The following is a 55,556-nucleotide window of genomic DNA, read 5'->3' as shown; positions in this document are numbered from 1 at the left end:
GCACGAGGTCGTCGTGGTGGACGACCTGTCGTCCGGCGACCGCGACAACCTGGCCGGCGCCCTGACCAGCGACCGCTTCCGGCTGCGGCTGCTCGACGTGTGCGATCCGGGGCTGGCCGACCTGGCCGCCGAGGCCCGGCCGGAGGTGGTCTGCCACCTGGCCGCGCAGATCAGCGTCCGCCGCAGCGTCGCCGACCCGCTCCACGACGCCCGGGTCAACGTGGTGGGCACCGCGTCGGTGCTGGCCGCCGCGCACGCCGGCGGCGCGCGCAAGGTGGTCTTCGCCTCCTCCGTCGCCGTCTACGGCCGTCCCGGCACGATTCCGGTGCCCGGCGACGCGCCGACCGACCCGCGCTCGCCGTACGCGGCCTCCAAGCTCAGCGGCGAGACCTACCTCGCCACCTTCCGCGCCCTGCACGGCATCGAGTGCACGACGCTCGTGCTGTCCAACGTGTACGGCCCGCGCCAGTCGCCCGAGGGCGAGGCCGGCGTGGTCGCCATCTTCACCGACGGCCTGCTCAGCGGCACTCCCACGGTCGTCTACGGCGACGGCGGCCAGACCCGCGACTACGTCTACGTCGACGACGTGGTCGACGGGTTCGTCCGGGCGTGCGGCCAGGCCGGCGACGGGCGCAGGTTCAACCTCGGCACCGGAATCCAGACCACCGACCGCAGGCTGCACACCCTCATCGCCGACGCCGCGGGCCGGCCCGACAAGCCCGGGTTCGCGCCGCCGCGGCCGGGCGACCTGCCCGCCATGGCGGTCGATCCCGTGCCCGCCTACGACGGGCTCGGCTGGCAGCCGCGCACCGACCTCGCCACCGGCCTGAAGGCCACGGTCGAGTGGGCCAGGAGTCGCCGGGGGTAGCCGGTTGATTACGCTTTGCTTGCGATTCGTGACTCCGCCGGTGCGACGTCTCCGCGTTCTGTAGCGTGAGCCCCAGGACTCAAGGGGGAGGCACAGCGGATGTCGAAGCCATGGATCGCCCGCCTGATCACGGGCATCACGTTGATCGCTCCTGTCGCGCTGCTGATCACGGGCGGGGGCCTCGTCCCGCCCGGGGTCTCGTGGACCTGAACCGGCCGTGAGAGGCCGCCATGCGTGAACTGTCGTGGCCTGCGAGGGTCTACCTGGTCACCGTCATCGCCCTCGGGGCGGGGGTCATCGCCCACAGCGTGACCACCCTCCGGCACGCGATGGCCCCCGGGCACCTGGGCACCGAGGAATTGGGCACGCTGCTCGTGCTGGCCCTGCTGTTCCTCGTGTGCGAGTCGATGCCGACCCTGCTCAACGTGGAGCAGTTCGCGGTGTCGGTGAGCTTCTCGGCCGCGCTCGCGGCCGTGGTGCTGCTCGGGCCCGAGGGCACGGCGCTCGTGGGCTTCACCGCGGTGTTCAGCGTGCGGCCCGGGTTGCCGCTGGTCAAGCGGCTCTTCAACGGCGCGCAGTTCGCCATCTGCGGTCACGCGGCCGGGTGGGTCTACGTACGACTGGGGGGCCGCATCGGGGTGCCGGAGGTGCACGCCTTCGACGACCTGATCGGCCCCTACGTCGCGGCCACGGCGGTGTTCGTGCCGCTGAACATCATGCTCACGCTCACCATGATCCGCCTGGCGACCGGGGTGCGGGCCGTGGAGGTCCCGATGCGGGGCCTGGCCCAGTTCCTGCTGTCGTACCTTGGGTACGGCACGTTCGGGCTGCTCGTGGCCGGGCTGTGGGCGACCGTGCAGTCGATCTCGGCGGTGCTGGTGCTGGTGCCGCTGTTCGTCGCCCGATGGGCGTTCGGCCAGTACCACGCCCAGCAGCGCTCGTACGACGCCACCATCGCGGCCCTGTGCCAGGCGGTGGAGACCAAGGACTACTACACCCGGGGCCACTGCACCCGCGTGTCGGCCGCCTCCAGCATGATCGCCCAGGAGGTCGGCATGGGCCAGGAGCGGCTGCGGGCCATCCGCTACGCGGGCATGCTGCACGACGTGGGCAAGCTCGGCGTGCCCACCAAGGTGCTGCAGAAGGAGGGGCCGCTCACCGAGGAGGAGTTCGCCGCCATCCAGCTCCACCCGATGCGGGGGCTGGAGATCGTGCGCGGCATCGACTTCCTCGACGAGGCGTACGCCGGGATCATGCACCACCACGAGCGCCACGACGGCAGGGGCTACCCCATGGGGCTGGCCGGCGACGAGATCCCGGAGTTCGCGCGGATCATCGCGGTGGCCGACGCGTTCGACTCGATGACCTCCGACCGCTCCTACCGGGGCGCGCGGCCGGTCGAGGTGGCCGTGGAGGAGCTGCGCAAGAACGCCGGCACCCAGTTCGACCCCGTCATGGTCAGCGCCTTCGTCAAGGCGCTCGAACACCAGCCGTGGCAGCCGCCCCGCCGCGTCGAGCCGCCGCCGCCCGACGCCGACGAGGCGGCGGTCAAGGACCACGACGACCCCACGATGCCCATCGAAGTGGTGAGCGGGCCGTGAGCCGGGCCTTCCAGGGCCTCGACTCCGGTCAGCTCCTGCTGATCTGCGCGGCCGGGCTGGTCGCCGTCGCCGGGGTCGCGCACACGGCCGCCACCCGGCTCGACCATCCGGAGATCGCGGTCGGGTTCGGCGCGCTCATCGCGGTGGGGGAGCTGGCCCGGCTCACCATGCCGGGCAACAGGGAGGTCGCGCCCATCGGGGCCGCCGCCGCCCTCGGCTACACGCTGCTGCTCGACCTCAGCCAGGACCAGCTCCGCCACTCGGCGCTCCAGGTCGTGGCGGTGATCGCCGTCGGCATGATCGCGGGGGCGCTGCCGCACCTCGCGGTCGGCCGGCCGCCGCGGCTCGACGCGATGGCCCGCCGGCTGCTCACCGGCGCGCTGCTGGCCTTCGCGTTCCGGCCGCTGGCCGACCCGCTGTTCCGGCTCACGCGGGGGCCCGACCCGACGTGGTGGCCGGCGCTCGCGGTGATGGTGGTGCTGATCGCCGTCACGCTGCTGGTGGACGTGCTGATCGCCGCGCTGCTGCGGGCCGAGCAGGTGCGCACCGCCTTCCGGGTCGCGGTGCGCGACGAGCTGAACATGGCGTTCCCGCTGGGCGCCGCGGTGGCCGCCTCGGGCGTGCTGCTCGCCCTGGCCACCCACAGCATGGACCTCGTCGCCCTGCTGGTGTTCGCCGCGCCGCTGCTGGTCACGCAGGTGGCATTCCGCAAGTACGCGGGGATCCGCGCCACCTACCTGCAGACCGTACGGGCGCTGTCGCGCGTCACCGAGGTCGGCGGGTACGTCGAGCCGGGCCACTCGCGCCGGGTGAGCCGCCTGGCCGTGGCCATCGGCCGGGAGCTGGGGATGGCCGAGCCGGAGCTGCTGGAGCTGGAGTACGCCGCGCTCATGCACGACATCGGCCAGCTCTCGCTGCGCGACCCGATCCCCGGCGGCGCCACCGTGCTGGCCGATCCGGAGCAGGCGCGGCGCATCGCCGAGCTGGGCGCCGAGGTCATCAAGCAGACGGGAGTGCTGGACCGGGTGGCCGACGTGGTGCGCCGCCAGTGCGACCCCATCAGCGACGACCCGCCGCTGTCCAGCCGCATCATCAAGGTGGCCAACGCCTACGACGACCTGGTGGGCGGCTCGACCGACCGCGACCGGGCGGGGGCGGCGCTCGAACGCATTCGCCTGGCCGCCGGCACGGCCTACGACCCGGCCGCCATCGAGGCGCTGTCGCGGGTCATCGACCGCCTCGCCGCCGTCCACCGTCTCTGAGTCCCGGCATCATCCCAGCGGGCGCCCCAGGGCTGCCCCAGCCGCGCCGGAGGACCACCCCAGCTCCGCCTCAGCGCGGCCCCAGCCCCGCCCCAGCGCCGGCGCGCGGCCGGACCGGGCGGCGAGGGCGCCCGCTCGTCCGACCCCTATAGCGCGAACGCGCGCATCCTCGTCCCCGGCGCGTTCCGGATGGTCCACCATTGTGGGATTCCTACAGATCGCGCTCTTCGGATCGGTGAGTTCAGCGGAACGGGCGGGAATCGCGCCGCCCGTAGGGTGGGCGGCGTGCTTACTGAGACGCTCGGACCCGTTCTGGTCGCCAACCGAGGGGAGATCGCACGGCGGATCATCCGCACGGTCAAGCGGATGGGCCTGCGCGCCGTCGCCGTCCACTCCGAGGCCGACGCCGACCTGCCGTTCGTGCGCGAGGCCGACGAGGCCGTGCTGATCGGCCCGGCCAACCCCGCGCAGAGCTACCTCGACGCCGGCAAGGTGCTGGAGGCCGCGCGCGCCACGGGAGTGCGGGCGATCCACCCCGGCTACGGCTTCCTCGCCGAGAACGCCGCGTTCGCCCGGGCCGTCATCGACGCCGGTCTCGTCTGGATCGGCCCGGCCCCCGAGGCGATCGACCGGATGGGCGACAAGATCAACGCGCGCAACCTGATGGAGGACGCCGGCGTGCCCGTGGCCGCGGGCACCCGCGAGCCCGTCACCGACCTGGAGCTCGCCCGCAAGGCCGCCCTGGACATCGGCTACCCGGTCATGGTCAAGACCGCGGGTGGCGGCGGCGGCATCGGCATGAGCGTCGCCCACGACGAGGAGGCCCTGGCCAAGGCGTACGAGCAGGCGGCCAGGGCGGCGGCCCGGTTCGCGGCGGCCGCGGCGGAGGGCGGCGAGGGCGACGCCCTGGCCGGTCCCGCGATCCTGCTGGAGCGCTACATCGAGCGGGCCCGCCACGTCGAGGTGCAGATCCTCGGCCTGCCCGACGGCACCGTCGTGGCGCTGGGCGAGCGCGACTGCTCCGTGCAGCGCCGCCACCAGAAGGTGGTCGAGGAGTCGCCGTCCCCCGGCATCACGCCGGAACTGCGCGAGCGCGTGCTGGCAGCGGCCGCGCGGGCCGGCGAGGCGGTGGGCTACCTCGGCGCCGGCACCGTCGAGTGCCTGGTCGACGCCGACAAGCAGGACTTCGTCTTCCTGGAGATGAACACCCGCCTCCAGGTGGAGCACCCGGTCACCGAGCTCGTCACCGGGCTCGACCTGGTGGAGCTCCAGCTTCGGGTGGCCGCCGGAGAGCAGCCGGACGTGCGTCCCGAGGTGCGCGGACACGCCTTCGAGTTCCGCGTCTACGCCGAGGACCCCAAGCGCTTCTTCCCCGGACCTGGCAAGATCACCGCGTGGACGGAGCCCGCCGGTGAGGGCGTGCGCGTCGACTCGGGCTACGAGGAGGGCAACACGGTCACCCCGTTCTACGACCCCCTCATGGCCAAGCTCTGCGTCCACGGCGAGACCCGCGGCCAGGCGCTGGAGCGGGCCCGCGAGGCGATCGCCGGCTTCATCGTGGAAGGGCCGAAGAACAACCTGCCGTTCTGCGCCGAGCTGCTGGACGAGGTGGAGTTCGCCTCGGGTGACTATGACACCGGGCTGGTCGGGCGGATGCGTGGCGGGCGCGCATGACATCCTTGGATCTGGTGAAAGAGGGGAGTCCCGGTGGCTGAGGTACGCGCCGAGATGGTGGCGAACGTGTGGAAGGTCGTCGTCAAGGAGGGTGACACGGTGTCCGACGGCGACACCCTGGTCATCCTCGAGTCGATGAAGATGGAGATCCCGGTCATCGCCGAGGACGACGGCGTGGTGACGCAGCTCAAGGTCAACGAGGGCGACGTCATCCAGGAGGGCGACCTGATCGCCGTCATCGAGTAGTCGCGCGCTCCACGAACGCGGCACGGTCGACCACCACGCGCTCGATCGTGCCACGGCCGACGACCCTGTCCCTGCCGCGTGCCTCGAACGCGAAGACCAGCCGCTTGCCGTCGACCTGGGTGAGCTCGGCGGTGAACTGGACGTGCGCGCCGAGCGGGCTCGGCGCCAGGTGCTCCAGCTCCACCCGGGTGCCGACCGTGCTCTGGCCGGGGGCGAGGTGGGGGCGTACGGCCTGGACGGTCGCCATCTCGGCGAAGGTGAGCAGCTTGGGCGTGGCGAGCACCGGGACGTCACCGCTGCCGACCTTCTGGGCCGTGTCCTCGCGCTCCACCATGATGAGCAACTGGGAGCGGAGACCGGGCGCGAGCGTCATGACGCCAGCGTACTGTCACCGCCGCGGCGGGCCCATGCGTGAGACTGATCACGCGCCGTCGCGGCATGCTGATCTCGGCAATCCCCGGACAAGTACGGCCTCCAGGCCGCAGGATAGGGTTTGTACGGCTTGTGTGTGTTAAGTGGCGTGTGGGATTTCTGGGTCGTACACTCTCGGAATTCCGTGACCTCTGCGTGATCTCACCGCGACACAAGTCCGCTTTGTTGGAGAGCCCCGGGGTGGGAGAGATCGCAGAGGCGAAGGGGTAACGGGGGAAGCATGGTGGCCCAAGGGACGACGCTGGCGGGGCGGTATCGCCTGGATACCCGCATCGGCGCCGGCGGCATGGGCGAGGTGTGGCGGGGCGAGGACGTCGTGCTGGCCCGCACCGTCGCCGTCAAGGTGCTGCTCCCGGGCCGCATGGACGATCCTGGCTTCGTCGCCCGCTTCCAGGGGGAGGCGCGGGCGATGGCCACGATCAACCATTCGGGCGTGGTCGACGTCTACGACTACGGCGTCAGCGGCGACACCGTCTACCTCGTGATGAAGTTCGTGGACGGCGAGCCGCTCGACCGGCTGCTGGCCCGCCTGGGCCGGATCCCGCCCCAGGCGGCGATGGAGCTCATCGCCCAGGCCGCGGCGGCCCTGCAGGCGGTCCACGAGCAGGGCATCGTGCACCGCGACGTCAAGCCCGGCAACCTGCTCGTGCAGCGCGACGGCACGCTCGTGCTCACCGACTTCGGCATCGCCCGTTCCGACCTCGCCAACCGCCTCACCGACGCCGGCATGGTGCTCGGCACGGCCGCCTACTGCGCGCCGGAGCAGGCCGAGGGCGCTCCGGTGACGCCCGCCGTCGACATCTACGCGCTCGGCGTCGTGGCGTACGAGTGCCTGGCCGGGCAGCGTCCCTTCGACGGTGACAGCGCCGTCACGATCGCGCTCAAGCACATCCGCGAGGCGCCGCCCCCGCTGCCCGCGGACATCCCGCCGGCGGTGCGGGCGCTGGTGGAGTGCGCCCTGTCCAAGGACCCGGCGCGGCGCTTCCCCACGGCCAAGGCGATGAGCGAGACGGCCCGCCAGATCGCCAGCGGCCAGACGCCGGCCCTGCCGGCCCCGACGCCGCACGTCACCGGGGCCACGATGGCCCCGCCCGCGCACCCCGGCCCGACCGGCGCCCATCCCGCCGCGGGCCACCCGACCGGCGCGCACCCCACCGGCGCGCACACCCAGGACGGCTACCAGACCGGCGCGCACCAGAGCGGCTACCAGACCGGTGCCCAGCAGGGCGGCTACCAGACGGGCGCGCACCAGAGCGGTTACCAGACGGGCGCCCAGCAGGGCGGCTACCAGACCGGCGCCCACCAGTCCGACGGCTTCCCGCAGACCGGCTCGCACCAGGCCCAGCAGCCCGCTCCGGCGGGCGGTCAGCACACGGGCGGCTTCCAGGCCCAGGACGCCACCACCCAGGCCAACCCGCGGCAGGGAGGCCGGCGCGGCGGGAAGGCGCCGCGCCGGGGCGGCCTGATCGCGGGCATCGCCGCCGCGGTGGTGCTCGGCGCGGGCGCCGGCGCCGTCGCCCTGACGGGCCTCAACCCCCAGGATGACCCGCCCGTCCCCACCGCCACCGCGGCCAAGGCGGGCTCCGAGACCTCCGACACGCCCAAGGCGACCAAGACCACCAAACGGCCTTCCAAGCCCAAGCCGACGACCCACGAGCCCGTCCCGACCCAGCCGACCGAGACCGAGGAGCCGCGCGAGACCGAGGAGCCGACCCGGGAGCCCACCAGGTCGCCCTCGCCCACGCCGTCGGTGACCAAGAAGTCGCCCTCGCCCACGCCCACGCCCACGGTCACCAAGAAGGCCGTGCCGACGACGCTGGACATGCCGTACCTGAGGGCCAGGGACCTCATCCAGGCCGCCGGGTTCGTCGTCAAGTACGACGACCAGACCCATGGCGAGACGCCGCTGCAATGCACCAGGGTCGGCCAGTCGCTGCCCGACGGGGGCACGATGCTGGCGCTCAGGAAACCGGTCACGTTGGTGCTCATCGAGGGCGGCTTCTGCCCGACCGGCAGCACCACCCCGACCCCGGGCGCGTCGGTGAACAAGAACTAGCCGGTCTCACACCCCCGTCGTGTTGCGCGGGTAGGCGATCTCGGGGTCGGTGGCGATGTTGACCATGTACGGCACGCCGGAGTCGAAGGCGCGGCGCAGCGCGGGCCCGATCTCCGAAGGCTTGGTCACCAGCTCGCCGCCGCCGCCGAGCGCCGTGACCACCTGGTCGTAGCGGCACTGCGGCTGGAGCTCGGCGGCCACGTCGTAGCCGTACAGCATGCGCATGGGGTGCTTCTCCAGCCCCCAGATGCCGTTGTTGCCGCAGACCATGACGACGGGCAGGCGGTGGCGCACGAGCGTGTCGACGTCCATGAGCGAGAAGCCGGCCGCGCCGTCGCCCATGAGCAGCACGATCTGCGCGGACGGCCGGGCCAGGCGGGCCGCGATGGCGTAGCCGAGGCCGGTGCCGAGGCAGCCGTAGGGGCCGGGGTCGAGCCAGTTGCCGGGGCGGCGCGGCTCGACGTACTTGCCGGCGTAGGAGACGAAGTCGCCGCCGTCGCCGATGACCACGGCGTCGTCGTCCAGCACCTTGCCCAGCTCGCCGTAGATCCGCATCGGGTGGATGGGGTCGGAGTCGGCGGCCAGCAGGTCGGCGTCGCCGGCGACGGCCGCGGCGGCCGTCTCGGCCAGGCGGGACACCCAGGCGGCGTGGTGGTCGGGCTTGACCCCGGCCTCGCCGCAGGCCGCCGTGAGGCCCCAGAAGACCACGGAGAGGTCGCCGGCGGCCGAGGCGGCCGGCTGCATGTGGGTGGCGAGCTGCGACGGCGCGTCGGCGATGTGGATCACCTTGGCCAGCGGGGCGCCCTCCTTGCCGCCGAACCAGCCGTAGCCCAGGCGGAAGTCGAGCGGCGTGCCGACGACCACGACGAGGTCGGCCTGGCCGAGGGCGAGGCCGCGGGCCCGGGTGACGAGCAGGTCGTGGCCGGCGGGCAGGATGCCGCGGCCCTGGCCGTTGGGGATGACGGGCAGCCGCCAGGTCTCGGCGAAGTCGCGGGCGGCCTCCTCGGCGCGCTCCATCCACACGTCCGACCCGTAGACGAGCACGGGACGCTCGGCCTCGCCGATCAGGCGGGCGATGGCGGCCAGCGAGTCGGGGTCGGGCTCCAGCGGCGAGGGGGTCTGCGTCTCGACCTCGTGGAGGGCGGACGGGGCGAACAGGTCGTCCATGTACATGTCGAGGAAGACCGGGCCGCGGTGGGGGGCGACGGCCGTGCGGAAGGCCACCTCGACGTCCTGGCCGAGCGTCTCGGCGTCGCTGGCGGTGAAGGCCAGTTTGGTGATCGGGCCGAGCAGCGGCGGGTGGTCCATCTCCTGCAGCGCGCCGCTGCCCCAGCGCGAGCGCGGCGCCCGGCCGCCGAGGACGACCACCGGGGAGCCGTTGAAGTGGGCCGTGGCCACGCCGCTGACGCCGTTGGTGACGCCGGGCCCCGCCGTGAGCACGGCCAGGCCGGGTTTGCGCGTCAGGCGGGCCGTGGCCTCGGCGGCGAACACGGCGCTCTGCTCGTGGCGTACGTCGAGGATGCGCATTCCCTCGTGGACGGCGCCGTCGTACAGAGGGAAGACATGCCCTCCGGAGAGGGTGAACATGGTCTCGACGCCGTAGGCCTTGGACACGGCGACGGCGGCGTCACCGGCGTGCTTCGCAGACTCCATGCCGGGAACTTACCAACCAGTCACACGAGTAAACAGGGAGCAACGAAGGAGGTGGATCAGTCGCAGCAGATGTCGACCTGGCCCTCGGTCACCGAGGCGGTGATCCGGCGCGGCGCCCCGGCCTCGCGGCGGACGTCCACGTCCACGGTGGGCGCTTCGGCGGTCACGTCGTAGGCGGCGTTGCGCGGCACGTCGACCATGACCGTCCCGGAGGTCCGCACGACCGCCCGCACCTCGGCCGGCGGCTGACGGAAGACCAGGTGGACGCCGCCGGAGCCGACCTCCACGTCGGCGTGCTCGCCGCCCAGCGCCTGGCCCTCGACGTCGCCCGATCCGCTCCTGACGTACAGGTCGCCGGCGGCGCCCTCCACGTGCACGTCGCCGGAGACGGAGGTCACCCGCACCTTGCCGTGGATCTGCGACAGGTTCAGGGGCGCGCTGGCCGTGCCGGCCTCCAGGGAGGTCTCGGGCGGCACCCGGATGTCGTAGCCGACCTGGCAGGAGGGCTCGCCGGGCCGCTCGGGGTTCGGGCAGTTCGCGCTGAGCCGCAGGTTGCCGGCGCCCCACTCCTCCTTGACGTCGGGCTGCCGGCTGGTCCAGCGGACCCACCGCTCCACGACCACTTCGCCGGCCTCGCCGGTCTGGACGGACACGGAGGAGACGCCCTCCTCGACGATCAGCCGCACCTGGGAGCCCTGGAAGGGGAAGGAGCTCTGGGAGACCTCGCTGGGCAGCTCGGCGTGCGCGAATCCGAGGAAGAGCAGCGTCGTGGAGACGATGAGCCCGGCGAGGGTGGTGACCGTGCCCAAGGTCAGCCAGACGGCTCTCACGGCGTGCTCCTGACGTCCAGGAAGCGCAGGACGGCCAGCACGCGCCGGTGGTCGCCCTCGGCCGGGGGCAGGTCGAGCTTGGCGAAGATGTTGCCGATGTGCTTGCCGACGGCGCCCTCGCTGAGGACCAGCTCCTGGCCGATGCCGGTGTTGGAGCGGCCCTCGGCCATCAGCTTGAGCACCTCCCGCTCGCGGGGCGTCAGCCGGTCCAGCGGGTCGCTGTGGCCGCGCAGGAGGAGCTGGGCGACCACCTCGGGGTCGAGGGCCGTGCCGCCCCCGGCCACGCGGCGCAGCGCGTCGATGAACTCGGACACGTCCGCCACCCGGTCCTTGAGCAGGTAGCCGACGCCGCCGGCCGCGGAGGACAGGAGCTGGGCGGCGTAGCGCTCCTCGACGTACTGCGACAGGACGAGCACGGCCAGGCCGGGCTGCTGGCGGCGCAGCACGAGCGCGGCGCGCAGGCCCTCGTCGGTGTGCGTGGGCGGCATCCGCACGTCGGTGACCACCAGGTCGGGCCGGTGCTCCTCGGCGGCGCGCAGCAGCCCCTCGGCCTCGGCGACCGCGGCCACCACCCGCATGCCGGCCGCGTCGAGCAGCCGCACCAGCCCCTCGCGCAGCAGCACCGAGTCCTCCGCGAGCACTACTCGCACGGCAGCTCCACCTCGATCGTCGTCGGCCCGCCGGGCGGGCTGGTCAGCCTGAACACGCCGTCCACGGCTCCCACGCGCTGCGCCAGGCCGCGCAGGCCGGTGCCGGCGTCCAGCGTGGCCCCGCCCCGCCCGTCGTCGTGGACGCGCACGAGCAGCCGCTCGCCCTGGCGGGTCACGATGATCTCGGCCAGCGACGCGGTGGCGTGCTTGGCGATGTTCGTCAGCGCCTCCGAGACCACGAAGAACGCCACGGCCTCGATCGTGGGCGTCGGGCGGCGGTCGATGCGGACGCGCAGCCGCACCGGGAAGGGGGCGCGGGCCGCGACACCGGACAGGGCCGCGTCGAGGCCCTGGTCGTTGAGCACGGCCGGGTGCAGGCCGCGGACGAAGTCGCGCAGCTCCTTGAGCGCCTGCTTGGCCTCCTCGTGGGCCTGCGCGATGGCCTGGCGGGCCGGCTCGGGCAGGTCGGTGAGGGTGGCCCGGGCCAGGCCGAGGTTCATGGCCAGGGACACGAGCCGCTGCTGGGCGCCGTCGTGCAGGTCGCGCTCGATGCGGCGGCGCTCGGCGTCGGCGGCGTCGATCACCCCGGCCCGGCTCTCGGTCAGCGTCTCGATGCGCCGGTCGAGCTCGGAGCGGCTCGGGCCGAGCAGCATGTGGGCCACCGCCAGGTCCAGCGCGGCCATGCCGCGCGCCAGCACCGGCGCCGCCAGCAGGAGGACCGCCCCCACGGCCGTGTAGACGCCGACGACGACCGGGTCGCGCAGGTTGAACTCGAACACCAGGGGCGGCGGCTGCAACCGCGGCTGGGCGAAGGCCGACAGCCCCACCAGCGCCCCTCCCCAGCCGCCGCCGACGAGCAGCGCGCCGACGGCGCTGACCGCCGGGGACAGCAGGTGGTAGCCGAGCTGGCGCCACGTCGAGGCGACGCGCCAGCCGCCGGGCTCGCCGATGCGCGGGATGTGCGCCCCCTGGAACGCCGCGAAGCGGGAGCGCTGCACCCGGGTGAAGGCGGGCAGGCCGCGGCGCAGCCCGGGCGGCACGACGGCCAGCACGAGCGTCAGCACGCCGAGGACCACGGCGACCGGCAGGCCGGTCATCACGTGGGCGGTGTCCAGCCAGGCCCGCGCCGACCAGGGCCGGGGGACATTCATGCCCCCAACGGTATTGATTGCGGCCACCCGCGCGACAGGGGCCTGGCGTGCGCTTGGGGGGTGGGGTTCGCCCCACCCCCCAGGCGGGATCTCACAGGGGCGGCACCGACCAGCCCTTCTCGTGGAAGAGCGGCGCGTGCTCGGCGTTGACGAACAACCGGTCCTCGGGATTGGGGACGCGGAAGTAGCTCTGCGGGTGCAGCAGCTCGCGGGCGTCGTCCGACAGGTCCAGCACGTACCGGTCGGGCGCCCGGCGCTGGGCCAGGAAGCGCAGCTCGAACGGCAGGATCGCCAGCGGGTCCGCGTGGTCCCACAGGCCGAGCCCGCTCCCGCGGGCCTGACGCACCGCCTCGCGGGCGCGCCCGAGGGCTCCCGCCTCGCCGATCGCGCGGGCCGTGCCGGGCGAGGGCACCGCGTCGGCCACGCGGCCCTCCTGGCGGACGAACGGGTCCACGTTGGGCCAGATGAAGTACGGGATCACGTGCCCGGCCGCGAGCAGCCGCTCGTTGTACGGGTCGGGGCGGGGGCGGTCACGCTGGTCGCGGTTGACGTAGCAGAGCAGCCGGCCGTACCGGTCGAGGATCTCGTACCCGAAGGCAAGCCGGAACTTGAACGTGGCGTCGGTGAGGCCCTGCTCGGCGATGTCGGCGGCGATCATCTCCTTGAGCGCCTTCGTGGCGGGCGCGGCGTGGGCGGCGTGGTTGGTGGCGGCGCGCGGGCCGAGCCGGGCCGTGAGGTTCCCGCGCAGCGCCGTGCGGAGCGACAGCTCGGGCAGGCCCTTGGCGAAGGGATCGGCCAGGAACGTCGTCCAGGCCGGATGCTCGATCTTGACGAAGCCGCCCGGGAAGTCCGGGAAGTCGGGGCTCTGGGGCAGCTCGAAGCTGACCTCGGGGGCGTCGACGCCCAGCATGCGCACGCCGAAGTTCCCGTCGGCCGCGATGTTGATCGTGTCGCCGTCGTGGACGATCTTGTCCACGGGTTCGGCCTGACCGTTGCGCCGGGCGAGGAGGCCGTGGCCAACCGTGATGCCGGGAACGGGTTGTTCGATCGCCTTTGCCATGCCTGCATCATCACCCTGTTCGGCCGACAAGTCCCGCGATATCCGAACCAACGGCGCACCACGGTCATCTCATGAATCAATAAACGACGGGGAGATTCAGATGATGCAGACGGGGATGGCCGCGCTCGCCCTGGCGGGGGTGCTGAGCGGCGGGGGAGGGCTGCCGAAGGGGTTCCTCCCCCTGGAGACGCACCCGCCGGCCGGGCCGGGGGAGACCTACACGATCAGCGACTCGCTCAGGCGCCCGCTGGAGCTGAACCCGTGCTTCCGCGCCAAGCCGTGGGACACGGGCCGGGTGGCGGCGCGCAGCGTCGTCCACCACGACGAGACCGAGACCGCGATGGACTACGAGCAGCTCGTCCTCTACAAGAACACGGCCGCCGCCGAGCGGGCCATGAGAGGGCTGCGCGCCCAGCTCGCGCGCTGCGCCGAGGTCGGCAAGGGCCACAGCCGCTACCGGTACTTCAGCAAGCCGCTCGACGTGGGCGACGACGCGCTGCGTGCGGGCGGCCGCTTCTTCGAGGGCGGCGAGCAGGCCGTCGTCGTACGGCGCGGCGCGGCGGTGTACGTGGCCGGCGGGTCGGCCTACCCGAGCAGGTCCCTACCTCTCGGCCGCTTCCGCGGGCTCGTCGAACGCGCCGAGCGGATGGCCGAGCAGATCTGCGAACTGCCCGAGGCAGGCTGCCGCTAGGAGGTCAGGGGAGCAGCCTGAGCCGCCGCTTGAACGCCGTGGAGTCGAAGCCGCCGCCCAGCGTCATCGCGAGCCCCCGCCTCGCCTCCTCGGCGAACTCGTCGGGGCCCAGCGCCCCGACGCCCTCCCGCAGCACTCCGGCCAGCGGGCGGGCGGCCAGCATCTCCAGGTCGGCCACGTTGCTCAGCTCGGCCGCTCCCGGCTCGGCCGGCCAGGAACCGATCACCACGCCGGCCAGGCCCAGCCCGCGATTCGCCATGGCCTCCAGCGTGAGCGCCGTGTGGTTGAGCGTGCCGAGGCCGGCGCGGGCGACCACCAGCACCTGCGCCCGGAGGGCGCGCGCGAGGTCGGCGATCGTGGCGCCGTCCTCGTCGTAGCGCACCAGCAGCCCGCCCGTGCCCTCGACCAGCACGAGCCGGTGGGTCTCGGCCAGCTCGCCGATCCGCCCGGCCGCGGCCTCCAGCGACATGGGGGCCGCGTCGCCGGCCCGCGCGGCGGCGGCGGGCGACAGGGCGGCCGGATAGCGGGCCAGCTCGAACGTCGTCGTCACCCCCGACAGCCGGATGACGTGGTCCAGGTCGCCCGGCTCGCCGGGAGCCGCGCCGGTCTGCGCCGGCTTCACCACGGCCACGCTGGAACCGCGCAGGCGCGCCAGCGCGGCCACCGCGGCGGTGACGACGGTCTTGCCGACCCCGGTGTCGGTCCCGCTGACGACGAGCACACTCACGCCTCAAGCCTAGAGGGCCGCCCAGGCTCGACGTGGGACCCCGGCGACGGCCCAGGTGGGGCCGTAGCGGCGCCCGGCCCTGTGCGGGTCAGAGGCCGTCTCCCTGGAGGTCCTCAGCCCTGTGCGGTGGTCGGCGGCGGGCTTGGCTGTGCCGTGACTCGTTCAAGAAACGATCACGGACGCCGCAGTCGCGTGACGAACTTGTACCGGTCACCGCGATAGAGCGACTGCGCCCACTCGACCGGGTTGCCGTCGGCGTCGAAGGCGTGGCGGGTCAGGAGCAGCATCGGCAGGCCCACGTCCACCCCCAGCGCCTTGGCGTCGTACGGGGTCGCGAGGACCGTCTCGATGATCTCCTCGGCGTCCGTGAGCCGCACGTTGTACGCGTTGTGCAGCGTCTCGTACAGCGACGCGTGGACCTCCAGCTCGCGCCGCAGCCGGGGGAAGCGGCGCGCCGACAGGTGGGTGGTGTCGATCGACACCGGCTCGCCGTTGGCCAGGCGCAGGCGGTGGATGCGCAGCACGCGCCCGCCCGGGTTGATCGCCAGCCGGCGGGCCAGCGCCTCGTCCGCGGTGATGTAGCCGATCTCCAGTATCTTCGTGTCCGGCTCCAGCCCGGCGGTGCGCAGATCGCCGATGTACGAGGTGAGCTGGAGCACCTGCGCCACCTTCGGCTGGGCGACGAACGTGCCCTTGCCCTGGATGCGCAGCAGCCGTCCCTCGACCACCAGCTCCGTCAGCGCCTGCCGCACGGTCGTGCGCGAGGTCTCGAACCGCACGGCCAGCGTCCGCTCCGGAGGCAGCGCCGTGCCGGCCGGGAGGCTCTTGGTGAGCTCGAGCAGGCTCCGCTTCACGTCGTAGTACTTCGGTACGCGAGGGCCGTCGTCCGTCACGCTCTCACCTTCACTTCTGCCACGGCGGTGAGGGCGTGTCGGATCACCGCTAGATCATCGGAACTCAGATTGGCCCGAGCGGTCAACCGCAGGCAAGAGCGGCCGTCCGGCGCCGAGGGCGGGCGGCGGCATCGACGCAGCTCGGGTTGATGGAGAAGGATATCCATCGCGGCGCGGGCGGCCGCAACCGAGGCCGGTACGAGACCGGTGCCGACGACGTGCGATCCGGCCGTCTCGCCCAACGTCTCGATCACCTCCGGCTTCCCAGGACCGTTTCCCCTGGGCAGGGGCGTCTGGGACAGTGTGACGGTTCTCACAATGTGAGATTCCCGGAAAAGGCTGGTTGAGTGCACTGAACCGGGGGGCCGGTTTGGCCGTACGGCGGGACAGCACGCATGATGCAGTGTGCCCACTCTCAGCGACCTCGTCGTCCGCCACACCTCTCTCGACGCGGCGGACCTCGAATGGCTGCACTCGCTGGTCTCCGACTGGCAGCTGCTCGCCGACCTGTCCTTCGCCGACCTCATCCTGTGGGCCCCGCTGCTCCCGCCCACCTCCGAGGCCGGCGGCGGCGAGGCGCGCGCCGAGAACGGCCACGGGGAGCGGTACGGCGGCGGCTGGATCGCCATCGCGCAGATGCGCCCGACGACCGGCCCGACCGTCTACCACGACGACGTCGTGGGCACCGTGGTCGCGCGCGGCGAGCGCCACCTGATCGACACCGCCTGGAACGAGCGGCGCATCTGCCGCGAGGGCGACCCCGACTGGTCCACGGGCGTCCCCGTGCGCGAGGAGACGATCCCCGTGCGCCGGGTGCTGCCCGACGGGCAGGGCCGCTTCCTCGCGGTCATCCAGCGCTCCACCAACCTGTCGTCGGCCCGCACCCCGTCGCGCCTGGAGCTGACCTACCTCCAGAGCGCCTCCGACCTGGCGCAGATGGTCGCCGAGGGGCGCTTCCCGTTCTCCGGCGACGAGCCGATCCTGGTCCGCTCGCCGCGCGTGGGCGACGGGCTGCTCAGGCTCGACCGGGGCGGCCGGGTGACGTACGCGTCGCCGAACGCGCTGTCGGCCTACCGGCGGCTCGGTCTGCACGCCGACCTCGTGGGCGCGGAGCTGGGCCGGGTGACCGCCACCCTGTGCTACTCCGACGAGCCGATCAACGAAGACCTGATGATCGTGGCCAGCGGGCGGGCCGCCAAGGAGACCGAGGTCGAGTCCGGCGGCACGATCGTGCAGTTGCGCGCCATCCCGCTGATCGTCGGCGGCGGGCGCATCGGCGCGCTGGTGCTCATCCGCGACGTGACGGAGCTGCGGCGGCGCGAGCGCGAGCTGATGACCAAGGACGCGACGATCCGCGAGATCCACCACCGCGTCAAGAACAACCTGCAGACCGTCGCGGCGCTGCTGCGGCTGCAGGCCAGGCGCCTCCAGGTTCCCGAGGGGCGCGAGGCGCTGGAGGAGGCGGTGCGCAGGGTCGGGTCCATCGCGATCGTCCACGAGACGCTCTCCCACGCGCCGGAGGAGTTCGTCGACTTCGACGACATCGCCGACCGGGTCATCGCGATGGCGGGAGAGGTGTCGGCGGCGGAGTCCGCGGTCACGCCGCGCCGGGTCGGCGCGTTCGGTGTGCTGCCGTCGCTGATCGCCACGCCGCTGGCGATGGCGCTGACCGAGCTGCTGCAGAACGCGCTCCAGCACGGCAAGCCGCGGCGGCTGCAGGTGGTGGTGGAGCGGGTCGGGCCCGGCGACGACCGGCTCAACGTGACCGTCTGGGACGACGGTCAGGGGGTGCCCGAGGGGTTCGACCTCGACAGCTCCACGAGCCTGGGGCTGCAGATCGTGCGCACGCTGGTGGAGGGGGAGCTGTCCGGCAAGCTCTCGATCGGGCCGCGCGAGGGCGGCGGCACGGAGGTCATGCTGTCGATCCCGCTGCCCGCCGGGTGACGGTCCGCGGGGTGGCCGCGCCCGCCGCGGTGTCGCGGCGGGGGACTGGCGGCCGTACGGATCGCTTCGCGGACGTCGACGTTTCACGGACGGCGCGGCTGCGGGACGCGCCGAGGGGGCGACTGCCGGGGGCAGGGGCTCCGGGGAGGGGGTGTTCCGGTCGGGTGGGGTCAGGCGGAGGCGCGGGCGCGGGCACGAGCCGTGCGGCGCTTGAGCGCGCGACGCTCGTCCTCGCTCAGGCCGCCCCAGACACCGGCGTCCTGGCCGGACTCCAGGGCCCACTTCAGGCACGCGTCCACGGCCGGGCAGGAACGGCAGACCTGCTTGGCCTCCTCGATCTGCATGAGCGCGGGGCCGGTGTTGCCGATCGGGAAGAACAGCTCGGGGTCCACGTCACGGCAGGCAGCTCGGTGGCGCCAGTCCATGCGTCCACTCCTTAGTAGATGGAGCCTGTTGGTCGGGCTCCGTGCGGCTACTACTTTGTGAAGAGTTTCACTAAGGCGCGCGAGCAAAGACCCGGACCATGGGGGGCCGGGAACTACTCGCCGGACGACCGGAACGACCTCGGGGTTCTGGTTAAACGTCCTACGTTCCGACGTCAGTCTGAGCCTGTCAGCCACGGAGAGTGCACGCAAGGGGTTCCGGGCGAAGTTTTGGCCGTAATGGATGTCGGATGCGTCACACAATGACCGAATGTAACCAGCTAGACCAGGACTTGTAACGCGTTCGGGATAGACCGGAACGTTACGGATTCGCGTTCGCCCAGGTAGTCCCCGTCCAGTTCGAAGGCCACCGGACGGTCCGCGGTGAGGGTGAACTCGGGTTCGTCATGCAGTTGGACGAGGTGCCGGCCGGACGGAAGGGCGTCACTCTCCGTGAGAATGTGCTGGATGAGCGGCATCAACGAGGTCAGGCCCAGGCGCTGGAGCCCCAGCATGTCGAGGCCGGTCTCGAAGGAGGCCCACGGCGTGGGGCGGACGGGCCGCGTGCCGACGTACGTCCAGGGCGAGGTGTTGGAGATGATCGCCATGAAGATCCCCGCCGCCGTGGGGATGCCCGGACCGGTCAGCGTCATCGCGGGACGCCGCTTGTCGGTGGCGACATAGTGCCGTAGCGCGGTGTTCACGTAGCGGGCGGGCGTCGCCTTGCGGCCGGCGCCGCGCAGGCCCTCGACGGCCCGGACGACCTCGGCGTCGTACCCCAGGCCCGCACAGAAGGTGAAATATCGGCTCTCGTGGTCCCAGAGGGCCTGGCCGAGGCCGACGGTCCTGCGGCGGCCCTCGCGCAGTGCCTCCAGCACCGCGCCGGTGGCCTCCACGGGATCGTTCGGCAGGCCGAGCCCGCGGGCGAACACGTTGGCGCTGCCGCCGGGGATGACGATCACGGCCGGGCGCCCGGCGCTCGGGTCGCCGTCCGGGACGGAGGGGCCGGACGGCCCATGGGGAGCGCCGTCGGTGCGGCCTTCGTGGGAGGCGTCGCCGGTGGGGCCGGAAGGCGGGGCGGCGATGCCGTTGACGGGGTTGAGGAGGCCGTTCACCGTCTCGTTGATCGTGCCGTCCCCGCCCAGGACGGCCACCACGTCGTACCCCTTCGCGCGCGCGGTGGCGGCCAGCGCCGCCGCGTGGCCCCGGTAGCCGGTCTCCTCGACGGTCAGGTCCATGGTCGCCCCGAGCGCCCGGATCAGCACGTTCCGGGTGCGGGCGTTCGTGGTCGTCGCTTTGGGGTTGACCAGCAGCATCGCGCGCATGAGGCCAGCGTATCCATGATGGATGTCTGTCTTGTCGAGAAGATCCTGGTTTCGCACCTGGAGGTCCGGGCGGGGGCGGGACCGGCGGCCGGAGCGGATAGGGTTCCCGTGTGTCGAAGCGTCCCCTGAGCCTGCTGGTCGCCGCCGTCGTCGTCGCCCTGGAGGGCCTCGTGACGTTCGGGCTGGGTGGTTTCGTGGCGGTCGAGACCGCGCGCGGGCTGGCCGGCGACACGACCAGCGCCATCGCCGAGGCGGCCTTCGGCATGCTGATCGGCGCGGGGCTGCTCTGGGTGGCGTGGGGCGGCCTGCTGAGAGGCGAGCGGTGGGGCAGGACGCCGGGCGTGCTCGCCCAGATCTTCCTGCTGCCCGTCGCGATCACGCTCATCGACTCCAGCCGGCCCGACCTCGGGATCCCGCTGGTCGTGGTGGCGGTGATCGGCCTGGCCGCCCTGCTCGCACCCCCCACCACCAAGGCGTTGTACGGCGACGGCCAGGAGACCCGCTGACGGCGTCAGTCGTCGGCGGTGAGGCCCTCGCGCAGCTGGGCCAGCGTGCGGGCCAGCAGGCGCGAGACGTGCATCTGCGAGATGCCCAGCTCGGTGGCGATCTGCGACTGCGTCATGTTGCCGAAGAACCGCAGCAGGAGAATGCGCTTCTCGCGCGGCGGCAGGCGTTCGAGCAGCGGCTTGAGCGACTCGCGGTACTCGACCCCTTCGAGCGACTCGTCCACGATGCCGAGCGAGTCGGACACGGCGGGCGCGTCGTCGTCGCCGGAGTCGGGCGCGTCGAGGGACACCGTCGAGTAGGCGTTGGCCGACTCCAGCCCCTCCAGCACCTCCTCCTCGGTCATCTTGAGGTAGGCGGCCAGCTCGGCGACCGTCGGCGCGCGCCCCTCGCGCTGCGACAGATCGCTTATCGCCTTCGTCAGCGAGAGCTTGAGCTCCTGCAGGCGGCGCGGCACCCGGACCGCCCAGCCCTTGTCACGGAAGTGCCGCTTGATCTCGCCGACGATCGTCGGCGTCGCGTAGGTGGAGAACTCCACGCCGCGGTTGAGGTCGAACCGGTCGATCGACTTGATGAGCCCGATCGTGGCGACCTGGGTGAGGTCGTCGAGCCATTCGCCGCGGTTGCGGAAGCGCCGCGCGAGGTACTCGACCAGCGGAAGGTGGAGCTCCACCAGCTCGTCCCTGATGCGCTGACGGCGCGGCTCCTCGGGCCCGAGCTCGGCCAGCTCGGCGAACAGCATGCGGGCGCGGACCCGGTCGGGCACAGCGTGGTCGCTGGTGGCCATGGCTCCAGTCCTTTCCGTCACGCCGGCCTCGCCGCGCCTCGGCGCTTACGCAGGACGATCGCCATACGGTCGGGAGAGTCGGTGACCGCCTCCACGTCGTCGGCCAGGGCGGTCAGGACCATCCAGGCGAAGTCGTCGCGCTTGGGCGCGGAGCTGCCGACAGTCGCCACCTCGACCTTGACCTGCATCTCCTGCCCGGTCAGCTCGAACTCGGCGGTCAGGTCGGTGCCCGGGACCGCCTCGTTCAGGAGCATGGCGCACGCCTCGTCGACCGCGATCCGCAGATCCTCGATCTCGTCGAGCGTGAAGTCCAGCCGGGCGGCCAGCCCGGCCGTGGCCGTACGCAACACGGACAGGTAGGCGCTCGCCGCGGGAAGCCTGATGCTCACCACGTCGCGGATGCCGGTCTCGCCCTCCATGCGCGTCTCGGTTTCCTCGGTCACGTTCCTCCTCGCGTATACGACGCTGACTGCAACTTACCGCCCCTGAGAGGTGCTTGGACGATTCAGACTCGCCAACAACGGAAAAGGCTCTGTGTAGCGGGTAACCACACAGAGCCTTTGCGCCGTTCTACGCGGCCTTGGTCTCCCAGAAGATCTTGGAGATCTCGTCGATCTTGCCGAGCAGGTCCTCGGCCTTGGCGACCTCGACCGTGCCCTTGGCGCCCGCCGCGCCGGCCAGCTTCGTGGCGTCCCAGAAGAGCTGGTGGAGCTGGGGGTACTGCTCCAGGTGCGGGGGCTTGAAGTAGTCGGTCCACAGCACCCACAGGTGGTGCTTGACCAGCTCGGCCCGCTCCTCCTTGATGGTCAGCGCGCGAGCGCGGAACACCGGGTCCTCGTTGGCCGCGTACTTCTCCATGATCGCCTTGACCGACTCCGCCTCGATCCGCGCCTGAGCGGGGTCGTAGACGCCGCAGGGCAGGTCGCAGTGCGCGGAGGCGACGTGCTTGGGTCGTAGCAGTCGTGCGAGCATCAGAAGGTCCTTCCTTGATGCTGAGTCAGCTTGGTCCAGTTACCGACCTTACTCGGGTCGCAAGGCCCGTGACGGAGGGGGTCTCGGCGTATGAGAGTGCGTGTCGAAGGGGATTCGATGCGCCCCGCGCTGCTGCCCGGGGACTGGCTCCTGGTGCGGCGTGGCGCCCCGGTCAGGCCCGGCGACATCGTGGTCGCCAGGCTCCCCGGCGACTCCTCCCGGCTGATCGTCAAGCGGGCCGCCTGGCGGGGCGAGGACGGGTGGTGGCTGGAGAGCGACAACCAGCGGGCCTCCGGCCGGCGCGACAGCTGGGACTTCGGGCCCGTCACCGACGTGGTCGGGCGGGTCGTGCTGCGGTACTGGCCGCCGCGGCGGGGTGCGGCAGGCCCGCGTCCGTGATCCGGCTCATTGGCCGCGGCGGCGGGCCCGGTGGGCGGCGACGTTGGCGCGGCTGGCGCAGCGGGAGGAGCAGTAGCGGCGCGAGCGGTTGGAGGAGGTGTCGAGGAACGCCCGGCCGCAGCGGGGATCGTGGCAGCGGCCCAGCCGTTCGGCGCCGTGCTCGGCGACCACCGCGGCCAGGCCCATGACGGCGCCCGCGGCGGGGTTCTGCGTGGGGTCCTCGGCCAGGTGCAGGTGCCAGCCGCGGCCGTCGTGGGCGGTGAGCTGCGGCCGTACGGGATGGAGGACGAGCAGCACGTTGAGCAGCGCCGCGACGGTGGCCTCGTCCCCGGCGTCGAAGACGGCGGCGAGCTGGTCGCGCAGCTCCCGCAGGGCGGGCGACGGGTCGGGGTCGTTGACGAGACGGACCGCCCACTCGGCGTAAGAGGTCAAGTCCATGCCGGAGTATTACACGGCGAAGGACCCGATGTGATGCCCGCGGAGGGGCGGCCACCGTGGTCCGCGGAAGGTGGCCGCCCCTCATCCGTCCTCGCGCGTCAGCCCTCGGGGTGCAGCACGCGCTTGAGGAAGGTGCGGGTGCGCTCCTGCTGCGGGTCGCCGATGACCTGGTCGGGCGACCCGTCCTCGACGATGACGCCGCCGTCCATGAACACGACCCGGTCCGCGACCTCGCGGGCGAAGCCCATCTCGTGGGTCACCACGAGCATGGTCATGCCCTCCTCGGCCAGCTTGCGCATGACCGCGAGCACGTCGCCGACCAGCTCGGGGTCGAGCGCCGAGGTCGGCTCGTCGAACAGCATGAGGTCGGGTCCCATGGCCAGCGCCCGGGCGATGGCCACGCGCTGCTGCTGGCCGCCGGAGAGCTGGGCCGGGTAGGAGCCGGCCTTGTCGCCGATGCCCACCCGCTCCAGGTTGGTCCGGGCGATCTGCTCGGCCTCCTTCTTGCCGCGCTTGAGCACCCGCTGCTGGGCGATCATGACGTTCTGCAGCGCGGTCATGTGCGGGAACAGGTTGAACTGCTGGAACACCATGCCGATGCGGCGTCGGACCGCGTCGATGTCCACGTCGGGGTCGGTGACCTCGACGCCCTCCACCAGCACCTTGCCCCGGGTCGGCTCCTCCAGCAGGTTCACGCAGCGCAGCAGCGTGGACTTGCCCGAGCCGGAGGGGCCGATCACGCAGACCACCTGGCCGGTCTCGACGGTGCAGTCGATGCCCCGCAGCACCTCGTTCTTGCCGAAGTGCTTGTGCAGGTCCCTGATCTCGATGGCGTTGGTCACCGGACCCCCGTCTTCCGCTTCTCCAGCCGGGTCGTGAGGTGCCCCAGAGGGATCGTCACCAGCAGGTACGTCAGGCCGGACACCATGATCGGCGTGGCGTTGGCGTACTGGGAGGCCAGGTCGTTGCCGAACTTGGCCAGCTCCACGTACTCGCCGGACACGCCGAGGAACAGCACCAGCGACGAGTCCTTGAGCAACGCCACGAACTGGTTGGTGGTCGGCGGGATGACGATCCTGATGGCCTGCGGGATGATCACAGTGACCTGGGCCCGCGCGGCCGACATGCCGAGCGAGCGCGCCGCCTCGACCTGCCCCTTGGGCACCGCCTGCAGGCCGGCCCGGAACACCTCCGCCTGGTAGGCCGCGCCGACCAGGCCGAGGCCCAGGATGCCCTGGCCGTACGTGCCGCCGGGCACCTCGAAGCCGGGCAGGGCCAGCGGCAGGAAGGTGATGAGCAGGAAGATGAGCAGGGCGGGCAGCCCGCGGAAGATCTCGATGTAGAGGGTCGAGATCCAGCGGTACGGCCGGACGGTCGACAGCTTCATGAGCGCGAGCACCAGCCCGAGCACGAACGAGAAGACGAAGCCGCCGACCGTGTAGATGATCGTGTTGCGCAACGCGACCGTGAACAGCTCGGGCAGGGCCTTGTCGGCCACGTCCGGCTTGGCGAAGTTCTCCGCCAGGCTGCCCCAGTCGGCGTACAGGATGACGCCGACGACGATCGCGACCAGCACGGCGTACTGGATCGCGCGGCTGATGCGCTGCTTCTTACGCGGGCTGAGCCGGGCCTTCGCGCCCGGCTCAGCCGCCACCGGTGGTGGGAGGCGATCCGTCATGGATCAACCCAGCTCGCCGGGCTTCTTGCCGAACCACTTGACGTAGATCTTCTCGTACGTGCCGTCGGACTTGGCCTGGGTGATCGTGTCGTTGATCGTCTTGAGCAGGACCGGGTCGGCGGCCTTCTTCAGGCCGATGCCGTACTGCTCACCGGTGTCGAGGCTGGCGATCAGCTCGAACTTGGCGGCGATCTCCGGCTTCTTCAGCCAGGTCAGCACGACCGGCAGGTCCTGGACGATCACGTCCGCCTGGCCGGCCTGCAGCGCCAGCAGCTCCTTGGAGCTGTCGGCGTACTCGGTCGGGTCCAGGCCCTGCTTCTTGACGTAGTCGAGGCCCGTCGTGCTGGCCTGGGCGCCCAGCTTGAGGCCCTTGGCCTTGACGTCCTCCAGCGACTTGGCGCCGGTGCCCTTCTTGGCCAGCAGCGCCTGCGTGGCGTCGAAGTAGGGCTCGGAGAACGTGATGTTCTGCTTGCGCTCGGGAGTGATCGTCATACCGGCGGCGGCGACGTCGCACTTGCCGGTGGCCATGGCCGCGCCGCTCTTGATGACGGCGAAGTCGATGTCCACGATCTCCTGCTGGACGCCGAGCTTCTTGGCGACCAGGTCGACGATGTCCACGTCGAACCCGACGACCTTGCCGTCCTTGTCCTTGAACTGGAACGGCTCGTACGGGATGTTGGTGCAGGTGGTGAGCTTGCCCGGGTGGACGAGCTTGGCTCCGCCCGCGGCATTGCCGCCTCCGGTGGTGGCGGAGGTGGAGCCGCCTCCCGAACCGCCGCCGCAGCCGGACAGCGCCAGGACGGCGGTCAGGGCGAGCGCGCCGATGGCTTGGCCACGGCTGCTCCTGGGCCAGAGGGCCATGTCAGGCCTCCTCAGAGATATGTCATAAAAGTCGGATTTGGTGAAGTTTAAGTGGCAGGTTGCCCGGCTCCGTCATCGGACATTTAACAATGCGTCAACGGAACGGCGTCGATGGCGATACCTGTGGTCGTGTCGGCGTGTGGCACTATGGGGCGACGGGTGACCCCCGTAACCCCTCACGAGACGTTCGGGAGGGGAACCTGGCGGCTACCGAAGCCAGGCCTCTCGCGCCGTCTGCCGAAGGTCCTTCGTCCGTCCGATGACAACTGGGGTCTCTCTGTGACTGCCTCTCCTGCCTCGTCCGCATCGTCCTCACCTGCCTCACTCGACGTCGATCCGGTCTTCGCCCTGCACCGCGGCGGCAAGCTGGAGGTCCGCTCCACCATCCCCGTCCGCGACGCCGGCGACCTGTCATTGGCCTACACCCCCGGGGTGGCCAAGGTCTGCACCGCCATCGCCGACACGCCGTCGCTGGTCAACGACTACACGTGGGTCTCCAACGTCGTGGCCGTCGTCTCCGACGGCACCGCCGTGCTCGGCCTCGGCGACATCGGCCCCGCCGCCGCCATGCCCGTCATGGAGGGCAAGGCGCTGCTGTTCAAGGAGTTCGCCGGGGTCGACGCCGTGCCGATCTGCCTCGACTGCACCGAGGTCGACGCGCTCGTCGAGACCGTCGTCCGGCTCGCCCCTTCCTTCGGCGGCATCAACCTCGAGGACATCAGCGCCCCCCGCTGCTTCGAGGTCGAGGACCGCCTGCGCGAGCTGCTCGACATCCCCGTCTTCCACGACGACCAGCACGGCACCGCCATCGTCGTCCTGGCCGCCCTCACCAACGCCGCCCGCCTCACCGGCCGCACGCTCGGCGACCTGCGCGCCGTCGTCGCCGGTGCCGGCGCCTCCGGCGTCGCGGTCACCCGCATCCTGCTGGAGGCCGGCATCGGCGACATCGCCGTGGCCGACTCCAAGGGCATGATCCACTCCGGCCGCGACGACCTCAACCCGGTGAAGTCGGCCCTGGCCCGCGACACCAACCGGGCCGGCCACACCGGCTCCACCGAGCAGGCGCTGGCCGGGGCCGACGTGTTCGTCGGCCTGTCCGGCTCGACCGTGTCGGAGGAGGCCATCGCGTCCATGGCGCCCGACTCGATCGTGTTCGCGCTGTCCAACCCCACGCCCGAGGTGGCGCCGTCCGTGGCCGCCCGCCACGCCCGCGTGGTCGCCACCGGCCGCTCCGACTTCCCCAACCAGATCAACAACGTGCTCGCCTTCCCCGGCGTCTTCCGCGGGGCGCTCGACGTCCGGGCCACCGCCATCACCGAGAACATGAAGGTGGCCGCCGCCACCGCGCTCGCCGCCGTCGTGGGCGACGACCTCGCGGCCGACTACGTCATCCCCAGCCCCTTCGACGAGCGGGTCGCCCCCGCCGTCACCGCGGCCGTGGCCGAGCAGGCCAGGAAGGACGGGGTCGCCCGCGTCAACGGCTGACGCGTACAGGATCTGCCGGGCCGGCGTCCGGATAGTTCGCGCGAGCATCGGGAAAGCGCAAAACTTCCTTTACTCAGCGTGCTATAACAGGAGCCCTCTGTAAGGACGCCGGCTCCCGCCTCCCTCGGTGAGGAGGCCACGAGGTGGCCGGCTCCACTCCCGCGGTGAGGAGAGCGATGACACGCGAGCCCAACAGACTGCTGCGGCAGCTCATCGCGGAGTCGGGCTTCTCCCACAAAGGGCTGGCCAGGCGCCTCAACGAGCTGGGCGCCGCGCGCGGCACCCCGGGCCTGAAGTACGACCACAGCTCCGTCCTGCGATGGATCGGTGGCCAGCGGCCCAGGGAGCCCGTGCCGGCGCTGCTCAGCGAGATCTTCGCGCTACGGCTCGGCAGGCCCGTCCGACCCGAAGACCTGGGCATGCCGACGATCATCACCCCCCTCGACCTCGGGCAAGAGTTCACGCACACGTGGCAGGAGGGGGTCGCGACCGTGACGGCGCTGTGGCGGGCCGACGTGGAGAGACGGAGATTCCTGATCGACTCCACGTTCGCGATAGGAGCGGGCTCCGTGGGAGCCGTACGCTGGCTGACCTCCCCACCCGAGGGCCGCCTCGAAGGCGGCGGCACCCGCCGCGTCGGCCGGGCCGACATCGCGGCCATCCACGAGGTGACCCGCTCGTTCGGCGAGCTCGACAACCGCTTCGGCAGCGGGCGCGTGCGCGCGTCGGTGGTCAAGTACCTCGACACCGCCGTGGGGCCGCTGCTCAAGGACGGCACGTACGGCGAGGCCACCGGCAAGCAGCTCGCCGCCGCCGCGGCCGAGCTCACCCGGCTGGCCGGCTGGATGGCCTACGACCTGGAGCAGCATGGCCTCGCCCAGCGCTACCTCATCCAGGCGCTGCGCCTGGCCAGGGGAGCGGGCGACGACGCGCTCGGCGGCGAGATCCTGGCCGGCATGGCCCACCAGGCCATCTACATGAGCCAGCCGGCTCACGCCCTCGACCTGGCCAGGGCCGCCCAGCTCGCGGCGCGGCGCTCGGGCGTCCAGACGCTCATGGCCTCCTGCCACGTGCTGGAGGCCCACGCCCAGGCCGGGCTCGGCGACGCCCGCTCCTGCAGCGCCAGCCTCCACCAGGCCGAGCTGGCCTTCGACCGCCGCTCCCCGGGCCGCGAGCCCGCCTGGCTCGGCTACTTCGACGAGGCCTACCTCGCCGCCAAGTTCGCCCACTGCTTCCGCGACCTCGGCGACGGGCCGCGGGCCGTGCGCCAGGCCCGCCGCTCGCTCGACATGGACGGCCGCTACGTGCGCGGCCGGATGTTCAACCTGTCGCTGCTGGCCGCCGGGCTGCTCCAGTGCGGCGAGCTGGAGGAGGCGTGCGGGGTGGCGGCCGGGGCGCTCGACCTGGCCGGGGAGCTCCAGTCGGTCAGGTCCCGCTCCTACGCCACGGACCTGCGCAGGCGGCTGGAACCGTACCGGCGCGAGCCCGCGGTCACGTCCCTGTACGAACGCGCCCGCGCCCTCGCGCCGGTCTGATCACTTCCCGATGAGCTCACCGTCGGGGCCGACGATCGACTTCGTCGCCGCGTAGTTCGCCTTGTTGTAGACGTCGGCGACCTCGCCGTCGAAGTAGGCCGAGCTGACGAAGTCGATCCGGTTGTTGCCGTCCTGGTCGTGGAACAGGCTCGTGACGCCGTTGACGTAGCCGGTGCGCTTGTTGTTGTCGTAGCGCAGCAGCCACGGCGCGCCGTCGGAGCCGCCGGTCATCGAGCACTTCAGCACCTGGTGCGTCTCGACCTTGAAGGTGTTGACCTGGTAGGTCTTGGTGCCGGTCCTGCCGGAGCAGATCTTGGGGGTCAGGCCGGTGAAGGGCTTGTCGCCGTCGGGGTGCGGGGCGGCGGGGTAGCCGAAGACGGTGACCTTCTGGCCCATGGGCTGGTTCCAGGCGACACCCTGCCCACCGACGGCGTCCCCGAGCCGACCGGCGTCCTTGGCCAGGCCGATCACGTAATCACCCCGGTAGAACGTGCGCGAGGTGCCGGGCTTGAGCCACTTCTGCGTGTAGAAGCGGGTGATCGTGTAGTTCCCGCTCGTGTCCTCGGCCTTCTCGCCGGGCCCCTTGTATGCGTCGTACTCGGCCTTCGTCACCGGGACGGTCTCCGGCTCGCCGAACTTGTAGCCGTTGCCCTTGCCGGTCTTGGCGTCCTTGTACGCCTGCTCGCCGACCTCTTCCTTCTCCACGACCGCGCCCGGGTAGTCGGGCCCGACCCGGTCAGCGGGCTTGTCCTCGCCCTCGGACCAGCAGTTGCCCAGGTTCACCAGGCAGGTGCCGAACTCCTTGGCGGTGATCTCGTGCGGCTTGATCCACTTGTCGCCGGCCCACTTGTCGTACTCGGCCTTCGACACGGTCTTCTCACCGGCGAGCTCGAAGCCGTTGTGCACCGCCACGAACGCGAAGTCACCGTCGTAGTCGTCGTAGGTGTCGAGGTCGTAGGCGGTGAAGGCGTACGCGCCCGCGTAGACGCCGTACGGGGCCTTGCCCTGGTAGTAGCCGGGGATGAACACCCACTTGGCGAAGACGTCCTTGCCCTGCTCGTAGACGCAGTGGCCGGCCGTGGCGACCAGGTTGCGGTTCCTGGCCTGGATGGAGGTGGCGGAGCACCAGCGGTAGTCGCCGCCGCGGTCGAGGAAGAACACCTTGCCGATGGTCTTCGGCAGGTTCACGTTCTTGGACCTGGGCGCGGCGCCGGTGGTGCCGGTCGGGGCCGTCATGCCGGGCTTGCCGTCGGCCGAGGTGGTCTGGGGGTGCGCCAGCTTGGGCACGTCCTTGGCGTCGACGCGGAACTCGGTGGCCTTCTTCAGCGCGGCGCCGTTGGCGTCCAGCCAGAAGTACGCGGCGCTGTAGGCGTCGGCGGGCTTGGGGGAGAGGGGGTCGCTCACCCAGCTCGGCGCGGCGGTGGCGGGGGTGGCGAGGGCGGCGGCGCTGAGACCGGCGACGGCGAGGGGCACGAGCAGGCGCTTCACTGGGGGGCTCCACATATTTGTCAAGTGTCTCGTAAGACCCTATCGACCCTCAGGTCACGTAGGTAAGAGGTCGTACCAAAAGACCCAGAAAAGGCCGAAGGGCCCGGCAGAAGCCGAGCCCTTCGGGTCAAGCTGGTGAACGATGACCTAGGGCCGTCGTTCGGGTACCGCGCTGAACTACTTGACGAGCTTGCCGGACCACACGGCCGCAGCGGCCTTGTAGATCGCGGCGGTCTCGCCGTCGAAGATCGGCGAGGTGATCGTCTCGTACCGGTTGTTGCTGTCGGCGTCGACGATCAGGCTGGTCACACCGGTGACGTAGCCGAGACGCTTGGCGTTGCTGTACTTGGCCAGCCAGGGGCCACCGTCGTAGCCGGCGGTCACCGGGCAACGCAGGCTCTGGTGCTCCTCGACCTTCTTGGCCGGGACCTGGAGAACCTTCGACGCGGTCTTGCCGTAGCACCACTTCGGCGTAACGCCCGTGTAGGACTTGTTGCCGTCGGGGTGCGGGCCAGCCGGGTAACCGAAGGTACGGACGACGGCACCAGCAGGCTGGTTCCACGCCACACCCTGGCCACCAACGTTGTCGCCGAGGCGACCGGCGTCCTTGAGGAAGCCGTCGATGATGGTGGGCTCGAGACGGACGTAGCGCGTGGCCTTGCCCGGCTTCTTCCACTGCTGGATGTAGTAGTGGGTGACGGTCCAGTTGCCGAGCTTGTCCTGGCTGACGTAGCCAGTGCCCTTCCAGTCCTTGGCCTGGGCCTCCGTGATCGGGAGGACCTCGGGCTCACCGAACTTGGCGCCGTTCAGGCGACCGACCGGAGCCGACTCGTACTTGTCCTTGGTGGTCTCGACGCGGTCCACGATGGCACCGGGGAAGTCCGGGCCGGTGTTCTCGTCGGAGGAGCCGGTCTCGACGTCGTAGTACGGGAAGGTGTTGGGGTCCTTCTGGCCCTTCTCGTACTCCTCCTTCGAAACCTCGATCCGCTTGACCTCCTTGGCGCCCTGGTAGTCGTTGAACTCCTTCCAGGAAACCTTCTTGGCCGACCCGCCACCGAGGTTGATGCCGTTGTAAACGGTGACGAACGCGTAGTCGCGGTCGAAGTCCTCGTAGACGTCGAGGTCGTAGTGGGTGAAGGCCTGCTTACCCACGTAGATGCCCCACGGGGTCTTGCCCTGGTAGTAACCGGGGACGAAGACCCAGCGGCTCACGACCTCGTTGTTGGCGGCCATGTCGTAGACGCAGTGCCCGGCCGTGGCGACCAGGTTGCGGTACTGCGACTGGATGGAGGTACCGGAGCACCAGTACAGCTTGCCGTCGCGACCCTCGAAGAAGACCTTGCCGATGGTCTTCGGCAGGTTCACGTTCTGGGTCTTGACCGCGACCTTCTTCTCCTCGCCGATCGGCACAGCCGAGCCCGGCTTGGTGTCGGCGGAGTAGCCGCCGCCGCTCTTGATCTTCTTGACCTCGAGCGAGTCGGGGTTGAAGGCCACAGCCTGCGTCAGAGCGGCGTGGTTGGACTTCAGCCAGAAGTTGGCGACCTCGGCGGCCTGCGCCTCGGTCTTGGCCAGGTCGTCGCTAGCAACGTCGCCCTGGGCCTGAGCAGTGCCGGCCAGACCAGCAGCCAGCAGACCGGTGGCCAGAAGGGCGCCACCGGCGGGGAGGAGGATGCGCTTCAAGGTAACTCCTTGCGCTGTCGTGGAACGCCTCTTGCGTCCCATGCGTCAGTAAAGGGATAGCCAGAAGATACATGCGTGATCTTGAGGTCCGGTAGCCACTTTGGAAGGAAAACAGGGGGCTTGTCGGCCGTGATCGTTCTGTGATGTTTAGATCGGCTATCGCTATGACTTGTCCGGTGTGCCTGACGCGCCCGTTTTCCCTGATCAACATAAGCGTGTTGTCAGAGTGACTTCTGGGAGCGACGTGTCGTTGATCAGAGCCCGTCGGCATGGATGTGACGCACATCACACCGCCCAGATGGCACCGTACGCGCCTCCGCTGCGTCCAAACGGTCCGCACTTTCCCCAGGAACGCCGAAGGGCCCGGCGATGCCGGGCCCTTGACGAGTGAACGCGGGGTCGATCGGGTCACCCCGATCGGGGTGCGTTACTTAGAGGATCTTGCCGGACCACACGTTCGAGGCGGCCTTGTAGATCGCCGCGGTCTCGCCGTCGAAGTACGGCGAGGAGATGTAGTCGACACGACCGTTGCCGTCCTGGTCGTTGAAGGTGCTGGTGACACCGTTCACGTAGCCGAGACGCTTGGTGTTGCTGTAGTTGAGCAGCCACGGACCACCGTCGGCGCCCTCGGTCATCGAGCACTTGAGGGCCACGTGCTCCTCGATCTTCTTGGCGGCGGAGCCGACAAGCTTCTTCGAGGTCTTCCCGTAGCACCACTTGGGCGTGATGCCGGTGAAGTTCTTGTTGCCGTCGGGGTGCGCGGCGGCCGGGTAGCCGAACACGCGGACGTACTTGCCGGTGGGCTGGTTCCAGGACACGCCCTGACCGCCGACGTTGTCACCGAGACGGCCCGCGTCCTTGGCGAAGCCCTCGATGATGTAGAAGACGGTCTTGTAGAACTTGGTGTCCGTGGCGGGCTTGTACCACTGCTGCACGTAGAAGTGCGTGATGGTCCAGTTGCCGCGGGCGTCCTGCTCGACGGTCGCCGGGTACTTCTTGGCGTCCGCCTCCTTGGCCTTCTTGTAGGCGGCGGCCTGGGTGTCGGTCACGATCTCGGTGACGGGCTCACCGAACTTGAAGCCGTTGCCCTTGCCGACCTTGGCGTCCTTGTAGGTCGCCTCGGAGACCTCGATCTTGGCGACCTCGGCACCGGGGTAGTCGGGGCCGGTCGGCTCCGCCTTCGAGCCACGCTTGACCCAGCACGCCGTGGTGGAGGTCGGGTCCAGCTTGCACTGGCGGAACTCGGCGCGGGAGATCTCGACGTCCTTGGCGTCCTTGACGCCCTGGTACTTGTCGAACTCGGCCTTGGAGACCTGCTTGGCCGTGCCGCCGCCGAGCTGGATGCCGTTGTACACGGTCACGAACGCGTAGTCGCGGTCGTAGTCCTCGTACACGTCGAAGTCGTAGTGCGTGAACGCCTGCTTACCGACGTAGATGCCCCACGGCGTCTTGCCCTGGTAGTAACCCGGGACGAAGACCCACTTGGACATGACGTCCGTGTTGCCGGCCGTGTCGTACACGCAGTGGCCGGCCGTGGCGACCAGGTTGCGGTACTTGGACTGAACCGAAGTGGCGGAGCACCACTTCTTCTCGCCCTTGCTGTTGACGAAGAAGACCTTGCCGATGGTCTTCGGTAGGTTCACGTTCTGAACCTTGACCGTGGTCTTCTTCTCCTGGCCGATCGGCGAGGCCGAGCCCGGCTTGGTGTCGGCGCTGTAGCCGCCCTTGCTCTGGAGCTTGGCGACGTCGCTCTTGTCCCAGACGTTGGACTCGGTCGCGGCCTTGAGGGCCGCACCGTTGCTCTCGGCCCAGTACTGGGCGATGGCCTTGGCGTCGGCCGCGCTCTTCGCCATCGGGTCGGTGGCGACGTCACCGGCGGCCGAGGCCGTTCCGGCCAGACCGGCGGCCAGAAGGCCGGTAGCCAGGATGGCGCCACCGGCGGGGATGAGGATGCGCTTCAAGGGAACTGCTCCTTGGTCTGTCGTGGGACGCAACATGCGTCCCATGCGTCAGTAAAGGGATAGCAAGGAACATAGCGCGGTGATCTTTGCAGGTGGAAGCTGGTTTGACCCATTTGGTAGGCACCCTTACCGCCGTGACCTTTCCGTGACCTGTCAGTGATCTTCGCTCACGGTGATCATGGCGTTACGTTCTCGCTGGGTATCGCGTAGTTTCGCGGGGCGCGGGTAAAAGTGGATCAAACGGACATCACGCTGCGTGGTCAGTCGTATGTGACGTAGATCACAGGAACCAAATCGGGTCCCAACTCCGTCTAACTTCTCCTCCGGGCCTAAATGATCTCCAGATCGCCGTCCCGGACGGGGTTCACGACCTCTCCCCGCCCTCTCCGCGCCCAAACCGCGGACACGAAAAAGGGGCCCGGCCGAAGCCGGGCCCCTCCGTGAAGCAGGGTGTCACACGTACAGCTCGCCGAAGCGGGGTGTTACTTGTACAGCTCGCCGTTCGAGCCGACGATCTTGCCGGACCACACGTTCTTGGCCGCGTTGTAGATCGACGCCGTCTCCCCGTCGAAGTACGGCGAGGTGATGTAGTCGATCCGGTCGTTGCCGTCCTGGTCGGCGAACGTGCTGGTCACGCCGTTGACGTAGCCCAGACGCTTGCTGTTGCTGTAGTTGCTCAGCCAGGGACCGCCGTCGAAGCCGGGCGTGACCGGGCACTTGAGGCCCACGTGCTCCTCGATCTTGAGCCACGGGGCGCCCACGGCCTTGCCGGTCGTCGTGCCGTAGCACCACTTCGGCGTCACGCCGCTGTACGGCTTGTTGCCGTCCGGGTGCGGGCCGGCCGGGTAGCCGAACGCGCGCACCGTCTTGCCCGTGGGCTGGTTCCAGGCCACGCCCTGGCCGCCGACGTTGTCGCCCAGGCGGCCCGCGTCCTTCGACAGCAGGATGTAGTGGTGGCCGCCCCAGCTGCGCTTCGGGCCGCTGAACCGCTCGAAGTCCTTGCGGTCCACCTGCTTGACGCCCTCGAAGGCGATGCCGTTGAAGACGGTGACGAACGCGTAGTCGCGGTCGTAGTCCTCGTAGACGTCGAAGTCGGAGTGGGTGAAGGCCTGCTTGCCGACGTAGATGCCGAACGGCGCCTTGCCCTCGTAGTAGCCGGGCACGAACACCCAGTTGGTCATCGTGTCCTTGTTGCTGTCCGTGTCGTACACGCAGTGGCCGGCCGTGGCGACCAGGTTGCGGTAGTTGGACTGCACGGACGTGGCCGTGCACCAGCGGAACTTGCCGGAGCCGTCCACGAAGAACACCTTGCCGACCGTCTTGGGCAGGTTGACGTTCTGCGCGCGGCCGATGGGCTTCTTGTCCTCGCCGATGGGCGCGGCGGTGCCGGGGCTGCCGTCCGCGGAGTAGCCGCCCTTGGAGACCAGCTTCCGGACCTCCTTGGCGTCCCAGGTGTACGCCGTGGCGGAGCGGAGCGCGGCGCCGTTGGAGGCCAGCCAGAACGAGGCGACCGAGGCGGCCTGCGACGTGTCGCGGGCCATGGGGTCGGTGGCGATGTCGGCTCGCGCCTGCGCGGTGCCGGTGAGGCCCGCGGCCAGCAGGCCGGTGGCCAGGACGACGCCACCAGTCGGGAGGAGGATTCGCTTCAAGGTAACTCCAGGCTTTGCCTTGTGCTGCCGGGGTTCCGTACATCCCTCGGTGCAGCAGACGGACAGCCGGGAACCTATCGGTCTGACTTCGTGCCTGTGAATTTCGCGGAGATCATGTCAGGCGCCGGTGAGGCGGCCGTGATCTTTTCGAGATCACGTCTTGGCTGATCATCGTGGGGGTTGCCACGCAGCGTGTAAGTTACGTCACATTTGCGGGGGTGGTGACCGCCGCGGCGTGCCGGTAGACCTCGCCGGTGGCGAGGGTGAAGTTGGGGGTGGACATGGCGTCGTAGCCGCCCTTGGCGTCGCGGTTCCACGTCAGGCTGTTGATGCCGTTCAGCGAGCCGAGGCCCTGCGCGGGCTGGTAGTCGATCAGCCAGGGACCGCCGCTGGCGCCCGCGGTGAAGTTGCACGGCTCGATCTGCACGCCGTACTGCAGGTCGCGGCTGGGGGCGACGGTCCAGCGGGTGCTGCCCGTGCACGACAGGAGCTTGCGCCCGTCGAACGGCCGGGTGCCGTCGGGCTGCGGGCCGGCCGGGTAGCCGAAGGTGGTGACGCTGTTGCCCACGCCCTTGGCGACGGCCAGGCCCTGGCCGCCGACGTTGTCCTGGAGGCGGCCGACGTCTTTCATGACGAGCTTGCCGCTCACGGTGGCCCAGGTGAAGCCGCGGTGCACGGTCACGAACGCGTAGTCGTAGTCGTAGTCACCCCGGCCGGGCCAGTGCTCGTGCATGCTGATCTCCGCGCCGACGTAGATGCCGTCGGGCGTCTCGCCGTTGGGGCCGGGGTTCGGGACGAAGATCCAGGAGTCGGCGGGCTTGGCCTGGCGGGCGTCGTAGGCGCAGTGCGCGGCGGTGGCGACGACGCTGCGGTTCTTGGCGGCCACCGCGCTGGCCGAGCACCAGTACTCCTTGGCCCCGAACCGGAAGTACACCTTGCCCATGGTCCGGGCGGTCGTGCCCTTCTCCGGCAGCTCCGGCGAGACGCTGAGCGGGACCTTGACCTTCTTGGCCGGGGTGATCTGCTCGCTGCTGGGCACGGCGGTGGCGCCCGCGCTCGTGGAGGACTGCGAGCCCGGCGTCGCGGGGCTGTAGCTGTCGGCGTGCTTGAGGACGTCCGGCTTCCAGGTCGCGGCGACCTTCTGGACGTCCGCGGCGGTCTTGGCGAGTGTCACCGAGTAGATCCAGCTCTCGGCCCCCGCGGACGCCGTTCCCCCGAGCGCGGGCAGCGCGAGCAGCGCGCTGAGCGCGACGGCTGCCAGTCGCCGGACCGGGGGGATCATGGAAATGCCTTCCTTGGGGTGTAAAGGTGGATTTTTCCAGATCAACTCACTGTATTGCAGCTCGGATAGAGATTCGTTATCTGATCAAGCGTGACTTGTGTCCCATAAGGATGGTGTCAAGCAGGCTGTCCGGATAGGTGAGACTGCTCCCACGTGTCGGTCGTTGCCGCAGGTCAGGGGCCGAGGCAGGCTGCGAGCATGCGTCGACTTCTCTGTCTCGCCGTGCTTTCCTGTACGGCATTCGCCGCCACGCCCGCCGTGGCCGAGACTCACTCTCGCGACACGGACCGGAAGGTTTTCGTGATCGTTGTTGGCGACAAGGGCTCCGTCTTGTCGTGCAGGCAGCGCTCGCCCAAGCCCGCGTGCGTCGCTCTCGAAAGGGCCGGCGGCGACCCCGCCCGGCTGCCCTCGCGGACCGACGCGGTCTGCACGATGGAGTACAACCCGGTGCGCGTCTCGGCGCTCGGCGTCTGGGCGGGCCGGCCGGTCCGCTACGAGCGCACGTTCTCGAACCCCTGCCAGATGCAGGCGGCGATGGGGCCGGTCTCCCAGTTCTGACCGCAGCGCCGCAGCCTCACTCCAACCCAGGAACACATCGGGGGCCCCGGCCGCGAGCCGGGGTCCCCGCCGCCCCGCCGCTTTCCTGGAGCGAGCTCACCGACAAGCGAACCGAATCGTGTTCTGCTTTCATGGCGGCATGGACCCTCGCACGCCCTGCCTCGTCGGCGCTGCCCAGCTGACCGTCCGTGAGCAGCCCGGTCCCGAGCCGCTGGACCTGTGGGAGGCGGTCGCGCGGGCCGCGGCCGACGACGCCCGGCTGCCCGCCGGGCGGCTCGGCTCGATCCAGGTGGTCCACACCGACTCCTGGCAGTACGACGATCCGGCCGGACGCCTGGCCGAACGGCTCGGCGCCGTACCCGGGCACCGCGCGTACTCCAAGGTCAGCGGCACGGCGCCGCAACTGCTCATCGGCGAGGCCGCCGCGCGGATCGCCGCGGGCGGCCTCGACTGCGCCCTCGTCGTGGGCGCCGAGGCGCTCGCCACCCGCCGCGCCTACCGGAAGGCGGGCGAGCGCGTGCCGTGGAGCCACCCGGCGGTCCCCAAGCCGCCCTACGGGTGGGAGCGCCCGCCGCATCCCGCCGAGCTGGCGCACGGGCTGTTCCTGCCGGTCCACACGTACGCGATCATGGAGACGGCCCGGCGGGCGGCCCTCGGCTGGACCGTCGAGGAGGAGATGGCCGACCGGGGCCGGATGATGGCCCCCATGACCGAGGTGGCCGCGGCCAACCCGTACGCCTGGCGTCGCGCCCCGCGCACCCCCGAGGAGCTGACGGGCGGCCGGTTCGTCGGCTGGCCGTACACGCGCGACACCGTGGCCGTGCTGGAGGTGGACCAGGCCGCGGCGGTGGTGCTGGTCAGCGCCGGGCTGGCCGACCGGCTGGGCGTCCCGGAGGAGCGGCGGATCCATCTGCGCGGCTGGGCGTACGCCGAGGACACCTGGGAAGTGGCCGCGCGGCCCGCGCTCGGCTCGTCCCGGGCGATCGCGCGGGCGGCGCGGGTCGCCTTCGCCCGCGCCGGGCTCGGGCTCGGCGACATGCGGGCCCTCGACGTGTACAGCTGCTTCGCCGTCGCCCTGCGGCAGGCGTGCGACGCGATCGGGCTCGATCCGTTCGACCCGCGCGGGCTCACGGTGACCGGCGGGCTGCCGTACGCGGGCGGCCCGGCCAGCGACTACGTCCTCCACTCGACCGCCGCCATGGCCGGGCTGCTGCGCGCGCGGGGCGGCCACGGCCTGGTCACCTCGGTCGGCATGCACCTGACCAAGCACGCCTACGCGATCTGGTCCACCGAGCCGGGAGGCGCGCTCGGCGACGGCAGCCCGGTCTTCACCGCCGACCCGGTCCCGATCGTCGACGGGTACGAGGGACCGGCGCTCGTCGCGGGCTACACCGTGGCGCACGGGCGCGACGGGGCGGCCGAGCGGGGCGTCCTCGTCGTGGACCTCCCCGGCGGCGGCCGGGCGCACGCGCTCGTCCACGAGCCGGGCCTGATCGAGGAGGCGGAGGCGCGCGAGCTGGTCGGCGAGACGGTGCGGCTGGCCTCCGACGGGCAGGTGAACACGGCCACCTGGTGACCGGGCGCCCCGTCCGACGGGCGGGTGAACACGGCCACCTGGTGACCGGGCGCCCCGTCCGACGGGCGGGTGAACGCGGCCGGCTGGTGACCGGGCCTCCGCGAGGGAAGGGCAATGTGGCGATCAGGTGAATGCGCCGCACCCCGCCCCTGGACTGGACTGGGGCCGAAGGCGAGAGCCCGCCCGACACGAGGACCGCCGTGGCCGATCAGTTCGACGTCATCGAGGCCGGCCAGCACAGCCGCCGCCGGCGCTGGACCGGTGTCGTGGTGCTCGCGCTGCTCCTCGCCATCCCGGTCGCCGGCCTGCTCGCCGGCCGCGACCCCGAGCCGGAGACCGGCGTCGCCGGACACGGGACCACTCCCTCCTCCGCCCCCATGACCACGACGAAGACCACGCCCAACGTCCTGTTCGCCACGCCCAGGACCAAGGGCGGCGACGAGGTCATCCGGGTCGTCTTCCCCGACGGCACCCCCGCCGAGGTCCGCTACCCGGCGCGGCTCGGGCTCGCCGCCCTCGGGTCGCGGCCGTTCCAGGGCGCCTGGGTGGACGGCCAGTACCGCCGCATGTCCGCCCCGTACGGCGGCGAGGCCGAGGTGTCGAAGGGCGGCAGACCCCTGCGCAGCCTCACCCCGGACGTCGAGCTGTGGCCGCGCCAGCCCGGCAGCGGCTCGTACGGGCAGGTGCTGCTGTTCGCGTTCGGCGACTGGCGCCTCGCGCTGTACGACCGCCCCGAGGGACTCACCTTCGAGCAGCGCATGGCCGTGGCCGGGCACATCAGGGGCAGGGTCACCAAGGGCGGCTACCTGGTGCTGACCGCCACGGACCCGGTCCGCCTGGCCAGGCCGGGCGAGACCGTGCAGGGCGACCCGGTCGGGCCGCAGCTCTGGTTCGGCGGCGTGGCCGGCGACGTCGTGGGACTCATCCCGGTGCCGGGGTGCGACGAGGTGTCACCGGCGCCCATGATGATCGACCGCCGCGGCCGGCCGTCGCGCACCGCCTGCCGGGGCGGGGTGCAGATCGCCGCCTCCGGCTCGCCCGCGTTCGTCGAGCGGGCGGTCAAGGAGATCCGGATCACGCTGAAGTAGGGTGCGGCCATGTTCGCCGTAACCGCCACACAGACCGATCCCGACAATCCGCTGGCCGGGCTGACGCTCGGCGAGCGGCCGGAGCCCGCGACCCCGGACGGCTGGACCACCGTCACCGTGCGGGCCGCCGCGCTCAACCACCACGACCTGTGGACGCTCAAGGGCGTCGGCATCCGCCAGGACCGGCTGCCGATCGTGCTCGGCTGCGACGCCGCCGGTGTGGACGAGGACGGCAACGAGGTCATCGTCCACGCGGTGATCGGCGCGGGCGCCGACGAGACGCTCGACCCGAAGCGCTCCCTGCTGTCGGAGCTCCACGACGGCACCTTCGCCGAGCGCGTCGCCGTGCCGCGCCGCAACCTCGTGCCCAAGCCGGCCGCGCTCACCTTCGAGCAGGCCGCGTGCCTGCCCACGGCGTGGCTGACCGCCTACCGGATGCTGTTCGACAAGGCGGAGCTCCAGCCGGGCTCGACGGTGCTCGTCCAGGGGGCCGGCGGCGGCGTCGCGACCGCGCTGATCGCGCTCGGCCGGGCCGGGGGGTACCGCGTCTGGGCCACCAGCCGCTCGGCGGACAAGCGGGAACGCGCCCTGGAGCTGGGGGCGGACCAGGTCTTCGAGACGGGCGCGCGGCTGCCCGAGCGGGTGGACGCGGTGATGGAGACCGTCGGCCAGGCCACCTGGGACCATTCGCTGAAGTCGCTCAAGCCGGGCGGCCGGATCGTGGTGTCGGGCGCGACCAGCGGCGCCGTGCCGCCCGCCGACCTCAACCGCGTCTTCTTCCTCCAGCTCTCGGTGGTGGGCTCCACCATGGGCACCCGCGACCAGCTCGGCCGCCTGGCGGTCTTCCTGGAGCAGACGGGGGTCCGTCCGGTCATCGACCGGACGCTGCCGCTGACCGAGGCCCGTGACGGGTTCGCCGCGCTGGCCGAGGGCGACGTGTTCGGCAAGATCGTCTTCACGGCCTGACGCGCCTTTCTCCGGGCGGCGTGAGGCAGGCTCCCGTCCGAGGGGTACGAAGGGGGAGAAGGCCCCATTCGGCCGGGAGGCGTCGCCATGACCGTCGAACCCCTCGGGCCGGGCTCGCTGCACTGGGAGACCGCGGGTGAGTACCGCAACCTCCTCGTGGGCGGCAGCGCGCTGGTCCTGCAGACCATGCACCCCGCCGTCGGCGCCGCCGTGGCGCGGCACTCGGACTTCCGCGACGATCCGTGGGGCAGGCTCGTCCGCACCCTCGCCTCCGCCCAGACCTGGGTGTACGGGGGAGAAGCCGGTCCCGTTGAGGGGGCGCGGCTGCGCGAGCTGCACCGGCGCTTCACCGCGGTGGACGAGCGGGGCCGCGCCTACCACGCGCTGAGCGGGGAGGCGTGGGCATGGGTCCACCTGTCGCTGTTCGAGCGGTACGTCACGCTCAACCGCCTCTTCGGGGTGCCGTACGGCCCGGACGGCGAGCGCAGGCTGTACGCGGAGGCGCGGCGGATCGGCGGCATCCTGCGCGTGCCCGAGCGGGAGATGCCCCCGGACGTCGAGGCGTTCTGGCGGTACTTCGACGGCATGGTGACCGGGCGGCTGGAGGCGCATCCGACCGCGTTCGAGGTGCTGGCCCTGCTGCGGTCGACGCCGCCGCCTCCGGCACTGCCCGCGCCGCTGCGCCACCTGTGGGCGCCGGTGGGCGTCGGGTGGGGGGAGTTCGCCTGGTTCGTCACGGTGGGGACGCTGCCGCCGGCCGTACGGGGGAGGCTGGGGCTGCGCTGGTCGGTGCGCGACGAGCGGCGGCTGCGTCACCTCGGCCGGGCGGTGGCCGCGATCACGCCACGGCTGCCGGAGCGGCTGCGGTACATGCCGCTCGCCTGCCGAGCCCGCCGCGCCGCCCGCCGTTCCTGACCCCGCAGGGCCGCGTTGCCCGCCGTTCCTGATCGTCAGCGGAGCGTGTCCGAACGTCGGCGAGCGTGTCCGAATGTCAGCGGAGCGTGTCGCGGATGCGGCCGGACGCCTCGTCGAGCGTCGCGCGCACCTGCTCCAGCCGCTCGCGGTCCAGCCTCGTCCCGGACGCCTCCTCGCGTACCTGGGCCACGAAGTCGGCCAGCATGCCGCCCAGCTCGGCGTCGAGGTCGGCCCGCGAGCCCGGCGCGCCGCCCAGCGACGACCACACCTCGGCCCAGATGCGCCGCCACTCGGACGTCAGCCGCTGGCTCTCGCCCTGCCAGTGCTCGGCGTGCTCCGTCCACTGCCGCTTCTGCTCCCGCTTGAGCCGCTGGAAGTCGGCCTTCTGCCGGTCGCGCGTACGGCGGAGGTCGTCAGCGGAGCCGACGCGCACGTCCTTGGCCATCCGGGTCAGCTCCTCGCGCAGCGACTTGACCGTGTCGCGCACGTCCTCCTTGACCTCCCGCGCGATGTCGCGCACGGAGGCGGAGATCTCCTGCTCAAGGTCGTCGAGCTCGTCGAGGCGGTCGTTCAGCTCCTCGCGGCCCTTGTCGGTGATCGAGAACACCTTCTTGCCGTCGACCACCTCGTGCGTGACCAGCCCCTCCTCCTCCAGGCGGGCCAGGCGCGGGTAGATGGTGCCGGGGGAGGGCGAGTAGACGCCGAGGAAACGGTCCTGGAGCAGCCGGATCACCTCGTAGCCGTGGCGCGGGCTCTCGTCCAGCAGCTTCAGCAGGTACAGCCGCAGGCGGCCGTGACCGAAGACAGGGCTCATTCCTTCTCCCCCTTGAGCAGCGCGACCTCGCCGGAGACCGTCGTCGCCGACAGCGAGGCCATGCCGCCGCCGAGCCGTCCCGACAGCGACTTCGCGCCGGGCAGGCTCTCGTTGGACAGTTTCTCGAACGTGCTGACCAGCCGGCCGGAGGTGGACCGGATCGTCACGTCCGCCTCCACGTCCTCGGGCAGCCTGACCAGGATGTCACCCGAGACGCTGGTGAGCGTCACGTGACCCGTGGGCCGCAGCTCCAGGTCGGCGGTGATGCGTCCCGACACGCTGTTGGCGCGCAGCCGGCGCGGCACCCCGTGGGCGACGGTCAGGTCGCCGGAGACGCTGTTGAACGACAGGTCGCCTACCATCGCCCGGCTCTCGACCTGGCCGGACACGGTGCCGGCGCTCACCTCGCCGCTCACGCCGTCGAGCACGACGTCGCCGGAGGCGCTCTTGACCGAGGTGAGGTTCTCGAACCCGGCGATGACCGCGGAGGCGGTGACCACGCCGGCCTTGACCTGGCAGTCCTTCGGCACGGTCAGCGTGGCGACGGTGTGGCGCCGGCTCTTGCGCAGCCAGTTCGTCATGCCGTCCCAGGTGAGGTCCTTGTAGGCGACCGACAGCTCGCCGGCCTCCTCGTCGTACGTCACGATCAGCGGCGAGCCGACGATCTCGGTGACCTCCAGGACGGGCGGGCCGTCGCTGGCGAGCACGGCGAGCCGGCCCGACACGATCCGCACGTCAAGCGATCTCACCGGCCCGAACGTCAGTTGTCCGGGGTCGTCGATGGTCCACTGCTGCATGGTCCCCACCCTTCCTGGCGGCACACTGTTCCCCTAAGACACGATATGTCGCGTCTCGCGGAAACTCAAGATGTATCGCGTTTACGTGTGCCGGGCCGGTGCGGGAAAGCAGCCTGGTCCTGCCGCCGTCACTCGTCCTCGTCGTCGAGACGCGCCAGCCAGGTGGCCAGCCGCTCGACCGGGACCTCGAACTCGGGGTTGAGGTCCACGAACTCGCGCAGCCGCTCACCCAGCCAGAGGAGGCTGACCTCCTCCTCGCCGCGCCTGTCGACGAGCTCCTCGATCCCCCGGTCGGTGAAGTACATCGTGCTCCGTCTCTCCCTCGCTGTGCTGCCGGGACATCTCACTCTAGTAAGCGTCCGGCCCCGGTCAGGACAGGGTGCCGGAAAGGCGAAACCCCCGCCGGCACGGAGCCGGCGGGGGTTCCAGAAGAAACGATCAGCCGAAGATCTGGCTGAGCATCTCGTGCAGCTCGTTGTCGTGAGCGTTGTGCGAGCCCGCCGCGGGCGAGCTGTTGGCCGGGCGGGACACGCGGCCCAGCGGACGGCCGCCGAGCAGCTGCGGGTCCTCGGCCAGCTTGAGCGCGAGGTACGGCCACGGGCCCATGTTGACCGGCTCGTCCTGCGCCCAGACGAGCTGCGCCTGCCGGCCGTAACGGCCCAGCTCGGCGGCCAGCTCCTCGGCCGGGAACGGGTAGAGCCGCTCCAGCCGGACGATCGCGACGTCGTCGCGGCCGCTCTCGTCGCGCTTGGCCGCCAGGTCGTAGAAGACCCTGCCGGAGCAGAGGACCACCTTGGTGACCTTCGCCGGGTCGACGGTCGTGTCGGACAGGACCGGCTGGAAGGTGCCCGAGGTGAAGTCGCTCGCCTTGGACGTGGCCGCCTTGTGGCGCAGCAGCGACTTCGGCGTGAAGACCACCAGCGGGCGGTGCCGGCCCGACTCCACCTGCCAGCGCAGCAGGTGGAAGTAGTTGGCCGGGGTGCTCGGCTGGGCGACCGTCATGTTGTCGAGCGCGCACACCTGGAGGAAGCGCTCGATGCGGGCCGAGGAGTGGTCGGGACCCTGCCCCTCGTAGCCGTGCGGCAGCAGCAGCACGACGCCCGACTTCTGGCCCCACTTCTGCTCACCGGACGAGATGAACTCGTCGATGATCGTCTGGGCGCCGTTGACGAAGTCGCCGAACTGCGCTTCCCAGGCGACCAGGGCGTCCGGTCGCACGACGCTGTAGCCGTACTCGAAGCCGAGCGCCGCGAACTCGCTGAGCAGCGAGTCGTAGACGTAGAACTTCGTGGTGCCCTGGTTGAAGGTCTTCAGCGGTGTGTGCTCGGCCCCGGTCAGCCGGTCGACCAGCACCGCGTGGCGCTGGGTGAACGTGCCGCGCCGGGAGTCCTGGCCGACCAGGCGCACCGGGTGGCCGTCGATGAGCAGCGAGCCGAAGGCCAGCGTCTCACCCGTGCTCCAGTCGATGGCGTCCTGCTCGACCATCGTGCCGCGGCGCTGGATCACCGGCGCGAGGCGCGGGTGCGGCGTGAAGCCGTCGGGCAGGTTGAGCTGGGTGTCGATGATGCGCTTGAGCGTCTCGTCGCTGATCGCCGTGGGCGTGTCGTCGTGCGACCACTTGACGACCTCGGTGGGCGGCACGCGCATCGCGCCCGCCTCCAGCGGCTTCTTGGCCGCCTCACGGGTCTCGGTGAACGCCTGCTCCAGCTTGGCCTGGTAGTCGCGCAGCGCCTGCTCGGCCTCCTCGACCGTGATGTCGCCCCGGCCGATCAGCGCCTCGGTGTAGAGCTTGCGGGTCGAGCGCTTGGCGTCGATCAGGTCGTACATGAGCGGCTGGGTGAAGGCGGGGTTGTCGCCCTCGTTGTGGCCGCGGCGGCGGTAGCAGATGAGGTCGATGACGACGTCCTTGCGGAACGTCTGGCGGTACTCGTAGGCGAGCTGGCCGACGCGGACCACGGCCTCGGGGTCGTCGCCGTTGACGTGGAAGATCGGCGCCTGGATCATCCGCGCGACGTCGGTCGCGTAGACGCTCGACCGCGACGAGGCCGGCGAGGTGGTGAAGCCGACCTGGTTGTTGACCACCACGTGCACGGTGCCGCCGGTGCGGTAGCCGCGCAGCTGCGACAGGTTGAGCGTCTCGGCCACGACGCCCTGGCCGGCGAAGGCCGCGTCGCCGTGGATGAGCACCGGAAGGACGGTGAAGCCCTCCTCGCCGCGCTCCAGGAGGTCCTGCTTGGCGCGGACGACGCCCTCGAGCACCGGGTCGACCGCCTCCAGGTGGGACGGGTTGGCCACCACCGAGGCGGTGATGGTCTTGCCGCTCGGCGCGTTGAACTCGCCGGTGGCGCCCAGGTGGTACTTCACGTCGCCGGAGCCGTGCGCCGTGCGCGGGTCGATGTTGCCCTCGAACTCGCCGAAGATCTGGGCGTACGACTTGCCCACGATGTTGGCGAGCACGTTGAGCCGGCCGCGGTGGGCCATGCCGATGACGACCTCGTCGAGGCCCTCGTCGGCGGCGTCGCTGATCACCGAGTCGAGCAGCGGGATCAGCGACTCGCCGCCCTCCAGCGAGAAGCGCTTCTGGCCGACGAACTTCGTCTGCAGGAACGTCTCGAACGCCTCGGCGGTGTTGAGCCGCGACAGGATGTTGAGCTGCTCCTCGCGGTCGGGCGAGGCGTGCGGCTTCTCCACCCGCGCCTGGATCCAGGCCCGCTCCTCGGGGTTCTGGATGTGCATGTACTCGATGCCGACGGTGCGGCAGTAGGAGTCGCGCAGCACGCCCAGGATCTCGCGCAGCTTCATCAGCGGCCGGCCGCCGAAGCCGCCGGTGGCGAACTCCCGCTCGAGGTCCCACAGGGTGAGGCCGTGGGACTGGATGTCGAGGTCGGGGTGCTTGCGCTGCTTGTACTCCAGCGGGTCGGTCTCGGCCATGAGGTGGCCGCGCACCCGGTAGGCGTGGATCAGCTCGATCACGCGGGCGGACTTCGACACGTCGTCGTCGTGGGAGGCCGAGACGTCCTGCACCCAGCGGACCGGCTCGTACGGGATCCGCAGCGCCTCGAAGATCTCGTCGTAGAAGCCGTCCTCGCCGAGCAGCAGCCGGTGGATCTGGCGCAGGAAGTCGCCCGACTGGGCGCCCTGGATGATCCGGTGGTCGTAGGTGCTGGTCAGCGTCATGACCTTGGAGACGGCCAGGCGCGAGAGCGTCTCGGGGGAGGCGCCCTGGTACTCGGCCGGGTACTCCATCGCGCCGACGCCGATGATCGTGCCCTGGCCGGGCATGAGGCGGGGCACGGAGTGGACGGTGCCGATCGTGCCGGGGTTGGTCAGCGAGATCGTGGTGCCGGTGAAGTCGTCGACGCCGAGCTTTCCGCCGCGGGCCTTGCGCACGACCTCCTCGTACGCCATCCAGAACTGGCGGAAGTCCATCTGCTCGGCGGCCTTGATGGACGGCACCAGGAGCTGGCGCTCGCCGTTGCTCTTCTGGACGTCGATGGCCAGGCCGAAGCCGACGTGCTCGGGCTTGACCAGGGTCGGCTTGCCGTCGATCTCCGCGAAGGAGTGGTTCATCTCCGGCATGGCCTTCAGCGCCTTGACGATCGCGTAGCCGATCAGGTGCGTGAAGGAGACCTTGCCGCCGCGACCCCGCTTGAGGTGATTGTTGATCACGATGCGGTTGTCGATGAGCAGCTTGGCCGGGATGGCGCGGACGCTGGTCGCGGTCGGGACCGTCAGGGAGAGGTCCATGTTGGCGGCCGTGCGGGCAGCGGCCCCGCGCAGCCTGACCTCCTCGGCGCCCTTGGGCGCCGGGATGGCCGGCTGGGCCGGCTTCTCGGCCGCCTTGTCAGCGGGCGCGACGGCCTGCTTGTCGACGGGCTTGGCGGCCGGAGCCGGGGGGGCCGCGGTCTTGGCGGGTGCGGGAGAAGGCGCGGTAGCCGTGCCGTTCGCCGCCTCCCTGGCCGGGGTTCGGCCCGGTCCGTAGTCAGGGTTGTAGTCAGCGAAGAAGTTCCACCAGGCCTTGTCCACCGACTCGGGATCCTGGAGGTACTTCTGGTACAGCTCGTCGACAAGCCACTCGTTCTGACCAAAGCTTGCCAGCGGGTTTGCCCGCGACGACTCAGACGACACGGCGGAAATCGCCCTCTTCCGCAGATCGGCGTTGATGTTAGAGAACCTGTCCAAGGTTACTCGTCCCGTCCGGCTACGCGCGCGCGGGTCGGCGCGCCGCCCCGCCGGATCCTTCCCGAACCGTCGACCGGGGTCACGCACCCCTAGTCAACGGTGGTGATACGGGAAATATCACCGTTTGGTATCAACCCTAAGGGAAGAGGTTTATTTCCCGCCGGACAGCAAGCGGCTGGCCACGCGGACCCCCGGCGACAGCTCCGCGAGCAGGTCGGCCAGCTCCTCGCCGGCGGTCTTCAGCTCCTCCAGCGTCATCGGCTCCAGCCGCTCCAGGATGAACAGCGCGTTGACCGTCTCCTCGGTGAGCCGCGTGCGGGCGACCTGGCGCCAGTTCCACCGGCGGCAGGTGACGCCCGTGTCGTCGCGCCAGATCACCTCGCCGGCGTCGGGTGTGCCGAGGGACTCCTCCGACGCCTCGTCGCCGGCCGCCCGGACCAGCCGCGCCGGGCCGTCGTAGCGGTCGAGGTCCTCGCCGCCGATGGGCAGCGCGTGCTTCACGCTGATCGAGTTGTACGCGTCGACCGCCTGGTTGATCTCCGGCAGCGGCAGGCGGCGGGTGAGCGCGTCGACCGACGGGCGGGTGCGGGACGGCTTGGCGCCGAACAGCCGGTACGCCTCGCGCCACGCCTCGATCTTGGCGGCGCGCGCCTCGCGCTCCTCCTCGCCCTCGGCGGACAGCAGGTCGGAGGCGGCGCTCAGCCAGCCGCGCGACCGGTCGTCCGTGGGGCCGTTGTCGAGCCCGTGGGCGGTCATGACCAGGACGGCGAAGTCGGGGCGCAGGGCGAGGACGGATTCGTCCACGGTGATGTCGTCGAGCATGCAGCCCAGTGTATTGAACTCTCAGACCACTGTATTGGCCGAGGTGGATCGCAAAAATCCCTTTGCAAAATTCACTTTGCGGTCTACCGTCGTGAGTGTGGAGGAGAGTTACGAGATCAGCGACCCGCGGGTGCTGAAGGTGGTGGCCCACCCGCTACGGGTGCGGCTGCTCGGGCTGCTGCGCAACGACGGGCCCTCGACGGCCAGCGAGCTGGGGCGCGCGGTGGGGGAGAGCTCCGGCTCGACCAGCTACCACCTGCGCGTGCTGGCCAGGTACGGCTTCATCGAGGAGGACCCCGAGCAGCGCGACGCCAGGGAGCGGCGCTGGCGCGCCCGCCACGTCTACACCTCCTGGGACAACGCGCGGATGGCCGCCACGCCGGAGGGCTGGGAGGCGGTCCGCGTCATGCAGGCCCGCCAGGTCGAGGCGCTGGCACGGGCGATGCGGGCGTTCGAGGACGACCCGGACCCGGACTGGCTGCCCGCGGCGGGGATGAGCGACTACCTGGCGGCGCTGCCTCCCGAGGGCGTGCGGGAGTTCAACCGCCGGGTGTCCGAGCTGATCGGCGAGCTGACGGCGCGCCACGCCGGCCACCCCGAGGCCCGCAAGGTCCACCTGTGGGCCGCCGTCTTCCCCCACGAGACCCGCGACTCCGGCGAGCACCCGGACGATTCCGGCGATCTCCCTGCCGATCGGCCCGCCGATTCCCCCGAGGAGGACGACGCATGACCCCCCGCTCCGCGTTGCGCCGCTATCTGGTCGTCTGCTTCCTGACCTGGCTGCCGACCGGCCTCATGCTGACCACGATGGTCCTGCTCATGACCGAGCGCGGCCTGGGCCTGGCGGAGATCGGCACGGCCTTCACCGTCTTCTCCGTCGTCACGCTCTCCCTGGAGCTGCCCACCGGCGGGCTGGCCGACGTCGTGGGCCGCCGCGTGGTGCTGGCCGTGTCGGCCGGCTTCACGGTCGTGGCGCTGGCGCTGATGGCGGTGTCCACGACGTTCTGGATGTTCGTGCTGACCGGCGTGCTCAAGGGCGTGGCACGGGCGCTGTCGAGCGGCCCCGCCACCGCCTGGTACGTCGACACGCTGCACGACGTGGAGGGCCGGGACGCCGACCTGCGGCCGGGGCTCTCGCGCGGCAGCGCGACGGAGTCGGCCGCGCTCTGCCTCGGCGTGCTGGCGGGCGGGTTCGTGCCGCTCGTCGTGCCGCCGGGCACGGTGGAGCCGCTGGCCGTGCCCCCGCTGCTCGGGGCGGTGGCGGCGGCGGTGCTGCTCGGGGTGGTGCTGCTCGCGCTGCCCGAGCCGTCACACCGGCGGGCGTCGCTGGGCGGGACGCTGCGGGCCGTGCCCGCGACCGTGCTGAGCGGGCTGCGGCTGGCGACCGGCCACGGGGTGCTGCGCCGCCTGACGGTGTACTCCCTGGTGACGGGCGTGGCGCTGACCGCCGTCGAGCTGCTGACCCCCGGCCGGCTGGCCGGGCTGGCCGGTACGGCGGAGCTGGGCGGCACGGCGTACGCGCTGGTGGCGGCCCTCGGCTTCGCGGGCAGCTCGGCCGGCAGCGCGCTCGCGCCCCGGGCGGCACGCCTGGCCCGTGGGCCGGCGCGCGGCGCGGTCCTCGGCGTCGTGCCGGCCGCGCTGTCGCTCGGCGCGCTGGCCGCCACCGCCGAGACGGGCGGCCCCGCCGGGCTGGTGGCGGCCGGGGCGGCGTACGTCGTCATGTACGCGGGCCTCGCCGTCACGAGCGTGCTGTGCCTGGAGATGACCCATCGCGCCGTCACCGCCGCGGAGCGCACCACGGTCGGCTCCACCGGCTCCCTGGCCCTCCAGGCCGGTGGCGCGATGTCGAACGTGGGGCTCGGCGTGCTGGCGACCGCGGCCGGGACGGGCGTCGCGTGGGGGCTGGCCGCCGCGCTGATGACCGCCTCGGCGCTGCTGTTCGCCCGGCTGCCCGCGCTCCGGCCGGGCGGGGTCGCGGTGGCCGAGCCGGAGCGCGCCGCCTCGGCCTGAAGCCGGGCGCCGGGCGCTGGGCGCCGGTCGGTTCAGAGGCTCCAGTCGATCGCGGGGCCGACCGGGACGATCCGGCTCGGGTTGATGTCGGGATGCGTCATGTAATAGTGGCGCTTGATGTGGTCGAAGTCGGTCGTCTCGCCGAAGGCCGGGATGGCGTACAGCCTGCGGGCGTACGCCCACAGCGCCGGGTAGTCGACGAGGCGCCGCACCGAGCACTTGAAGTGGCCGTGATAGACGGCGTCGAAGCGGGCCAGCGTCGTGTACGCCCGCACGTCGCTCTCCGTCAGCTCGTCGCCGAACAGGTACGGCGAGCCCGCCGCGAGCCGTTCCTCCAGCTCGTCGAGCGTGGCGAAGACGCGCGCCACGGCCTCCTCGTACGCGGCCTGCGACCGGGCGAACCCCGCCTCGTAGACCGCGTTGTTGAGGCCGTGGTAGAGCCACTCGTTCAGCGCGTCGATCTCCGGCCGCAGCCGCTCCGGATACAGGTCCGGGGTGGTGGACCAGGACGTCTCCAGGTCGAGCGTGATCCGCGGGAAGTCGTTGGTGACGATGCGGCCCTCGACGGCGTCCCAGATCACGGGGACGGTGCAGCGGCCCCGGTAGTCCGGGTCGCTGGCGAGGTAGAGCTCCGACAGGTACTCGGGGTCGCCGCCCGGCACCCGCCAGCCCCTCTCGTCGCGGATCGGGTCGACGATCGTCACGTCGAGCAGGTCCTCCAGGCCGAGCAGGCGGCGGACGATGAGCACCCGCTGCGCCCACGGGCAGGCGTAGGAGGCGTAGAGCCGGTACCTGCCGGGCTCGGGCGGCCCGAGGCGCTCGGTGAAGCGGTTCGGCTGGCGGGCGAAGCGCCCGTCGCCGGTGGTCTCGCGTGCCGGCTTCATGCCCCCAGTAGAACATGGTTCGGAAATGCCTGGACAATCAGACCCATGGCGAAGTTCGTGGTGAATCCCTCCAGCCCGGCCCAGTACGACGCGTGGCGGCAGGGCGCGGTCCCGGAGGTCGAGCGGGTCGGGCCGGGGCTGTGGTCCGTGCCGGTGCCGATCCCGATCAACCCCCTGCGGTACGTGCTGGTCTACGTCCTGGAGCTGCCCGACGGCGTGGCGATCGTGGACGCCGGGTGGAACACCGACGAGGCGTACGACGCGCTGGTCGCGGGCCTCGGCGCGGCCGGCTACGGGATCGCGGACGTGAAGGCCGTGCTGGTCACGCACATCCATCCCGACCACTACGGGCTGGCCGGACGGGTCAGGGAGGCGTCCGGGGCGTGGATCGGGCTGCACCCGGCCGACGCCGCCCTCATCCGCGAGCGCTACGACGACGAGGTCGTGGACTCCCTCGTGCGCCGCGAGCGCGAGATGCTCGGCCGGGCGGGCGTGCCCCAGGAGACCGTGGACGAGCTGGCCGGCGCGTCCATGTCCATCAGGCACCTGGTGTCGGCCGTGCGCCCGGACCGGCTCATCGAGGACGGCGACCGGCTGGACCTGCCCGGATGGGACCTGCGGGCGCTGTGGACGCCCGGTCACTCGCCCGGCCACCTGTGCTTCGTCTCGCCGTCGCGCCGGCTCCTCTTCTCCGGCGACCACGTGCTCGCCAAGATCACCCCGATCGTCGCGGTCCACCCCCAGTCGCGGCCGAACCCGCTGGCCGACTACCTCGACTCGCTGGCCGCCGTGCGCAAGCTGGACGTGGGGGAGGTGCTGCCCGCCCACGAGTACCGCTTCCACGACCTGGCCGGGCGGGTGGACTACGTGATGACGCACCACGAGGATCGGCTGACGGAGGTCGAGCGGGTCGTCGGGGCCGCGACCGGCGGCCTGACCTGCTGGGAGGTGGCCACCCGGCTCACCTGGTCGCGGCCGTGGGAGACGTTCCAGGCGTTCGCCCGCCGGGCCGCCACGAACGAGACGCTGGCCCACCTGGTCTGGCTGGCCGAGCGGGGGCGCGTCGTCTGCGTATCCGGCGAACCGGACCGCTGGCACCCGGCCGCCCCGTGATCGCGGTCAGCCCGGCCGCACCCCGCCGAGCGCGGTCGGCGCGGCCGGACTCCGCCGGTCGCGGTCAGCGCAGCCGGACCCGGCCCCGGCCGGTGGCGAACGGCAGGTCGAGCAGGGTGCGGATGCCCGGGGGTGCGGCGCAGACCGCCGGGATGGCGTTGATGGCGTGCGCCGCGGCGGCGGCCGGCCCGTGGGAGACCTCGTCCACCGACAGCGTCATGTGCGGCACCCCCTCGATGTGCAGCACGAACCCCGGGTCGGACCAGCGCGGCACCCGCGCCGCGTCGGCCTTGTAGACCACCTCGATCGTCATGAACGGCCTGCCCCGCACCAGCCCCGAGAAGACCCAGCGCGAGGCGCACACCGTGCCCTCCCGAACCGTGCCGGCCGCGATCTCGAACTCGCGCGTCGCCAGCTCGAAGTCGTCGCTCTCCTCGACCTCGTCCAGCCGCACGTCCAGCGCGTCGGCGACGAGCTGGACGCTCTCGGCGAAGAGGGAGCGCTGGAACATCCGGTACGGCCGGACCGCGGCCGTGTAGTCCTTGGCCGAACGGGTGAACCCGACCAGGTCCACGACGACCTGGCGCGACGGGTGGCCCCGGAAGTCGGACGACTCGCGCACGTAGATGTGGTCGACCCGGTCGGACAGGCCGGTCAGCGCCAGCGGCAGGAAGTCGCTCATGAAGCCCGGGTTGATGCCGGTGCCGTGCAGGGTGGTGTCCCCGGCGGCGCAGGCCGCCTCGACGCGCTCGACGACGCCCGGCCCGTACGACTTGGGGTAGACGAAGCCTGTGGTGGTGATGACGTTCTTGCCCGAGGCGAGCAGGGCGCAGATGGTCTCGACGTCGGAGGTCTGGTCGGTGCCGAAGGAGAAGGCCGGCAGCGGCATGTGCAGCACGCAGTCGGCGTCGAGGGCGAGGATCCGGTCGACGTCGTCGGTGCAGGTGACGCCGGTGGGCGGCATCCCGACGAGCTCGCCCGCGTCCTTGCCTGTCTTGTCCGGGTCGTACACCAGGACGCCCGCCAGCTGGAGTCCCGGCCTGCTGAGCACGCTGCGTAACGCGTAGCGGCCGATGGAACCGGTGGCCCACTGGACCACGCGGATGGGCGCGTTCACCGGCATGTCCGGCCTCCCAGGCCCGATGGAGGGAATGGCGAGGCAGACCCTCGCCTTGGGAGCCCGCAACTCTAGCAGAAAAACAGTCAGCCGATCACTATCCGCGACGATCAGTCACGGTTGCGCCCGCCGGGACGCGGGTTATCGTACTCGTACTAGAAGTTTGTTCTCCTGCGCTGGAGGTTCGATGCTTCGGTTCGATGACAGGGTGGCGATCGTCACGGGGGCCGGGCACGGCCTCGGCAGGTCGCACGCGCTCCTGCTGGCCGAGCGGGGCGCCAAGGTCGTCGTCAACGACCTCGGCGGCGCGCTCGACGGCTCCGGCGCCTCCGCCGGTCCCGCCGCCGAGGTGGTGGAGCTCATCACCAAGAACGGCGGGCAGGCCATCGCCAGCGCCGACAACGTCGCCACCCCGGAGGGTGCGCAGGCCATCGTGCAGGCCGCGGTCGACGCCTTCGGCGCGATCGACATCGTCGTCAACAACGCCGGCATCCTGCGCGACCGCTCGTTCGGCAAGATGACGGTCGAGGAGTTCGACGCGGTCCTCGCCGTCCACGTCCGCGGCTCGTACCTCGTCTCCCGCGCGGCGTACCCGTACATGAAGGAGGCCGGCTACGGCCGCGTCGTCAACACCTCCAGCCCCGCCGGCCTGTTCGGCAACTTCGGCCAGGCCAACTACTCGACCGCCAAGATGGGCCTGGTCGGCCTGACCAAGACGCTCGGCATCGAGGGCGCGCGCAACGGCATCAAGGCCAACGCCATCGCCCCGGTCGCCTGGACGCGCATGACCGAGTCGCTGCTGCCGGCCGAGTTCGAGGCGAAGTTCACGCCCGAGCGGGTCAGCGCCCTCGTCGCCTACCTCGTCCACGACTCGTGCGAGGTCAGCGGCGAGGTGTTCACGGTCGGGGGCGGCAAGGTGGCGCGGGTCATGGTGGCCGAGGGGCCGGGCTGGCGCTCCGACGACATCTCGCCGGAGACGGTCGCGGACAACTGGGGGGCGGTCATGGCCGAGCAGCCCTACGTCCTCACGGCCGCCGACTCGATGAAGGCGATGCTCTGACGGCTCGCTGACCCAACCGCAAGGGCTCCTCCCCGTCGGGAGGGGCCCTTTCGCTGTACGCGGCCCCTCTTTGTTCGATGATCGGCGGAAGATATCCGACTTAAGGCGAAATTCGGTCTTGATTCGTGCGGCCACCGCTCTTAAGGTCGCGGCATGACCCCCGCTCCGGGCTCGCCCGGGGACGTGCTGACCCTCATCAGCGCGGGCTCCGCGACGACCCGATCCGACCTGGCCCGGCTCACCGGCCTCGCCCGTTCCACGATCTCCCAGCGCGTCGACGCCCTCATCGAGAGCGGCCTCGTCCAGGAGACCGAGAGCGGCGAGTCCACCGGCGGCCGGCCGCCCCGCCAGCTCCGGCTGCACACCGACGGCCACGCCTTCGCGGGCGTGGACGTGGGCGCCACCCACTGCCGGGTCGCGCTGATGGACATCTCGGGCGAGGTGCTCGCCGAGTGCGAGGACCCGCTCCTCGTCACCGAGGGCCCCGAGACCGTCCTCGCCCACGTCGACACCCGCCTCGACCTGCTGCTCGCCGAGGCCGGGCGACCGAGGTCGGCGCTGCGGGCGCTGGGCATGGGGGTGCCGGGGCCGGTCGAGTTCGCCACCGGCCGGCCGAACAACCCGCCGATCATGCCCGGCTGGAACGACTACCCCATCCCCGAGCACTTCGAGGACTGCGTCGTCCTCGTCGACAACGACGTCAACGTGATGGCGCTCGGGGAGCACCGCAACGCCTTCCCCGGCACCAGCCACCTGCTGTTCGTCAAGGTCGGCACCGGCATCGGCTGCGGCATCGTGGCCGAGGGACGGCTGCACCGCGGCGCCCAGGGGTCGGCGGGCGACATCGGCCACATCCGGGTGTCCGGCCACGACGACGCGGGCTGCCGCTGCGGCAACAGCGCCTGCCTGGAGGCCGTGGCCGGAGGCGCGGCGCTCGCCCGCCGCCTCACCGAGCTCGGCGTGCCCGCCGCGACCGGCGCCGACGTGGTGGCGCTCGTCCAGGCGGGCGACACCCTGGCGCTGCGCCTGGTGCGGGAGGCCGGCCGGCACATCGGCGAGGTGCTGGCCGGACTGGTCAACTTCTTCAACCCCGAGGTCATCGTCATCGGCGGCGTCCTGTCCCGGGTCCACGAGCACCTGCTCGCCGGCATCAGGGAGACGATCTACCGCAGGTCGCTGCCGCTGGCCACCCACCACCTGTCGATCGTGCCGAGCCGTACCGGGGAGGACGCCGCCGCTCTCGGCGCCGGGCTCCTGGCGATCGAGCACTACCTGTCACCCGACAACATCAACAAGCTCGTCAACGCCTGACAGGAGAGACCCCCGATGCTGGTCATGAGGGGAATCGTCAAGCAGTTCCCGGGCGTCCGCGCGCTCGACGGCGTGGACCTGGACGTGCGAGCCGGCGAGGTCCACTGCCTGCTCGGACAGAACGGCGCCGGCAAGTCCA

At 71.3% G+C, this 55,556-nt stretch carries 53 protein-coding genes (2 of these 53 running past the window's edge); 23 read left to right on the top strand and 30 right to left on the bottom strand.

Going from position 1 to position 55,556, the window contains the following annotated elements; all coding sequences use genetic code 11:
- The 5 genes from HTZ77_RS27435 to HTZ77_RS27415 form a co-directional block, all read left to right on the top strand.
- On the top strand, nucleotides 1-868 hold the 3' portion of the coding sequence (locus HTZ77_RS27435; RefSeq protein WP_175592553.1) for an NAD-dependent epimerase/dehydratase family protein. It extends 71 nt beyond the left edge of the window; the window shows 868 of its 939 coding nt (coding positions 72-939); its start codon lies off the left edge, out of view; its stop codon occupies nucleotides 866-868.
- Between the two features lie 230 nt (nucleotides 869-1,098).
- On the top strand, nucleotides 1,099-2,469 hold the full coding sequence (locus HTZ77_RS27430) for an HD-GYP domain-containing protein (RefSeq protein WP_175592552.1): 1,371 nt from the start codon (nucleotides 1,099-1,101) through the stop codon (nucleotides 2,467-2,469).
- Entirely contained in the window at nucleotides 2,466-3,731 is a 1,266-nt protein-coding gene (locus tag HTZ77_RS27425; RefSeq protein WP_175592551.1) for an HD-GYP domain-containing protein, read from the top strand. The genes HTZ77_RS27430 and HTZ77_RS27425 overlap by 4 nt, the downstream gene beginning before the upstream one ends.
- A 285-nt stretch (nucleotides 3,732-4,016) precedes the next feature.
- Nucleotides 4,017-5,405, top strand: a complete 1,389-nt coding sequence (locus tag HTZ77_RS27420) for an acetyl-CoA carboxylase biotin carboxylase subunit (RefSeq protein WP_328808788.1) — start codon at nucleotides 4,017-4,019, stop codon at nucleotides 5,403-5,405.
- A gap of 33 nt (nucleotides 5,406-5,438) precedes the next feature.
- Nucleotides 5,439-5,651, top strand: a complete 213-nt coding sequence (locus HTZ77_RS27415) for a biotin/lipoyl-binding carrier protein (protein WP_175592549.1) — start codon at nucleotides 5,439-5,441, stop codon at nucleotides 5,649-5,651.
- On the opposite strand, the gene HTZ77_RS27410 is transcribed toward HTZ77_RS27415, so the two are convergent.
- Entirely contained in the window at nucleotides 5,641-6,024 is a 384-nt protein-coding gene (locus tag HTZ77_RS27410; RefSeq protein ID WP_175592548.1) for a thioesterase family protein, read from the bottom strand. The genes HTZ77_RS27415 and HTZ77_RS27410 overlap by 11 nt on opposite strands.
- Before the next feature lie 279 nt (nucleotides 6,025-6,303).
- On the opposite strand from HTZ77_RS27410, the gene HTZ77_RS27405 reads away from it, so the two are divergent.
- Nucleotides 6,304-8,139 (top strand): serine/threonine-protein kinase, encoded by a 1,836-nt coding sequence (locus HTZ77_RS27405; RefSeq protein ID WP_175592547.1) that lies wholly within the window; start codon nucleotides 6,304-6,306, stop codon nucleotides 8,137-8,139.
- A 6-nt stretch (nucleotides 8,140-8,145) separates the two neighbouring features.
- Here HTZ77_RS27405 and HTZ77_RS27400 read toward each other — a convergent pair whose 3' ends face one another.
- The 5 genes from HTZ77_RS27400 to HTZ77_RS27380 all read right to left on the bottom strand — a co-directional run bounded on the left by HTZ77_RS27400 (nucleotide 8,146) and on the right by HTZ77_RS27380 (nucleotide 13,483).
- Nucleotides 8,146-9,792, bottom strand: coding sequence for an acetolactate synthase (locus HTZ77_RS27400; protein WP_175592546.1), 1,647 nt, complete (start codon nucleotides 9,790-9,792; stop codon nucleotides 8,146-8,148).
- 56 nt (nucleotides 9,793-9,848) lie between these two features.
- Nucleotides 9,849-10,622, bottom strand: coding sequence for a DUF4097 family beta strand repeat-containing protein (locus HTZ77_RS27395; RefSeq protein WP_175592545.1), 774 nt, complete (start codon nucleotides 10,620-10,622; stop codon nucleotides 9,849-9,851).
- Entirely contained in the window at nucleotides 10,619-11,272 is a 654-nt protein-coding gene (locus HTZ77_RS27390; protein ID WP_175592544.1) for a response regulator transcription factor, read from the bottom strand. The genes HTZ77_RS27395 and HTZ77_RS27390 overlap by 4 nt, the downstream gene beginning before the upstream one ends.
- On the bottom strand, nucleotides 11,263-12,423 hold the full coding sequence (locus HTZ77_RS27385; protein ID WP_175592543.1) for a sensor histidine kinase: 1,161 nt from the start codon (nucleotides 12,421-12,423) through the stop codon (nucleotides 11,263-11,265). The genes HTZ77_RS27390 and HTZ77_RS27385 overlap by 10 nt, the downstream gene beginning before the upstream one ends.
- 91 nt (nucleotides 12,424-12,514) lie before the next feature.
- Nucleotides 12,515-13,483 carry a thermonuclease family protein gene (locus HTZ77_RS27380; protein ID WP_175592542.1) on the bottom strand — a complete coding sequence of 323 codons (969 nt, stop codon included), beginning with the start codon at nucleotides 13,481-13,483 and terminating at the stop codon, nucleotides 12,515-12,517.
- Nucleotides 13,484-13,583: 100 nt separating this feature from the next.
- On the opposite strand from HTZ77_RS27380, the gene HTZ77_RS27375 reads away from it, so the two are divergent.
- On the top strand, nucleotides 13,584-14,174 hold the full coding sequence (locus HTZ77_RS27375) for a hypothetical protein (protein WP_175592541.1): 591 nt from the start codon (nucleotides 13,584-13,586) through the stop codon (nucleotides 14,172-14,174).
- A 4-nt stretch (nucleotides 14,175-14,178) separates the two neighbouring features.
- On the opposite strand, the gene bioD is transcribed toward HTZ77_RS27375, so the two are convergent.
- The 3 genes from bioD to HTZ77_RS27360 form a co-directional block, all read right to left on the bottom strand.
- On the bottom strand, nucleotides 14,179-14,901 hold the full coding sequence (gene bioD, locus HTZ77_RS27370; protein ID WP_175592540.1) for a dethiobiotin synthase: 723 nt from the start codon (nucleotides 14,899-14,901) through the stop codon (nucleotides 14,179-14,181).
- A 173-nt stretch (nucleotides 14,902-15,074) separates the two neighbouring features.
- Nucleotides 15,075-15,794: a GntR family transcriptional regulator gene (locus HTZ77_RS27365; protein WP_090772855.1), complete on the bottom strand. Its 720-nt coding sequence runs from the start codon at nucleotides 15,792-15,794 to the stop codon at nucleotides 15,075-15,077.
- Nucleotides 15,791-16,048, bottom strand: a complete 258-nt coding sequence (locus tag HTZ77_RS27360; RefSeq protein ID WP_175592539.1) for a hypothetical protein — start codon at nucleotides 16,046-16,048, stop codon at nucleotides 15,791-15,793. Before HTZ77_RS27360 ends, HTZ77_RS27365 begins: the two co-directional genes overlap by 4 nt.
- Before the next feature lie 151 nt (nucleotides 16,049-16,199).
- Between HTZ77_RS27360 and HTZ77_RS27355 the strand changes: the two genes are divergently transcribed.
- On the top strand, nucleotides 16,200-17,738 hold the full coding sequence (locus HTZ77_RS27355) for a sensor histidine kinase (protein WP_175592538.1): 1,539 nt from the start codon (nucleotides 16,200-16,202) through the stop codon (nucleotides 17,736-17,738).
- Nucleotides 17,739-17,908: 170 nt separating this feature from the next.
- Here the strand turns inward: HTZ77_RS27355 and HTZ77_RS27350 are convergent, their stop codons facing one another.
- Nucleotides 17,909-18,163 (bottom strand): WhiB family transcriptional regulator, encoded by a 255-nt coding sequence (locus HTZ77_RS27350; protein ID WP_113705541.1) that lies wholly within the window; start codon nucleotides 18,161-18,163, stop codon nucleotides 17,909-17,911.
- 278 nt (nucleotides 18,164-18,441) lie between these two features.
- Nucleotides 18,442-19,485 carry a diacylglycerol/lipid kinase family protein gene (locus tag HTZ77_RS27345; RefSeq protein ID WP_175592537.1) on the bottom strand — a complete coding sequence of 348 codons (1,044 nt, stop codon included), beginning with the start codon at nucleotides 19,483-19,485 and terminating at the stop codon, nucleotides 18,442-18,444.
- 110 nt (nucleotides 19,486-19,595) lie between these two features.
- Between HTZ77_RS27345 and HTZ77_RS27340 the strand changes: the two genes are divergently transcribed.
- Nucleotides 19,596-19,991, top strand: a complete 396-nt coding sequence (locus HTZ77_RS27340) for a hypothetical protein (protein WP_175592536.1) — start codon at nucleotides 19,596-19,598, stop codon at nucleotides 19,989-19,991.
- Between the two features lie 5 nt (nucleotides 19,992-19,996).
- On the opposite strand, the gene HTZ77_RS27335 is transcribed toward HTZ77_RS27340, so the two are convergent.
- The 3 genes from HTZ77_RS27335 to sodN form a co-directional block, all read right to left on the bottom strand.
- Nucleotides 19,997-20,776 carry an RNA polymerase sigma factor SigF gene (locus HTZ77_RS27335; protein ID WP_175592535.1) on the bottom strand — a complete coding sequence of 260 codons (780 nt, stop codon included), beginning with the start codon at nucleotides 20,774-20,776 and terminating at the stop codon, nucleotides 19,997-19,999.
- 17 nt (nucleotides 20,777-20,793) lie between these two features.
- Nucleotides 20,794-21,219 (bottom strand): ATP-binding protein, encoded by a 426-nt coding sequence (locus HTZ77_RS27330; protein ID WP_175592534.1) that lies wholly within the window; start codon nucleotides 21,217-21,219, stop codon nucleotides 20,794-20,796.
- A 127-nt stretch (nucleotides 21,220-21,346) separates the two neighbouring features.
- Nucleotides 21,347-21,748: a superoxide dismutase, Ni gene (gene sodN, locus HTZ77_RS27325; RefSeq protein ID WP_205303561.1), complete on the bottom strand. Its 402-nt coding sequence runs from the start codon at nucleotides 21,746-21,748 to the stop codon at nucleotides 21,347-21,349.
- Between the two features lie 90 nt (nucleotides 21,749-21,838).
- On the opposite strand from sodN, the gene HTZ77_RS27320 reads away from it, so the two are divergent.
- Nucleotides 21,839-22,147 carry a S24 family peptidase gene (locus HTZ77_RS27320; RefSeq protein ID WP_175592533.1) on the top strand — a complete coding sequence of 103 codons (309 nt, stop codon included), beginning with the start codon at nucleotides 21,839-21,841 and terminating at the stop codon, nucleotides 22,145-22,147.
- Nucleotides 22,148-22,153: 6 nt separating this feature from the next.
- Here HTZ77_RS27320 and HTZ77_RS27315 read toward each other — a convergent pair whose 3' ends face one another.
- The 4 genes from HTZ77_RS27315 to HTZ77_RS27300 form a co-directional block, all read right to left on the bottom strand.
- Nucleotides 22,154-22,585: a CGNR zinc finger domain-containing protein gene (locus HTZ77_RS27315; RefSeq protein WP_175592532.1), complete on the bottom strand. Its 432-nt coding sequence runs from the start codon at nucleotides 22,583-22,585 to the stop codon at nucleotides 22,154-22,156.
- 98 nt (nucleotides 22,586-22,683) lie between these two features.
- Entirely contained in the window at nucleotides 22,684-23,427 is a 744-nt protein-coding gene (locus tag HTZ77_RS27310) for an amino acid ABC transporter ATP-binding protein (protein ID WP_175592531.1), read from the bottom strand.
- Entirely contained in the window at nucleotides 23,424-24,263 is an 840-nt protein-coding gene (locus tag HTZ77_RS27305; RefSeq protein WP_175592530.1) for an amino acid ABC transporter permease, read from the bottom strand. The genes HTZ77_RS27310 and HTZ77_RS27305 overlap by 4 nt, the downstream gene beginning before the upstream one ends.
- A gap of 3 nt (nucleotides 24,264-24,266) precedes the next feature.
- Complete coding sequence (locus tag HTZ77_RS27300) at nucleotides 24,267-25,124, bottom strand: ABC transporter substrate-binding protein (RefSeq protein WP_175592529.1); 858 nt, start codon at nucleotides 25,122-25,124, stop codon at nucleotides 24,267-24,269.
- 279 nt (nucleotides 25,125-25,403) lie between these two features.
- On the opposite strand from HTZ77_RS27300, the gene HTZ77_RS27295 reads away from it, so the two are divergent.
- On the top strand, nucleotides 25,404-26,609 hold the full coding sequence (locus HTZ77_RS27295; RefSeq protein WP_175592528.1) for an NAD(P)-dependent malic enzyme: 1,206 nt from the start codon (nucleotides 25,404-25,406) through the stop codon (nucleotides 26,607-26,609).
- A 176-nt stretch (nucleotides 26,610-26,785) separates the two neighbouring features.
- The gene (locus HTZ77_RS27290; protein WP_175592527.1) at nucleotides 26,786-28,144 is read left to right on the top strand and encodes a hypothetical protein; all 1,359 of its coding nucleotides are present in this window, start codon (nucleotides 26,786-26,788) and stop codon (nucleotides 28,142-28,144) included.
- Here HTZ77_RS27290 and HTZ77_RS27285 read toward each other — a convergent pair whose 3' ends face one another.
- From HTZ77_RS27285 to HTZ77_RS27265, 5 genes are all read right to left on the bottom strand, one after another.
- Nucleotides 28,145-29,632 carry a trypsin-like serine peptidase gene (locus HTZ77_RS27285; RefSeq protein ID WP_175592526.1) on the bottom strand — a complete coding sequence of 496 codons (1,488 nt, stop codon included), beginning with the start codon at nucleotides 29,630-29,632 and terminating at the stop codon, nucleotides 28,145-28,147. It lies immediately after the preceding gene.
- A 177-nt stretch (nucleotides 29,633-29,809) separates the two neighbouring features.
- The gene (locus HTZ77_RS27280; RefSeq protein ID WP_175592525.1) at nucleotides 29,810-31,312 is read right to left on the bottom strand and encodes a trypsin-like serine peptidase; all 1,503 of its coding nucleotides are present in this window, start codon (nucleotides 31,310-31,312) and stop codon (nucleotides 29,810-29,812) included.
- Between the two features lie 431 nt (nucleotides 31,313-31,743).
- A complete protein-coding gene (locus HTZ77_RS27275) occupies nucleotides 31,744-33,273 on the bottom strand; it encodes a trypsin-like serine peptidase (RefSeq protein WP_175592524.1) in 1,530 nt (509 codons plus the stop codon).
- A 482-nt stretch (nucleotides 33,274-33,755) separates the two neighbouring features.
- Nucleotides 33,756-34,922 (bottom strand): trypsin-like serine peptidase, encoded by a 1,167-nt coding sequence (locus HTZ77_RS27270; protein ID WP_175592523.1) that lies wholly within the window; start codon nucleotides 34,920-34,922, stop codon nucleotides 33,756-33,758.
- A gap of 199 nt (nucleotides 34,923-35,121) precedes the next feature.
- Nucleotides 35,122-36,204: a trypsin-like serine peptidase gene (locus HTZ77_RS27265; RefSeq protein WP_175592522.1), complete on the bottom strand. Its 1,083-nt coding sequence runs from the start codon at nucleotides 36,202-36,204 to the stop codon at nucleotides 35,122-35,124.
- A 300-nt stretch (nucleotides 36,205-36,504) separates the two neighbouring features.
- Between HTZ77_RS27265 and HTZ77_RS27260 the strand changes: the two genes are divergently transcribed.
- The 5 genes from HTZ77_RS27260 to HTZ77_RS27240 all read left to right on the top strand — a co-directional run bounded on the left by HTZ77_RS27260 (nucleotide 36,505) and on the right by HTZ77_RS27240 (nucleotide 41,307).
- Nucleotides 36,505-36,762 carry an SSI family serine proteinase inhibitor gene (locus HTZ77_RS27260; RefSeq protein WP_205303558.1) on the top strand — a complete coding sequence of 86 codons (258 nt, stop codon included), beginning with the start codon at nucleotides 36,505-36,507 and terminating at the stop codon, nucleotides 36,760-36,762.
- Between the two features lie 139 nt (nucleotides 36,763-36,901).
- Nucleotides 36,902-38,338, top strand: a complete 1,437-nt coding sequence (locus HTZ77_RS27255; protein WP_175592520.1) for an acetyl-CoA synthetase — start codon at nucleotides 36,902-36,904, stop codon at nucleotides 38,336-38,338.
- 200 nt (nucleotides 38,339-38,538) lie between these two features.
- Nucleotides 38,539-39,426: a hypothetical protein gene (locus tag HTZ77_RS27250; protein WP_175592519.1), complete on the top strand. Its 888-nt coding sequence runs from the start codon at nucleotides 38,539-38,541 to the stop codon at nucleotides 39,424-39,426.
- Nucleotides 39,427-39,435: 9 nt separating this feature from the next.
- Nucleotides 39,436-40,392 carry a zinc-binding dehydrogenase gene (locus tag HTZ77_RS27245; protein ID WP_175592518.1) on the top strand — a complete coding sequence of 319 codons (957 nt, stop codon included), beginning with the start codon at nucleotides 39,436-39,438 and terminating at the stop codon, nucleotides 40,390-40,392.
- An 87-nt stretch (nucleotides 40,393-40,479) separates the two neighbouring features.
- Nucleotides 40,480-41,307, top strand: coding sequence for an oxygenase MpaB family protein (locus HTZ77_RS27240; RefSeq protein ID WP_175592517.1), 828 nt, complete (start codon nucleotides 40,480-40,482; stop codon nucleotides 41,305-41,307).
- Between the two features lie 76 nt (nucleotides 41,308-41,383).
- On the opposite strand, the gene HTZ77_RS27235 is transcribed toward HTZ77_RS27240, so the two are convergent.
- The 5 genes from HTZ77_RS27235 to HTZ77_RS27215 all read right to left on the bottom strand — a co-directional run bounded on the left by HTZ77_RS27235 (nucleotide 41,384) and on the right by HTZ77_RS27215 (nucleotide 47,922).
- Entirely contained in the window at nucleotides 41,384-42,121 is a 738-nt protein-coding gene (locus HTZ77_RS27235; protein ID WP_175592516.1) for a PadR family transcriptional regulator, read from the bottom strand.
- On the bottom strand, nucleotides 42,118-42,918 hold the full coding sequence (locus HTZ77_RS27230; RefSeq protein ID WP_175592515.1) for a DUF4097 family beta strand repeat-containing protein: 801 nt from the start codon (nucleotides 42,916-42,918) through the stop codon (nucleotides 42,118-42,120). Before HTZ77_RS27230 ends, HTZ77_RS27235 begins: the two co-directional genes overlap by 4 nt.
- A gap of 128 nt (nucleotides 42,919-43,046) precedes the next feature.
- Nucleotides 43,047-43,223 (bottom strand): DUF6104 family protein, encoded by a 177-nt coding sequence (locus tag HTZ77_RS27225; protein WP_175592514.1) that lies wholly within the window; start codon nucleotides 43,221-43,223, stop codon nucleotides 43,047-43,049.
- 133 nt (nucleotides 43,224-43,356) lie between these two features.
- Nucleotides 43,357-47,046: a multifunctional oxoglutarate decarboxylase/oxoglutarate dehydrogenase thiamine pyrophosphate-binding subunit/dihydrolipoyllysine-residue succinyltransferase subunit gene (locus HTZ77_RS27220; protein WP_175592513.1), complete on the bottom strand. Its 3,690-nt coding sequence runs from the start codon at nucleotides 47,044-47,046 to the stop codon at nucleotides 43,357-43,359.
- Between the two features lie 204 nt (nucleotides 47,047-47,250).
- The gene (locus HTZ77_RS27215) at nucleotides 47,251-47,922 is read right to left on the bottom strand and encodes a B3/B4 domain-containing protein (protein ID WP_175592512.1); all 672 of its coding nucleotides are present in this window, start codon (nucleotides 47,920-47,922) and stop codon (nucleotides 47,251-47,253) included.
- Between the two features lie 97 nt (nucleotides 47,923-48,019).
- On the opposite strand from HTZ77_RS27215, the gene HTZ77_RS27210 reads away from it, so the two are divergent.
- Both HTZ77_RS27210 and HTZ77_RS27205 read left to right on the top strand, forming a co-directional pair.
- Nucleotides 48,020-48,652 (top strand): winged helix-turn-helix domain-containing protein, encoded by a 633-nt coding sequence (locus tag HTZ77_RS27210; protein WP_328808787.1) that lies wholly within the window; start codon nucleotides 48,020-48,022, stop codon nucleotides 48,650-48,652.
- Nucleotides 48,649-49,932 carry an MFS transporter gene (locus HTZ77_RS27205; protein ID WP_175592510.1) on the top strand — a complete coding sequence of 428 codons (1,284 nt, stop codon included), beginning with the start codon at nucleotides 48,649-48,651 and terminating at the stop codon, nucleotides 49,930-49,932. The genes HTZ77_RS27210 and HTZ77_RS27205 overlap by 4 nt, the downstream gene beginning before the upstream one ends.
- Before the next feature lie 32 nt (nucleotides 49,933-49,964).
- Here the strand turns inward: HTZ77_RS27205 and HTZ77_RS27200 are convergent, their stop codons facing one another.
- Nucleotides 49,965-50,816 carry a glutathione S-transferase family protein gene (locus HTZ77_RS27200; protein ID WP_175592509.1) on the bottom strand — a complete coding sequence of 284 codons (852 nt, stop codon included), beginning with the start codon at nucleotides 50,814-50,816 and terminating at the stop codon, nucleotides 49,965-49,967.
- Between the two features lie 45 nt (nucleotides 50,817-50,861).
- Between HTZ77_RS27200 and HTZ77_RS27195 the strand changes: the two genes are divergently transcribed.
- Nucleotides 50,862-51,929, top strand: coding sequence for an MBL fold metallo-hydrolase (locus HTZ77_RS27195; RefSeq protein WP_175592508.1), 1,068 nt, complete (start codon nucleotides 50,862-50,864; stop codon nucleotides 51,927-51,929).
- 64 nt (nucleotides 51,930-51,993) lie between these two features.
- Here HTZ77_RS27195 and HTZ77_RS27190 read toward each other — a convergent pair whose 3' ends face one another.
- A complete protein-coding gene (locus HTZ77_RS27190; protein WP_175592507.1) occupies nucleotides 51,994-53,052 on the bottom strand; it encodes an NAD(P)H-dependent amine dehydrogenase family protein in 1,059 nt (352 codons plus the stop codon).
- 181 nt (nucleotides 53,053-53,233) lie between these two features.
- Between HTZ77_RS27190 and HTZ77_RS27185 the strand changes: the two genes are divergently transcribed.
- The 3 genes from HTZ77_RS27185 to HTZ77_RS27175 all read left to right on the top strand — a co-directional run.
- Entirely contained in the window at nucleotides 53,234-54,106 is an 873-nt protein-coding gene (locus HTZ77_RS27185) for an SDR family oxidoreductase (protein ID WP_175592506.1), read from the top strand.
- Between the two features lie 153 nt (nucleotides 54,107-54,259).
- Nucleotides 54,260-55,417: an ROK family transcriptional regulator gene (locus HTZ77_RS27180; RefSeq protein ID WP_175592505.1), complete on the top strand. Its 1,158-nt coding sequence runs from the start codon at nucleotides 54,260-54,262 to the stop codon at nucleotides 55,415-55,417.
- 15 nt (nucleotides 55,418-55,432) lie between these two features.
- A protein-coding gene (locus tag HTZ77_RS27175) for a sugar ABC transporter ATP-binding protein (RefSeq protein ID WP_175592504.1) crosses the window boundary here: on the top strand, nucleotides 55,433-55,556 show its beginning. 1,418 nt of this gene lie beyond the right edge of the window; the window shows 124 of its 1,542 coding nt (coding positions 1-124); its start codon is at nucleotides 55,433-55,435; its stop codon lies off the right edge, out of view.

This window comes from Nonomuraea montanisoli, from assembly GCF_013363975.1.
GTDB classification, from domain to species: Bacteria; Actinomycetota; Actinomycetes; order Streptosporangiales; family Streptosporangiaceae; genus Nonomuraea; species Nonomuraea montanisoli.
Note: the sequence above shows the minus strand (reverse complement) of the source record. Positions and strands in the feature narration are given on the sequence as shown.

Excerpts from the sequence above, each read along its gene's own strand:
- HTZ77_RS27430 (WP_175592552.1), top strand. The coding sequence starts at position 1,099 with ATGCGTGAACTGTCGTGGCCTGCGAGGGTCTACCTGGTCACCGTCATC.
- HTZ77_RS27410 (WP_175592548.1), bottom strand. The coding sequence starts at position 6,024 with ATGACGCTCGCGCCCGGTCTCCGCTCCCAGTTGCTCATCATGGTGGAG.
- HTZ77_RS27405 (WP_175592547.1), top strand. The coding sequence starts at position 6,304 with ATGGTGGCCCAAGGGACGACGCTGGCGGGGCGGTATCGCCTGGATACC.
- HTZ77_RS27400 (WP_175592546.1), bottom strand. The coding sequence starts at position 9,792 with ATGGAGTCTGCGAAGCACGCCGGTGACGCCGCCGTCGCCGTGTCCAAG.
- HTZ77_RS27385 (WP_175592543.1), bottom strand. The coding sequence starts at position 12,423 with ATGAATGTCCCCCGGCCCTGGTCGGCGCGGGCCTGGCTGGACACCGCC.
- HTZ77_RS27380 (WP_175592542.1), bottom strand. The coding sequence starts at position 13,483 with ATGGCAAAGGCGATCGAACAACCCGTTCCCGGCATCACGGTTGGCCAC.
- HTZ77_RS27375 (WP_175592541.1), top strand. The coding sequence starts at position 13,584 with ATGATGCAGACGGGGATGGCCGCGCTCGCCCTGGCGGGGGTGCTGAGC.
- HTZ77_RS27350 (WP_113705541.1), bottom strand. The coding sequence starts at position 18,163 with ATGGACTGGCGCCACCGAGCTGCCTGCCGTGACGTGGACCCCGAGCTG.
- HTZ77_RS27345 (WP_175592537.1), bottom strand. The coding sequence starts at position 19,485 with ATGCGCGCGATGCTGCTGGTCAACCCCAAAGCGACGACCACGAACGCC.
- HTZ77_RS27335 (WP_175592535.1), bottom strand. The coding sequence starts at position 20,776 with ATGGCCACCAGCGACCACGCTGTGCCCGACCGGGTCCGCGCCCGCATG.
- sodN (WP_205303561.1), bottom strand. The coding sequence starts at position 21,748 with ATGCTCGCACGACTGCTACGACCCAAGCACGTCGCCTCCGCGCACTGC.
- HTZ77_RS27320 (WP_175592533.1), top strand. The coding sequence starts at position 21,839 with ATGAGAGTGCGTGTCGAAGGGGATTCGATGCGCCCCGCGCTGCTGCCC.
- HTZ77_RS27315 (WP_175592532.1), bottom strand. The coding sequence starts at position 22,585 with ATGGACTTGACCTCTTACGCCGAGTGGGCGGTCCGTCTCGTCAACGAC.
- HTZ77_RS27305 (WP_175592530.1), bottom strand. The coding sequence starts at position 24,263 with ATGACGGATCGCCTCCCACCACCGGTGGCGGCTGAGCCGGGCGCGAAG.
- HTZ77_RS27300 (WP_175592529.1), bottom strand. The coding sequence starts at position 25,124 with ATGGCCCTCTGGCCCAGGAGCAGCCGTGGCCAAGCCATCGGCGCGCTC.
- HTZ77_RS27290 (WP_175592527.1), top strand. The coding sequence starts at position 26,786 with ATGACACGCGAGCCCAACAGACTGCTGCGGCAGCTCATCGCGGAGTCG.
- HTZ77_RS27265 (WP_175592522.1), bottom strand. The coding sequence starts at position 36,204 with ATGATCCCCCCGGTCCGGCGACTGGCAGCCGTCGCGCTCAGCGCGCTG.
- HTZ77_RS27255 (WP_175592520.1), top strand. The coding sequence starts at position 36,902 with ATGGACCCTCGCACGCCCTGCCTCGTCGGCGCTGCCCAGCTGACCGTC.
- HTZ77_RS27245 (WP_175592518.1), top strand. The coding sequence starts at position 39,436 with ATGTTCGCCGTAACCGCCACACAGACCGATCCCGACAATCCGCTGGCC.
- HTZ77_RS27240 (WP_175592517.1), top strand. The coding sequence starts at position 40,480 with ATGACCGTCGAACCCCTCGGGCCGGGCTCGCTGCACTGGGAGACCGCG.
- HTZ77_RS27235 (WP_175592516.1), bottom strand. The coding sequence starts at position 42,121 with ATGAGCCCTGTCTTCGGTCACGGCCGCCTGCGGCTGTACCTGCTGAAG.
- HTZ77_RS27230 (WP_175592515.1), bottom strand. The coding sequence starts at position 42,918 with ATGCAGCAGTGGACCATCGACGACCCCGGACAACTGACGTTCGGGCCG.
- HTZ77_RS27225 (WP_175592514.1), bottom strand. The coding sequence starts at position 43,223 with ATGTACTTCACCGACCGGGGGATCGAGGAGCTCGTCGACAGGCGCGGC.
- HTZ77_RS27215 (WP_175592512.1), bottom strand. The coding sequence starts at position 47,922 with ATGCTCGACGACATCACCGTGGACGAATCCGTCCTCGCCCTGCGCCCC.
- HTZ77_RS27205 (WP_175592510.1), top strand. The coding sequence starts at position 48,649 with ATGACCCCCCGCTCCGCGTTGCGCCGCTATCTGGTCGTCTGCTTCCTG.
- HTZ77_RS27200 (WP_175592509.1), bottom strand. The coding sequence starts at position 50,816 with ATGAAGCCGGCACGCGAGACCACCGGCGACGGGCGCTTCGCCCGCCAG.
- HTZ77_RS27195 (WP_175592508.1), top strand. The coding sequence starts at position 50,862 with ATGGCGAAGTTCGTGGTGAATCCCTCCAGCCCGGCCCAGTACGACGCG.
- HTZ77_RS27190 (WP_175592507.1), bottom strand. The coding sequence starts at position 53,052 with ATGCCGGTGAACGCGCCCATCCGCGTGGTCCAGTGGGCCACCGGTTCC.
- HTZ77_RS27185 (WP_175592506.1), top strand. The coding sequence starts at position 53,234 with ATGCTTCGGTTCGATGACAGGGTGGCGATCGTCACGGGGGCCGGGCAC.
- HTZ77_RS27180 (WP_175592505.1), top strand. The coding sequence starts at position 54,260 with ATGACCCCCGCTCCGGGCTCGCCCGGGGACGTGCTGACCCTCATCAGC.